The sequence below is a fragment of the Caecibacteroides pullorum genome, from assembly GCF_019239235.1.
GTDB classification, from domain to species: Bacteria; Bacteroidota; Bacteroidia; order Bacteroidales; family Bacteroidaceae; genus Bacteroides; species Bacteroides pullorum.
Window position 1 is genome coordinate 1 of sequence record NZ_JAAZTS010000024.1, and the last position, 45,921, is coordinate 45,921.

At 52.4% G+C, this 45,921-nt stretch carries 32 protein-coding genes; 17 read left to right on the top strand and 15 right to left on the bottom strand.

Going from position 1 to position 45,921, the window contains the following annotated elements; genetic code table 11:
- Window positions 1-130: 130 nt before the first annotated feature.
- From lpxA to HF894_RS12635, 4 genes are all read right to left on the bottom strand, one after another.
- Complete coding sequence (gene lpxA, locus HF894_RS12620; RefSeq protein WP_204972839.1) at window positions 131-898, bottom strand: acyl-ACP--UDP-N-acetylglucosamine O-acyltransferase; 768 nt, start codon at window positions 896-898, stop codon at window positions 131-133.
- 16 nt (window positions 899-914) lie between these two features.
- Window positions 915-2,303 carry a TolC family protein gene (locus HF894_RS12625; RefSeq protein ID WP_204972841.1) on the bottom strand — a complete coding sequence of 463 codons (1,389 nt, stop codon included), beginning with the start codon at window positions 2,301-2,303 and terminating at the stop codon, window positions 915-917.
- A gap of 104 nt (window positions 2,304-2,407) precedes the next feature.
- Entirely contained in the window at window positions 2,408-5,824 is a 3,417-nt protein-coding gene (locus HF894_RS12630) for an efflux RND transporter permease subunit (RefSeq protein WP_204972843.1), read from the bottom strand.
- 30 nt (window positions 5,825-5,854) lie between these two features.
- Window positions 5,855-7,030 carry an efflux RND transporter periplasmic adaptor subunit gene (locus HF894_RS12635; RefSeq protein ID WP_021846698.1) on the bottom strand — a complete coding sequence of 392 codons (1,176 nt, stop codon included), beginning with the start codon at window positions 7,028-7,030 and terminating at the stop codon, window positions 5,855-5,857.
- Between the two features lie 441 nt (window positions 7,031-7,471).
- Here HF894_RS12635 and HF894_RS12640 point away from each other — a divergent pair, with 441 nt between their 5' ends.
- Together HF894_RS12640 and HF894_RS12645 are read left to right on the top strand one after the other, a co-directional pair.
- Window positions 7,472-9,445 carry an Ig-like domain-containing protein gene (locus HF894_RS12640; protein ID WP_204972845.1) on the top strand — a complete coding sequence of 658 codons (1,974 nt, stop codon included), beginning with the start codon at window positions 7,472-7,474 and terminating at the stop codon, window positions 9,443-9,445.
- 39 nt (window positions 9,446-9,484) lie between these two features.
- The gene (locus tag HF894_RS12645) at window positions 9,485-10,324 is read left to right on the top strand and encodes a DUF3108 domain-containing protein (RefSeq protein WP_436627458.1); all 840 of its coding nucleotides are present in this window, start codon (window positions 9,485-9,487) and stop codon (window positions 10,322-10,324) included.
- Window positions 10,325-10,343: 19 nt separating this feature from the next.
- Here the strand turns inward: HF894_RS12645 and HF894_RS12650 are convergent, their stop codons facing one another.
- Complete coding sequence (locus tag HF894_RS12650) at window positions 10,344-10,748, bottom strand: PaaI family thioesterase (protein WP_204972847.1); 405 nt, start codon at window positions 10,746-10,748, stop codon at window positions 10,344-10,346.
- 206 nt (window positions 10,749-10,954) lie between these two features.
- Between HF894_RS12650 and HF894_RS12655 the strand changes: the two genes are divergently transcribed.
- Both HF894_RS12655 and HF894_RS12660 read left to right on the top strand, forming a co-directional pair.
- Window positions 10,955-12,157 carry a glycoside hydrolase family 88 protein gene (locus HF894_RS12655; protein WP_204972849.1) on the top strand — a complete coding sequence of 401 codons (1,203 nt, stop codon included), beginning with the start codon at window positions 10,955-10,957 and terminating at the stop codon, window positions 12,155-12,157.
- A 110-nt stretch (window positions 12,158-12,267) separates the two neighbouring features.
- Entirely contained in the window at window positions 12,268-13,812 is a 1,545-nt protein-coding gene (locus HF894_RS12660; RefSeq protein ID WP_204972852.1) for a sulfatase family protein, read from the top strand.
- Window positions 13,813-14,090: 278 nt separating this feature from the next.
- On the opposite strand, the gene HF894_RS12665 is transcribed toward HF894_RS12660, so the two are convergent.
- The 6 genes from HF894_RS12665 to HF894_RS12690 form a co-directional block, all read right to left on the bottom strand.
- The gene (locus HF894_RS12665) at window positions 14,091-17,690 is read right to left on the bottom strand and encodes a glycoside hydrolase family 2 TIM barrel-domain containing protein (RefSeq protein WP_204972854.1); all 3,600 of its coding nucleotides are present in this window, start codon (window positions 17,688-17,690) and stop codon (window positions 14,091-14,093) included.
- 31 nt (window positions 17,691-17,721) lie between these two features.
- Window positions 17,722-19,539: an alpha-L-fucosidase gene (locus HF894_RS12670; RefSeq protein WP_394369851.1), complete on the bottom strand. Its 1,818-nt coding sequence runs from the start codon at window positions 19,537-19,539 to the stop codon at window positions 17,722-17,724.
- A gap of 117 nt (window positions 19,540-19,656) precedes the next feature.
- Window positions 19,657-22,743 (bottom strand): chondroitinase family polysaccharide lyase, encoded by a 3,087-nt coding sequence (locus HF894_RS12675; protein WP_204972856.1) that lies wholly within the window; start codon window positions 22,741-22,743, stop codon window positions 19,657-19,659.
- A 110-nt stretch (window positions 22,744-22,853) separates the two neighbouring features.
- Window positions 22,854-24,137 (bottom strand): DUF2851 family protein, encoded by a 1,284-nt coding sequence (locus HF894_RS12680; protein WP_204972859.1) that lies wholly within the window; start codon window positions 24,135-24,137, stop codon window positions 22,854-22,856.
- An 11-nt stretch (window positions 24,138-24,148) separates the two neighbouring features.
- Window positions 24,149-25,363 (bottom strand): sensor histidine kinase, encoded by a 1,215-nt coding sequence (locus HF894_RS12685; protein ID WP_204969467.1) that lies wholly within the window; start codon window positions 25,361-25,363, stop codon window positions 24,149-24,151.
- A 203-nt stretch (window positions 25,364-25,566) separates the two neighbouring features.
- On the bottom strand, window positions 25,567-26,103 hold the full coding sequence (locus tag HF894_RS12690) for a hypothetical protein (protein WP_204972861.1): 537 nt from the start codon (window positions 26,101-26,103) through the stop codon (window positions 25,567-25,569).
- 263 nt (window positions 26,104-26,366) lie between these two features.
- Here HF894_RS12690 and HF894_RS12695 point away from each other — a divergent pair, with 263 nt between their 5' ends.
- From HF894_RS12695 to HF894_RS12735, 9 genes are all read left to right on the top strand, one after another.
- Window positions 26,367-26,543 (top strand): hypothetical protein, encoded by a 177-nt coding sequence (locus HF894_RS12695; RefSeq protein ID WP_021846430.1) that lies wholly within the window; start codon window positions 26,367-26,369, stop codon window positions 26,541-26,543.
- 19 nt (window positions 26,544-26,562) lie between these two features.
- On the top strand, window positions 26,563-27,156 hold the full coding sequence (locus HF894_RS12700; RefSeq protein ID WP_021846429.1) for a hypothetical protein: 594 nt from the start codon (window positions 26,563-26,565) through the stop codon (window positions 27,154-27,156).
- A gap of 392 nt (window positions 27,157-27,548) precedes the next feature.
- The gene (gene dapB, locus HF894_RS12705; protein ID WP_021846428.1) at window positions 27,549-28,310 is read left to right on the top strand and encodes a 4-hydroxy-tetrahydrodipicolinate reductase; all 762 of its coding nucleotides are present in this window, start codon (window positions 27,549-27,551) and stop codon (window positions 28,308-28,310) included.
- A gap of 16 nt (window positions 28,311-28,326) precedes the next feature.
- Window positions 28,327-29,811: a S26 family signal peptidase gene (locus HF894_RS12710; RefSeq protein WP_204972863.1), complete on the top strand. Its 1,485-nt coding sequence runs from the start codon at window positions 28,327-28,329 to the stop codon at window positions 29,809-29,811.
- Between the two features lie 21 nt (window positions 29,812-29,832).
- The gene (gene lepB / locus HF894_RS12715; RefSeq protein ID WP_204972866.1) at window positions 29,833-30,753 is read left to right on the top strand and encodes a signal peptidase I; all 921 of its coding nucleotides are present in this window, start codon (window positions 29,833-29,835) and stop codon (window positions 30,751-30,753) included.
- 13 nt (window positions 30,754-30,766) lie between these two features.
- Entirely contained in the window at window positions 30,767-31,432 is a 666-nt protein-coding gene (locus tag HF894_RS12720) for a WbqC family protein (RefSeq protein WP_204972868.1), read from the top strand.
- Between the two features lie 14 nt (window positions 31,433-31,446).
- A complete protein-coding gene (locus HF894_RS12725) occupies window positions 31,447-32,259 on the top strand; it encodes an SDR family oxidoreductase (RefSeq protein WP_021846424.1) in 813 nt (270 codons plus the stop codon).
- Between the two features lie 22 nt (window positions 32,260-32,281).
- Window positions 32,282-33,451 (top strand): mannonate dehydratase, encoded by a 1,170-nt coding sequence (gene uxuA, locus HF894_RS12730; RefSeq protein ID WP_204972870.1) that lies wholly within the window; start codon window positions 32,282-32,284, stop codon window positions 33,449-33,451.
- A 67-nt stretch (window positions 33,452-33,518) separates the two neighbouring features.
- Window positions 33,519-34,106, top strand: coding sequence for an epoxyqueuosine reductase QueH (locus HF894_RS12735; RefSeq protein ID WP_204972880.1), 588 nt, complete (start codon window positions 33,519-33,521; stop codon window positions 34,104-34,106).
- Between the two features lie 308 nt (window positions 34,107-34,414).
- Here HF894_RS12735 and HF894_RS12740 read toward each other — a convergent pair whose 3' ends face one another.
- Window positions 34,415-35,671, bottom strand: a complete 1,257-nt coding sequence (locus tag HF894_RS12740; RefSeq protein WP_204972872.1) for a M16 family metallopeptidase — start codon at window positions 35,669-35,671, stop codon at window positions 34,415-34,417.
- 143 nt (window positions 35,672-35,814) lie between these two features.
- Here HF894_RS12740 and HF894_RS12745 point away from each other — a divergent pair, with 143 nt between their 5' ends.
- From HF894_RS12745 to HF894_RS12760, 4 genes are all read left to right on the top strand, one after another.
- Complete coding sequence (locus HF894_RS12745; protein WP_204969475.1) at window positions 35,815-36,750, top strand: carbohydrate kinase family protein; 936 nt, start codon at window positions 35,815-35,817, stop codon at window positions 36,748-36,750.
- Window positions 36,751-36,876: 126 nt separating this feature from the next.
- Window positions 36,877-37,947 carry a tyrosine-protein phosphatase gene (locus HF894_RS12750; protein ID WP_204972874.1) on the top strand — a complete coding sequence of 357 codons (1,071 nt, stop codon included), beginning with the start codon at window positions 36,877-36,879 and terminating at the stop codon, window positions 37,945-37,947.
- An 87-nt stretch (window positions 37,948-38,034) separates the two neighbouring features.
- A complete protein-coding gene (locus HF894_RS12755; RefSeq protein WP_021846666.1) occupies window positions 38,035-39,903 on the top strand; it encodes a DEAD/DEAH box helicase in 1,869 nt (622 codons plus the stop codon).
- A 27-nt stretch (window positions 39,904-39,930) separates the two neighbouring features.
- Complete coding sequence (locus tag HF894_RS12760; protein ID WP_021846665.1) at window positions 39,931-40,857, top strand: hydrogen peroxide-inducible genes activator; 927 nt, start codon at window positions 39,931-39,933, stop codon at window positions 40,855-40,857.
- A 154-nt stretch (window positions 40,858-41,011) separates the two neighbouring features.
- Here the strand turns inward: HF894_RS12760 and HF894_RS12765 are convergent, their stop codons facing one another.
- From HF894_RS12765 to ruvB, 3 genes are read right to left on the bottom strand one after another with little or no spacing between them, the layout of a single operon-like run.
- Window positions 41,012-43,147, bottom strand: a complete 2,136-nt coding sequence (locus tag HF894_RS12765) for a S46 family peptidase (RefSeq protein WP_204972882.1) — start codon at window positions 43,145-43,147, stop codon at window positions 41,012-41,014.
- Between the two features lie 30 nt (window positions 43,148-43,177).
- Window positions 43,178-44,626, bottom strand: a complete 1,449-nt coding sequence (locus tag HF894_RS12770; protein ID WP_204972876.1) for a lipopolysaccharide biosynthesis protein — start codon at window positions 44,624-44,626, stop codon at window positions 43,178-43,180.
- Between the two features lie 13 nt (window positions 44,627-44,639).
- The gene (ruvB, locus tag HF894_RS12775) at window positions 44,640-45,674 is read right to left on the bottom strand and encodes a Holliday junction branch migration DNA helicase RuvB (RefSeq protein WP_021846662.1); all 1,035 of its coding nucleotides are present in this window, start codon (window positions 45,672-45,674) and stop codon (window positions 44,640-44,642) included.
- Between the last annotated feature and the right edge of the window lie 247 nt (window positions 45,675-45,921).

The window sequence follows — 45,921 nt, forward strand, 5'->3', positions numbered from 1 at the left end:
ACAAAATATCGAGATTATCTTCAGAATATCGCTGCTTGAAAAAGTTAACAACGCTCTTATCGTTGATAAAGAAAAGAGGGTGAATCGCGTATTACGACACACCCTCCTGTTTTTCGCTTTGACTGGAACTTTATTTCACGATACCATTTGAATTCTTGATGAAATTAATGATGTTGTATATTTCATCACTCATCGGAACCTGGTCTTCAATTTTCTGTAAAGCATCCTGAACACTGAAGTTGCCTTGATATACCAAGCGGTAAGCATTCATAATGTGACGTAGCACACGTTCGGTCACTTGATTCTGGTGTTGCAGTACCATTGCGTTAATTCCGTGATATTCAGCTGGATTCCCCGCCATAATAATATAAGGAGGCACATCCTTGGCAATACGGCAACCACTCTGGATCAGCGACCAGCTACCAATATGACAATTCTGTTGGATAATGACGTTACTACTCAGTATGGTACAATCGTCTATACGGCAATCACCAGCTACAGACACCTTGATTCCCAAAACCGAACGATTGCCAATCTGCACATCATGACACAAATGCACGCCGTCCATCAAGTGATTCTCATTACCAATGCGCGTACATCCATCTTTGTGTGTAGCCCGACTGATAACCACATTCTCACGGATGTCATTGTGATCACCGATAACCAACAAGCTTTTTTCTCCTTCATAGTGAAAATCCTGCGGCTCGGCAGCAAGTACAGCACCATGATATATCTTATTACCCTTGCCCATTCTTGTACCATTCAGGATTCTGGCACCTGACATGATCACATTATCATCTCCAATTTCCACATCTGCCTCGATATAAGCAAACGGTTGTACTGTTACATTCTTGCCAAGTTTGGCGGCAGGATCTACATAAGCTAATGGACTAATCATAATATATAGAATTAAGTTATTCTCTTCCTCCACCCAGTGCCTGATACAAGCTGATAACAGCCTGCATGCGACTGAATGTATCACTTACTTCCGACAGCTGCGCATTAAGATACGATTGCTCAGCCGACAACACTTCCAAATAAGTTGACGTGCCTAAGTTAAACAATTCTTTCGTATAATCGGCTGCATTCTTGGCAGAATTTACTTGCATATTGCGTGCATTTACTTTTTCCGTACAAGCCTGATACATATCGAGGGCATTGCTTACTTCATTACCTGCATTCAGCAAAGTGGTCTGAAACTGAATTTTGGCTTCCTCTTGTTGTGCTTTAGCAATCTTAAGTTTAGCAATATTCGCACCGTTCTGGAAGATAGGCTGCGTAAGCGAAGCAACTGCGCTGGCCAGTAACTTGGCAGGGTTAACAATAGCAGCCCCAGCACTATTAGTCCAACCTGCAGATCCACTAAGTGTAATACGTGGATAGAAGTTCGAACGGGCTACGTTGGTATTATAATAGGCTGAAGCTAATGCCTGCTCGGCAGCTTTCACATCAGGACGATTGGAAAGCAACTGCAAAGGAATGCCTACTGAAAATTCATTGGGAAGCTGTTGTTCTTCGAGCACACTACGTTCGATACCATGAGCAGGCTCACCTAACAACAGACAAAGCGAACTTTCAACCTCACGAATGCTTGAACGAATATCAGGGATGGATGCCTGTACTTGTGCATATGCAGCACGGCTTTGCTCAACGGCAGCTTCTGTTGTATTATAGAAACCAGCCTCTTTCATGGCTATCATCGTTTCAGTATTCTTTTTCAGAATTTCGGCCGTACCCTCGGTAATTTGCAATTGACGGTCAAGCATCAATAATGTATAATACAAATTGGCTGTATTCGCAATCAGTTGCACACGAACATTTTGTTCATAAGCCAATGTTTGCTCCAAAGTTGCCTGCGCCTGACGCTTCAAGTTCAAAAGCTGACCAAACATATCTATCTGCCAGCTGGCAGTAACAGGCAAAGAATATGTTTGCGTAGCTTTACCTTTGTCCCAACTACTTACAGTTCCTTGTGGAGAAAGCGTTAAGGCCGGGATGAAAGCCAACTTAGAAGCCAATAACGGGGCTTGAGCCTCTTGCACTCTTAATGCAGCCGTACGAATATCAGGACTGCTTGTAAGCGCCTGTTCAATAAGTGCCTGCAGCTGCGGATCAGTAAACACCTCACGCCAAGGCAAATTACCAAAATTGGCTGTATCCGAAACCAGTGTATCGTTCACAGCAACTGTATCGCGATACAAACCTTCAGCCACAATGTCTTCAGGCCGGTCGTATGTTTTATAGATATGACAGCTACTCAACAAGGCAGTTGCACATATCAGGGTTAATATTTTTCCTTTCATACTTGTTGGTTTATATAAGCAAGGATGAGAAACGAAGAATAGTCATTCACGAAGCACTGCTCCACAAAGGGGCTATTCTTCATTTTTCATTCTTAATTCATCATTTATTTACTGTATTGCTCGATTTCTGCTGTAGCATCCGAGTTATCAACATCGTCCCATTCCATCGGTTTGAATTTCTCTTGGAGATATTGGAAAGCAACGAACAAAGCCGGTACGATGAAGATCTGCAAAATCATACCGATCAACATACCGCCGATCGCCGAAGTTCCCAACGTACGGTTACCATTGGCACCTGCACCCGAAGCGAACATCAACGGAAGCAAACCTACAATCATAGCCAATGAAGTCATCAAGATAGGACGCAGACGTGCTGCAGCACCCAATACGGCTGCCCACGTAATGCTCATACCCATCTTACGACGATCAAGAGCAAACTCTACAATCAAGATGGCATTCTTGGCCAACAATCCCATCAACATAATCAAAGCAATCTGCATATAGATGTCATTGGACATTGAACCGATAATCATCTTCAATGCCGGCACACTACCGATAGCACTAGCCCCATTGACGAAAAGGAAGCTTCCCAACAAACCGAATGGAATAGAAAGCAATACGGCCAAAGGCAGAATATAACTTTCGTACTGAGCACTTAGCAACAAGTAAACAAAGACGAAACAGAGTACAAAGATAAGTCCTGTCGTACTACCACTTGTCTGAGCTTCCTCACGTGCCATACCACCCAACTCATAACCAAAACCTGCAGGCAAATTCTGTTGAGCAACCTCGGCAATCGCTTGCAGAGCCTGACCAGAAGTATATCCAGAGGCAGGAGCTACCATCACCTTCATAGAAGTATAAAGATTGAAACGGCTGATAACGTCCGGACCATAAATTTTCTCAATAGATACAAATTGTGTAATAGGAGCCATTTCACTGCCGTTACGAACCTTGATACTTTGCAAAGACTCCAGATTCTTGGTTGCATCGGGTTCAGCCTGAACCATGACACGGTACATCTTACCGAAGCTATTGAAGTTGGAGGCATAAAGACCACCATAATATCCTTGCAATGTAGTAAGGATGTCGCTCGGACTGATACCTGCCTTCTTACAAGCTGCCGCATCGATATTCAACATATATTGCGGGAAATTCGGGTTGAAGCTGGTACGTGCAGAGTTCACTTCCGGACGTTTTTCCAACTCGGCCGTATATGCATTCACCACATCGAAGAAGTGGTTCAAGTCACCACCCGTCTTATCCTGCATGTTCAACTCGATATCGCTGGAAGCAGAATAACCAGGGATCATAGGCGGAGCAAAGAACAACACCTGAGCTTCTTTGATAACCTTTTGAGCACGCATAAACAAGGTTGCATACACAATAGTCGAATTCTGCATGGTCGAACGTTCTTCCCAGTTCTTCAACTTGATGATGACCGAACCATAAGAAGGTCCTTGACCACCAATGAAACTAAAACCAGAAATAATAGTACGTGACTCAACAGCCGGATCGGCAGCCACAAGGCTATCCACACGATTCAGAATCTGTTGCGCACGCTCTTGCGAAGTGCCAGGAGGCAAAGTCACAGCACCCATGATGGTACCTGTATCTTCATTGGGCACCATACCAGTCGGCGTAATCTGCATGAAAACGACCAGCAATACAATAGAAGCTGCGACGATTCCTGCTGAAAGCCATTTCTTCTGGATAAAGTTCAAAACCTGTTTCTTATACTTGCCCAGCAGTGAATCATAAGAATCATTGAAAGCCTTCTTGAACTTATCGGTAGTCATACCAGCCAGTGCCAGGACGCTAACGACAATCATCACAATGCATAATACAGGATGATTTTCGAAGTTAAAGAAGCCAAAGATCATACCAAGGATAGCGATAACCGTAAAGATCAATGTTATGCCAGGACGCATCATTCTTCCTAAAGAATCAGTATAGCGAGCCAGCATAATTTTGCGAGCTTCCTTGGTCGCAGTACCTATACGTTCTTTTAACGAAGCCTCACTATTATGTGGTTTCAAGAAAATAGCACACAAAGCAGGACTCAATGTCAAAGCGTTGATAGCTGAGAAAGCAATAGCGATGGCCATGGTCAAACCGAACTGACGATAGAAGGTACCAGCGGTACCGCCCATGAAGCTCACAGGTATAAACACGGACATCATGACCAACGTAATAGAAACAATAGCACCACCTAGTTCGTGCATGGCATCAATAGAGGCCGTCCGAGCCGATTTATAACCTTGGTCGAGCTTGGCGTGGACACCTTCGACGACCACAATGGCATCATCGACCACAATGGCGATGGCAAGCACCATTGCCGAAAGTGTCAGCAAGTTGATACTGAAGCCGATCAATTTCAACACGAAGAATGTAGCGATCAATGCTACAGGAATAGCAATGGCAGGAATCAACGTAGAGCGCATATCCTGAAGGAAGATATACACCACAATAAACACGAGGATGAATGCCTCAATCAACGTCTTCACAACTTCATGAATAGAAGCAAAAAGGAAGTCGTTGGCATTCTGTGCAATGTTGATTTTCAATCCCGAAGGCAACTTAGCAGAATAATCTTCGAGCAATTTCTCGATATCGCTAATGGTTTGAGTCGCGTTCGTACCAGCCATCTGATAGACGATACAGCTGACAGACTTGTGCCCGTTTACTGTATTATTGAAGGTATAAGCCAGACGACCCAATTCGATACGGGCAATATCTTTCAGGCGAAGTACTTCACCGTTTTCAAGAGCCTTGATAACGATTTCTTCAAATTCGGCAGGTTGTTGCAGACGTCCTTTGTAACGTAATGTGTATTGGAAAGTCTGATTACCACGCTCACCCAACTGACCAGGAGCAGCTTCAATATTCTGTTCACTCAAGGCAGCCACTACATCATTGGGAATCAGCTTGTACTGTGCCATGATGTCTGGCTTCAACCAAATACGCATGGAGTAGTCCATACCCATCACATTGGCATCACCTACACCCGTCACACGCTTTACTTCAGGAATCAGGTTGATGTTAGCGTAGTTTTCCAAGAACTCGATGTTGTACTGGTCTTTCTCATCATAGATGGAGAAAATCATCAACATAGAGGTCTGACGCTTTTGAGTGGTCACACCGACTTTGGTTACTTCGGCAGGCAACAGACCTTGAGCCATGGACACACGGTTCTGTACGTTTACGGCCGCCATATCGGGATCAGTTCCCTGCTTGAAATAAATGGAGATATCAGCCGAACCACTATTGGAAGCGTTGGAAGTCATGTACATCATGTTTTCCACACCATTGATCTGATCTTCCAACGGAGAAATGACTGAGTTCAAAACGGTTTGGGCATTGGCACCTGTATAGGTGGCACGCACAGATACCGTAGGAGGCGCAATGTCCGGATATTGGGTGATAGGCAATGTTGCCAAACCAATAAAGCCCAAAATTACTAACAAGATGGAGATTACCGTTGATAGTACCGGACGGTTAATAAATCTATCTAATTTCATTCTTTTGTCAATTTGTAGGTTGGATTCGTTTTATTGAAACGCAGTTTGGATGTTACCATCCTTCTGATCTTGGAGTGCCTGTTGGTAAGCAGCCTCCTTATCAGCCGGGCTGATAGGTGTAATAGCCTGGCCATCCTTCAGGTTCTGTACGCCTTCCAATACGATCTTGTCGCCAGGTTTCAGACCTGCAGTTACGTAATAATACTTGCCGTCGTTCAACGTGAAGACATTGATTTCAGTATTCTTCAATGTATTATCAGGTTGTACAACGAATACGAACTTCTTATCCTGTATTTCAGTAGTAGCCGACTGAGGGATCATGATAACGTTTTCCATCGGATTGGGGAAAACGACATTACCTGTACCGCCGCTGCGCAGAATGTTCTTCGCATTGGGGAAGAGGGCACGCATGTTGACCGAACCTGTGGTTTGATCAATGACACCACTGATTGTTTCAACACGTCCGCTATCAGGATAGATCGAACCGTCGATGAGTTGCAAATGAACTGAAGGCAAACTTTCCAGAATTTCTTTCATGCTGCCACCTTCACGTATCATGGCCAGCAGCTGACGCTCGGTCATGGAGAAATAGGCATACATTTCTGAGATGTCTGCTACCGTTGTAAGCGGAGTAGCAATCGATGGGCTTACCAGACTTCCCACACGATAAGGGATGGTACCTACGACACCATCGCTAGGGCTGGTCACCCGTGTGTACGACAGATTGTTCTGTGCATTCACCAGTTGTGCCTCGGCCTGTGCCAGCGAAGCTTTTGCCTGTGCCAACTGATTTTCAGACATAAGCAGATCGTAGTCACTGACAATCTGTTTCTTGTTCAACTCACGCTTGTTAGCAGTGGTCAGTTCTTGAGTATTCAGAGCAGCTTTGGCTGTTTCTACCGTCGCTTTGGCTGAATTTACGGCTGCCTGATACTGAACAGGGTCAATAGAGAACAATACTTGTCCCTTACGTACAACCGCACCTTCGTCTACGTGCAGTTTGGTAATAAATCCGCTGACCATCGGACGAATTTCCACGTCTTGTTTACCTTTGATGGTGGCAGGATAGCTATTTGTCAGGTTCGCAGTGGTAGTCTGTACCGTCAGTACTGCAAATTCGGGTGCTTTACCCGCTTCCTTGTTGCCCTGTCCGCAGCTGCTGAGCAGCGCCAGGCAACATGCCAATAATACTAATCTACTCTTCATACTTTTTTATCTCTGTGTCTAATTATTGAATATCAACCTAACATTGCCATATACACAAACCAAGTATAGGCTCCGTGAAAACTAAAAGGCGCTCCTTAGTTTTCTATCCTGCAAAAGTATCGTTTTTACGACAGAATGGTTTGTTGTATAAGCTTTTTTTAACTATGTTTCAGAGAATTCTACCTGTACGAAGCTCAAACGTACAGTGCTTTTTATCATGTAACCGTACACGCCGTCTGCCTTCCACTTTTTTCGCCAAAAGAAAGCAGCCTTTTCCTGATAGGAAAACAGCCTTTTTCACTCGCTATTCCAATGCTTTTCCCTGTACATTCCATTCCCTTGTTGTTGTGATAAAAATCTAAAAAAAACAAGCATTCCGTTTCCCATATAAATAGATGTTGTATCTTTGCGAAGCTTCTTCGGATGCAAGACTCTACGGATATGAATAAACTAAAAAAACATCTGCACATCAAATCGAGCGCATGGCGCATGCAGCGCTTGCCTATTTTCATCGTATTGGGCATCATGCTATACTCATGTGCCAGTATCGGTCGTATTGAAGGAGGCCCTATCGACGAAGCCCCCCCTGTCTTTGTGCAGAGCACGCCTAACCCTGGCCAGTTGAACTATAAACGCAACCGCGTGACCATTGCATTCGATGAATACATCAAACTGGACAATGCAGGCGAGAAAGTTGTCATCTCACCTCCTCAAATTCAGCAACCCGAAATCAAGACAAGCGGCAAGAAGGTAGTCATCAACTTTCAAGACACGATGAAAGCTAATGTCACTTACACGATAGACTTTGGCGACGCCATTCAGGACAACAATGAGAGTAACCCGCTGGAGCAGTTCACCTTCACTTTCTCTACAGGTGCGCAACTGGACACAATGGCCGTGTCGGGTACCGTACTCAATGCCTCCGACCTGGAGCCAGTAAAGGGTATGCTGGTAGGACTTCAGTCGAATCTGTCCGATACAGCTTTCACGTCCCTGCCCTTCGAACGTGTAGGACGTACAGATAGCCGCGGACGTTTCTCCATTCGTGGAGTGGCACCAGGCACTTATCGCATCTATGCCCTGCAGGATGCCGACCAGAACTACTTCTATTCACAGCCAGCTGAACGAATAGCGTGGCAAGACTCGCTGATCAACCCACGCTACGAATTCCGAATGCGACAGGACACAACGTGGATAGACTCCCTGACCATTGATACCATCATCGAACGCCAATACACGCATTACTTGCCCGATGACATTCTGCTGCGTTGCTTCAAAGAGATATCCTACAACCAACGTCTGGCCAAAAGCGAGCGTCTGACTCCCCAAAAGTTCTCGCTCTACTTTACAGCACCTGCCGACAGCCTCCCGTTGCTGAAAGGCCTCAACTTCGACGAGCACGACGCCTTTGTTATCGAACAGACGACAGGACGCAACGACACAATCCACTACTGGATAAAAGACTCCCTGCTTTACAAGCGGGATACCCTGCAAGCGGAAATAACCTACCTGGAAACCGACTCGCTAGGCAAACTGGTACCACGCACAGACACCTTGCGCCTGCAATCGAAACTGACCTACGAGAAGCAACGGAAACAAAAACAGGAACAAGACGAAAAGAAGCTGGAAGAGCTACGCAAAGAAGCCAAGAAAAAGAAGAAACGTGATGCCGACGGCAAAATCATAGAGCCAGAAGAACCCGTTTTACCAACCGAGTTCCTACCCATGGATGTCTATGCCCCGTCGTCGATGGACGTATACGATTATCTCACCCTGACCTTCCAGGAGCCCTTGGCAAGGATAGATACCGCAGCTTTCCACCTGCAACAAAAGGTAGACACTTTGTGGCAAGACATTCCCTTCGACTTCCAACGTGACTCGCTGGACATAAAAGTCTACAATATCTTTGCCAATTTCGAATTGGGAGAAAGCTATCAGTTTGCAATAGACTCGGCTGCTATCCAAGGACTCTATGGGCTGACAACAGATAAAGTAAAACAGGAACTGAAAGTCAAGACCCTCGAAGAATACGGAACCATTCTTTTCGACATTATAGGTGCTGACTCAACGGCATTTGTCGAACTGGTCGACGCACAAGACAATGTAATACGTACAGTATCTGTCGTCGATGGAAAGGCCGATTTCTACTATCTGACACCAGGAAAATATGGTGCACGCCTGATTGTTGACACGAATAAAAACGGGCAGTGGGATACAGGAAACCTGAAAGAGCATCTACAACCCGAAAAGGTTTATTATTACTTCCAACTATTGGAATTGAAAGCCAATTTCGAGCTTCAGCAGACATGGAATCTGTTCGACAGGCCATTGGATCAGCAGAAACCATTAGACCTCAAAAAACAGAAGCCAGAAGAAAGCAAGAAGAAAAAAGGCCAAACCAACAACAACCGATAACCGAAAAAATCAAATGTAGAAATGAAACTGGCGATAAGAATAAAACAAAGAAACAGATTGATAGGATTATTAGTGGCAGGAATCGTATGCCTGTTCACCACACTCCCCCTAAATGCACAATGCCCGGCAGAAAACAAAGCCTTCAAATCGGGTGAACATGTGATGTACGACCTTTATTTCAATTGGAAGTTCATCTGGGTCAAAGCCGGCATAGCCAGCCTGACGACCAATGCGACTACCTATCAACAGAAGCCAGCTTTCCGCTTCAACCTTCTGTCAGTCAGTAGCAAACGGGTAGATTTCTTTTTCAAGATGCGTGACACACTGACTTGTTATGTCAGCGACCGCCTTGAGCCTCTATATTTCCGCAAAGGAGCTGAAGAAGGCAAACGCTATACGGTAGACGAAGCCTGGTTCAGTTACAAAGACGGCGTATCGCATGTCAGACAAAGCCGCTCATGGCTGGGCGGACGTGTCGACACCATGTCTTATAGCGACAGCCGTTGCATTTTTGACATGCTGAGTATATTGGCACAGGCACGTTCCTACGACCCTAAAGATTATAAAATAGGCCAAAAGATACGTTTTCCCATGGCAACAGGCCGAAAGGTAGAGGAACAGACATTGATTTATCGTGGGAAAGAAAACATCACAGCCAATAACGACACAACGTACCGCTGTTTGGTATTCTCATTTGTAGAATATGTAAAAGACGGCAATAAGGAAAAAGAGAAGGAAGTAATCACGTTCTTTGTTTCAGACGACAAGAACCACCTGCCAATCCGTCTCGACCTGTATCTCAACTTCGGATCGGCCAAAGCTTTCCTAACCAGCGTACGTGGCAACCGCTATCCGTTGACATGTATTGTTGAGGATTAACCATCCCTCGCTTCACGAATCACAACTGGAAAGGAAGCGGGTCAGATTTACGAAACACACTCGACTCAAACGTGGCAACCAATTCACCACGCTGGTTTGTGATGTCTATCTGATAACATCCTGTACTACGGCCGGTATAGCGTTCACGAGCCTCGGCATAAAGAATGTCTCCTGTAGTACTGGCACGTAAGAAATTGATATTAGAGGAAAGCGAAAAAGCCAATGTACCATGCGAATTGGCGGCAGCTGCCAAAGCCAGATCGGCCAAAGTAAAAAGTACTCCCCCTTGCGTACGTCCACCCGCATTGAGATGCTCATCCGTTATTTTCAATTGTGCTCTACTATATCCTTTTTTCACTTCAGTCAGTTCGATGCCTACATTATCAGCAAAACGGTCGTTCTTGAAAAATTCTTGTGGTGTCATTTTGGTAACTTCTAATCAATGAAACGTTTTTACTCTTTTTCAAAGCTTACTTTATGTGAACTCTTATAAAAAATGAGGTTTCGCCTACAAATGTAACAATTTTACTCTTTAACTGTATGATTTAGGTACCTATATATGACAAGAAGGACGTACCTTTGCCAATGTCAATGGTATAAACTTATATTTTTAAATTATAATCCTTTGTTATGAAAACAACACTGACGACCTTGGGAGTATCTCTCCTGATCTTCGTAAGTTGCGCCGGCCAGAAAAAAGCGGAAAGCAACTTCATCCAAGACAACATCGATAATGCGGTGGCACAACACACATTGCAGACAGACATTATCGAAAAATCTGGTAAGATATTGAACCCCCGTACCATCGAAAAAGACGGCAGTATTCACTACGTACCCATCGACGACTGGTGTTCAGGTTTCTTTCCTGGAAACATGTGGCTGACCTACGAACTGACAGGTGACCAGAAATGGGAAAAACTGGCAAAGAAGTATACAGAAGATTTGGATTCTGTAAAGCACCTGAAATGGCATCACGACGTAGGTTTCATGATCGGTTGCAGCTACTTGAACGGCTACAGACTGGCAGGAAAGACTGAATACAAAGATGTAATCGTAGAAGCTGCCAAATCGTTGTCTACCCGTTTCCGTCCAGGAGCAGGCGTCATCCAATCATGGGATGCCGACAAAGGATGGCAAGGTACACGTGGCTGGAAATGTCCCGTCATTATCGACAACATGATGAACCTGGAACTGTTGTTCGAAGCTACACGTCTGTCGGGCGACTCTACATTCTATAATATCGCCGTAAAGCATGCAGACACTACACTGGCCAACCATTTCCGTGCTGACAACAGCTGTTACCATGTGGTTGACTACGATCCCGAAACCGGCGAAGTACGCAGCAAACAAACAGCCCAAGGCTATGCCGACGAATCAGCATGGGCACGCGGACAAGCATGGGCTTTGTACGGATATACGACTTGTTACCGCTATACACACGATAAGAAGTACCTGGATCAGGCAGAGAAAGTATATAACTTTATCTTCAACAACAAGAATCTGCCTGCCGACCTCGTACCCTACTGGGACTACGATGCACCCAACATTCCGAACGAACCGCGCGACGCTTCTTCGGCAGCCTGCACTGCTTCAGCTTTGTACGAGTTGAGTACGTATGTCCCTGACAAGAATTATAAGGAAACAGCCGACCGTATCATGGAAAGCCTTGCTTCTCCAGCCTATCGTGCTGAAGTAGGGACAAACGGCAACTTTATCCTGATGCATTCCGTAGGCAGTATTCCTCACGGAGCAGAAATCGATGTTCCGCTGAACTATGCCGACTATTATTTCCTGGAAGGTTTGATGCGTAAACGCGACCTGGAGAAGAAATAAACAAGTAAGAACAGACAAGCTAAGGGCTACAAATTGCAAGAAGACACCCAAAAGCTGTTATTTGCAACTTGTAGCCCGCTGTTTATCCACACATCTAAATATAAACAACCATGAAACATTCTTTGAACCTCATAATGGGAGGAATGGGCCTCCTGGCTCTAGCAGGTTGCAAAAGCCAACCAAATGAACAGCCTCAACAGCCCAATGTCATCTATGTATTCCCTGATCAGTACCGTAATCAGGCCATGGGTTTTTGGGGGCAGGAAGGCTTCCGTGAGCATGTCAATTTCCGCAACGATCCTGTACATACACCTAATTTGGACCGTTTTGCCCGCGAATCAGTCGTGTTGACTTCGGCCCAAAGCAACTGCCCGTTGAGCAGTCCACACCGTGGCATTCTGCTGACAGGCATGTATCCCAACAAGAGCGGTGTACCCCTGAACTGCAACGCCAATCGCCCCATCAGTTCGCTGCGTGAAGATGCCGAATGCATCAGCGATGTCTTCAGCAAAGCGGGTTATGATTGTGCCTATTTCGGCAAGCTGCATGTCGATTTCCCTACTCCCAATGATCCAAACAACCCTGGACATTACGTAGAAGAACAAATACCAGCCTGGGATGCTTACACCCCGAAAGAACGCCGACACGGCTTTAACTACTGGTACTCTTACGGTACCTACGACGTACATAAGAATCCTCATTACTGGGATACGGAAGGCCATCGCCATGAACCCAAGGAATGGTCTCCCTTGCATGAAGCCAAGCAGGTGGTCAGCTACCTGAAAAACGAAGGCAACGTGCGCGATACACAGAAACCATTCTTCATCATGGTGGGCATGAACCCGCCTCACAGTCCCTACCGCTCACTGGACGACTGTATGGAGGAGGATTTCAACCTCTACAAAGACATACCGCTGGACAGCCTGCTTATCCGCCCCAATGCTGATTCCAAAATGAAAAAAGCCGCCAGTACTCCATATTACTTCGCCTCGGTAACAGGCGTAGATCGTGCTTTCGGCCAAATACTCGATGCTTTGAAAGAGTTAGGGCTGGACAAGAACACCATCGTCGTCTTCTCGTCCGATCATGGTGAAACCATGTGCAGCCAAGGAACAGACGATCCGAAGAACTCCCCTTACGCCGAGTCGATGAATGTTCCCTTCCTCGTCCGCTATCCAGGCAAACTGACACCACGCGTAGACAACCTGATGTTGTCATCTCCAGACATTATGCCTACATTGCTAGGACTGGCCGGGCTTTCCGACTCCATCCCCACCGAAGTACAGGGCCGTAACTATGCTCCGCTTTTCTTCGATGAAAAGGCCGAAATTGTTCGTCCGACAGGAGCACTCTACATCCAAAACATGGACGGTGAAAAAGATACAGACGGCAAAGTAAGAACATACTTCCCCTCAGCCCGCGGCTTTAAATCGCCCAAATATACCCTGGCTCTCTACATAGACCGCAAAGAGCACAAGCTGGTTAAGAGCCTGCTTTTCGACGACGAAAAAGATCCCTATCAGCTGAATAATCTCCCGCTGGAAGAATATCCAGAAGTAGTAAAGGAACTTTGTGCCGAGATGGGTAAAGTACTGAAAGATATAGATGATCCTTGGTATCAGAAGGGAATCTTAAAAGATATGATACCTTATTAAAAGACTCGTTTGCATCTATTTTGACAAAAATGTATCATTGCATCCTAACACTGCACTTTGTGACCCTCTAACACAGTGCTTTATGACGGTCTGACACAGTGCTTCATTACAACCCCAGAAAGCACTGCATTAAACAGTCAGCAAGTACTGTATCAAAGCGCCAGAATGTAAACCCTAAACCCCTGCCAATACAGGGTACATATACCATTCAGGCACGGACTGCACAACTAACCGATAAGTACTTGTGCATATCCGTGCCTGAATGTTTTTTTATGTCCTTACAGACAAGGAGTGAATCTCAACTTGTAGGAATGTTCCTCCTGAGATACGCGATAAATGGGGAGCGTATCGACATCACTACCACAGCTGGCGTTACCCACACCTCGCATAACGGCATCCAGATGGAGCACGATGTACGGACGGGCTGTCAGTTCCCACATGTGCTGTCCCTTCATCAGGTCCTCGTCGGTGTAGCGCAGAGCCGAGAAGGAAACGTTGCCTTCCGTACGGATGCAGACACCCTTGCCCGAAGCGTCGGTCAGCTTTAGTTCGCGCAGGCCTTCACGGTTGCCCATAGACTGCGGCTTGACATACTTCTCGACCATATCGTCCACCGTCGTCGTATAGCGGCCCACCATGCAACCGTCCTTGCGGTCGTTGTAGTTCTCCCACGGACCGTAGGCGTAGTAGTCCACCTGGCTCAGCGAGGGGTTGATGCCACACACCAAACCACAACGGCGCAAGTCGGCCGTATGAGGCTGGAATACGGCGTCCATATCCATCGTACCGTCGGGGGCAAAAGTATAGGTAATCTGTGTGTCGCAGAGCGAACCCTTGCGGACGGTCTTCACTACGACTTTCGCGCCGTCTTTCGTCACCGTGCATTCGCCTTCGGCTTCAAGTCCGTTCTCCGTGCGGGTAAACTTGTCATTCTCTATCCAGCGATGGTTGTCGTAGACGAAGCCCTGACCTTCGCTGACAACGGCCTGGCCGTTCATTACCAGAGACGTCATCTGGCCGTTCTTGCGGTTGAAGACTGCCTCTATGTTGGCATTCTTCACGCTGACGGTGCTTTCCGTCTCTTCCACCTGCAAGGCCAGCTTGCGGCCGCCCTTGGTCGAGAGTTCGGGCAGCGGGCCGCGTTCCAGCAGCGTGTATTGCTGCTGTGCCACCACATGACCTGCCGGAGCCCAGGGAGCTGCTTCTTTCTTACATACCTGGAGGTTGAGCATCACTTCCTCGCCTGCCTTCTGTGCCTGACGCAGCTTGAGGGTGTTCAGTTTCAGCGTTACGGCCAAAGAGTCGTCGGGCATTACGCGACCCAGCATCATGCTGTCGGCTGCCAGTGCCACACCGTCCTTCACGGCCTGCCAGCGCAGGTAGAAACCGTCGAGCGGCAGGAAGTCGTAGGTGTTCTTCAGCAGTACGCTGGCCTCATCTTTCTTCACATCCATGCCCAGGAAGCCGAAATGCACATACTGGTACACGGCCTTCACCTCCTTCAGCTTCGGCGACTCGTCGCGCGTGGCGGGAATGATGCCGTTGGAGCAGAAGTTACCCTGATGGGGGCCGGGGAAGTCATAACCCGTGTGCAGGCGGTAGATACCTTTCTTTATTTCGTGAGGCTCATAGATGGCCTGGTCCACCCAGTCCCAAATGGCGCCGCCGATGGTGGACGAACTGCTTTCGATGCTCTGCCAGTATTCCTTCAGGTTGCCGATGGCGTTGCCCATGGCGTGGGCGTATTCGCAGATGAACATCGGCTTGTCGAACGAGTTGACATACTTATCCATCCATTTCATACCTGGATACATCTTCGAATAGAGATCGCTGAAGCGGTTGCCGCCAAATTCTTTTCCGTCGCGCGTTCCTTCGTAGTGGATGGGACGGCTGTCCAGACGACGGGCCGCATCGTAGCAGGCCTGGAAATTGCTGCCGCCTCCGGCTTCGTTACCCAAGCTCCAGAAGATGACAGACGGATGATTGCGGTCACGCAACACCATGCGGTCGATGCGGTCCACAAAGGAGGGAATCCACGACGGCATATCGCTGATAGACTGGTTGGCATGGTCTTCAAGGTCGGCCTCATCCATCGTATAGAGTCCGAAGTAGTCGAACATGGCGTACATCTTGGCCGCGTTCGGATAATGGGAGGTACGGATGGTATTGATATTGTTCTGCTTCATCAGCAACACGTCACGCAGCATCGACTCCACAGGTACGGCACGGCCGTAGAGGGGGTGCGTATCGTGTCGGTTCGTACCCTTGAAGAACACGCGCTGGCCGTTGATGTATACCAGCGGGCCACGCACTTCAATGTCTCTGAAACCATATTTCGTAGAGAAGGCCATCTCATCCTTGCCTCCCTCACGCTGGATGACGTGCAGTGTGTAGAGGTTCGGCGTCTCGGCCGTCCAGAGCTGCAAGTCCTTCAAGGAAGAAAACAGTGCTTTCGCCTCCACTTCGCGGTCTTTTCCAGTGAACGAAACGGTGAGTTCCTTTTCGGCTACCAATGAGCCGTCGGGAGCCAGCAAGCGGAGGGCTATGTCTTTCTTACCGCTCAGCCCGTCACGGTTGTCGAGCTTCAGGGCAACGGAGAGCTCACCGGCCTTATATCCGGCCTGCGCATCGAGGCGGGAGGTGATGTAATGGTCGCGTACGCTGACCTTCGGAGTGCTGTACAGACAGACGTCGCGGAAGATACCGCTCATGCGGAACATGTCCTGACACTCCAGATAGGAGCCGTCGCTCCAGCGGAATACCTGCACGGCCAGGCGATTGCGGCCCGTACGCAGGTATGGAGTCAGGTCGAATTCGGCCACGTTGTTGGCACCCTGCGTATAGCCCACGTATTCACCGTTCAGATAAACCAGCGCGGCGCTGTAGATGCCTCCGAAGTGGATGAAGGTGCGACGGCTCTCCCAGCCCTTCGGCAGGTCGAAGAAGCGCACGTAGGAACCCACGGGATTGATGCCGTAGTTCTTGCCACCGTCATTGACCCCCTTGCGGGCATCGATGTAGGGAGGCGTATTGGCGTGCGGATATTCCACATTGGCATAGATGGGACGGTCGTAACCCTGCATCTCCCAGTTGGATGGCACGGGGATGGTTTCCCAGCCCAACACGTCGAAATCTTCCTTATAGAAGTTCAACGGGCGTTGTGAGGGTTCAGGTACAAAGTGGAAAGCCCAGTCGCCGTTCAGCAACAGGTAACGCGAGCTGTGGTTATCGACCCACGGCGTGCGGTAATATTCGGCATCGGCCGTCATTTCGGCCTCGCTGGCGTAGGGCAGGTAGGTGGCGTGACCTACTTCCTTGTTCTCTTCAAAGCGGGTTTCGTCTTCCCAATAGGTGCGCGAACGCTGTACCACCTGTTCAGCCATACCTTCGGGCATCGGCATCGGGCTGACTTCGATGGAGAAGAATGTTTCCTTCTCGTCCTTCAGTCCGTCTTTTGCTACCAGGGCCAGCTGGCCGGACTTGTTGCAAACCATAATCAGGTCGGGACTGTTGGAGGGGAATATCTGTACATACTTCCCGTTCTCGCGGACAATCCACAACTGCGACTCGTCCGAGCCGTTGTTCTCCGTAATGCCCACCGTCTGTCCGGCCTTGTTGTGGACAGCCTTGTTCTCGAATGGATTGAGGATACGAAAACTACCCGACAGATTGCTGAGGGCCCATTGCTGCAGCTGGTCGTCTGCACGTTGTTTCACAAGCAGGGCTTCTCCGCCACCCGCCTTGTAACCGATCACTTTTCCTTTTTGCCCGGCCGGCGCTATGTTATATAGCTTGTCCTTGGCAAAGTTGACCTGCGCACAGGCCACGCCTATGGCCCATACGAAGATACACGCTAAACTTACTAAGATTTTTTTCATCGCACTTATTTATTTACTATATTATTATCAATCAATTTAAGGATACGCCCATTTCTTCCATCTCTACCACAGCTGCCGAAGCATCGGGTGTGGTAGCATCAAGCTTGATGAAACGGGCCTTCTGAGACTGGGCAAACTTGACGGTCTGCGGCAACGGATTGTGCATGATGTTGCTGAACTCACCGCTGGCAGGCACTTTGGTCCATTCTTTTCCGTCCAGGCTGACATAGAATGTATAGCGGTAGGCCATGGTCGGCTTGGCCTGCTCGTTGAGGGGAGCATAGGTAAAGCCTTTCAAGCTCACTTCCTTACCCAGGTCAATGACAAGTGGCTGGGCAGAAACTTTCTTCCAGGAGTCGCGGGGCAGGTCGTTCCACTTGGAGGCCGCCTGCTGTTCTTCTACATCGGGAGCATAGTAGGCAGCCACGTTGCTGATGTGTGCCTCAAGACGGGCGCTTCCAATGGTTATCCGCAAGGCCTCGGCCTCTACCATGGGGAAACGGAGCATGCGCTTGTAGCCTACCGTCGTACCTTCGCCCAACAGTTGCCACTGCCCTTCTACACGGGCCTCCACACGGAAGCTCTCCACACGCTGTCCGCGGGCAATGTCTTCCTGCAGAAGTACCACATTGATTTTTGACGAGGGCTTCAGCTCATATTCCCGCTGGTCGCCCGAGGCGGCATCCCACATTTTCTGTCCCTTCTTGACGCGATTGTCGGCAAACACCTGCTGACGATAGGCCGCAAACTCCTTCAGACGGGCCACGTCGGCTTCATGAATACGACCGCGACGGTCAGGCGGAATGTTCAGCAGCAACACGGAGTTATAACCAACCGACTGGAAATAGATATCGGCCAGGTGCTTCAGGCTCTTCACCTTACCGTTCTCGTTCTCATGCCAGAACCACCCCGGACGGATGGACACATCGACTTCCGAAGGATACCAGAACAGCTCGGTCGCATTCTTCAGCATCTCGCGGCTTCCCAAATCCTGCGACTTGTTATCGATACCCAACCGCTGCTTGCTTTCCGCCGAACGGGCATAGATACCCGGAGCCAGCACGGTGGCACTCCACTCCGTCTCACGCCCGAGACCACGTTCGTTACCCACCCAGCGGACGTCATCGCCCATGATGGCCATCACAGCCTTGGGTTGCAGGCGCTGGATGGTCTTGTAGAAGGCATCCCAATCGTAAACCTGCTTCTTGCCATTGGGCCCTTCGCCGTTGGCACCGTCGAACCACACTTCGTGCACTTCGCCATAGTTGGTCAACAGCTCAGTGAGCTGTTCGATAAAGAATTCGTTGTAGCGGGGAGAGTCACCGTAACATTCGGCGTTACGGTCCCAGGGAGAGAGATACACACCAAACTTCATGTCATACTTCGTACAGGCATCGCGCAGTTCCTTCACCACGTCACCCTTTCCGTCCTTCCAGGGAGAAGAAGCAACCGAATGTTTTGTGGTCTTGGTAGGCCACAGGCAAAAACCGTCGTGATGTTTGGCCGTCAGCAATACCATCTTGAAACCGGCTTCCTTCAACTCGCGAACCCATTGTTTGGCATCCAGATCGGTGGGATTGAACAAGGCAGGATCTTCTTTACCATCGCCCCACTCTCTGTCGGTAAAGGTATTGATACCAAAATGCAAAAAGGCTGTCAGTTCCATCTGCTGCCATTCCAACTGCTGGGGAGAAGGAACCAAACGGGCAGACATCGATACTTTTTGCTCCAACGTCGCATGTTTAGGGAATTGTACATGTTTTACAAAAACCTCTGTTTCTTGCTGGGCTTGCCCACGCAAAGGCAACATGCCCAACAGACACATTACAAGAAATGATTTTAATTTCATAAGATTAGGGTTGAACATTATTTCAACAAATATAAGCAAAACCTGTAAGATTACCAAACAAAAAGTAATCCTACAGGTTTTTAACTGTCAAAATCCATGTTTTTACTTACCCTAACTTTAATGTTTCAGTTCAACTCCAAAGCTGGCAGCATCCTTACAAGCAAAACGCAGCACTGTCTGCTTTTTATCTACTGAAACGACTTTGCAGAAAGGAGTCTCATCTACCTGCCAACACCCTTTTAAAATAACGGTCAACGGCATCTCGGCACTTTTGTTGCTTTTCCACGGACGAGAATGGATACTACGTTCCTTACGTTTGCCTTGTTCGTCGAATGCCTCATCACTGGGACCGCTATAAAGAGCCAAATCGGGTTGAGCCACAGTAAGACGTACCTTCTTACCTTCCTGACGAACCATCACCAGACAAGAAGTATCGGTTGCTTGTACCAATCCATCTTTAGGTAGAGATTGCGATGTCTCAAAAAGAACATAGGATGTCAAAGTACCATCAGCCGTACATACAATGTGAGCATTACGGTCCTGTTGAAGCACCTTATAATCGGGTTTTCGGGCAAACCGTTTCAAAGTGGCAGCATCTGTACGAGGCAAGATAGCATATTCATAAGAAGCATCTTTCGGTGCCTTGCCGTGCTGCAGGGTAAGCGATACCCAGTTGCCTGTCGTAGGTTTCACACTGCGTTCACCCACAGTAGTCTGCGGGAAGTTTTTCTCAAATTTAGCCGATTTCATCGTCGCTTTCGACAGATAATATCCTACGCCGTTAGGGTCAAGATAGCTTGTACCATTATCCTGATAGGCATCCCAATAAGTACGGAATTCAGGGGTAGTAGCAGCCAACTGGAATACAGTAGTTTCTGTCGGATAATCTGTATTTACATTCTCAATATCCGAGCCAAGACAGACAATAGTACCATTCAAGAAGTGATAGGACTTACGGGCACGCAAAGAACCGTTATACTTGTCATGTTCGTGCAGTTTCATACCGAAATTACCGTTTTCACCGTTCTGTGAAAGTCCTCCAGCAAAGGCTTCGTCAGAATAAAGCATCTCTTCCATACCCGAATAGATGTCCACATTCAACACGTTGGCACGCAATTGATCGAAAGGCAGATGAATGCTGGTAACACCTGGTATACGGTTCCAGTCGAAACCTGCTTCCTGCCAGCCGCTGGTAGTAAAAGTTACCATTTCATCGGGCTTTCCCGTCAGAATCTGAATACTGCCATGAGCCAGATAACGGCCGTAGAAATTGGCATCCAAATAGTGTTCGGCCGCCCAAAGGTAACGTGAATGACCACGCACTACTGCCGCCCAATTGTCGCGACGCTGCACACTTACACAACCGTAGCCCAAAGCCAGGTTACCCTGTGGGTCTGCTTCAGGACGGAAGCCTTGCGCTTCCAGTTCCTGTTTCAATTGCAATTCTTTTTTATTTGACGTACGGGGCAGGTAATCAGGGTCATTATCATTTACCCGACTGGTATACTCCATCAGGCGAAGGTAGGCAGCAGCCATGTCGGCATCGTAAGTCTGCTTGCCGTCAGGCGTACCCGAAAGGGCCATCATGGCATACTGCACGGGGATAAGTTGTCCTTTACCGTTAGGATGGCGGCCCGACATGGAGAGTGCCCATTGGCGGGTATTGCAATAGAACCGCATGGTAAGCAACACCTTCTTCACCGTTTCATGCGCCAGCTCAGACACACGGAACTGCGTACCACTCAACAAGTAAATCATGTTTGTGGCACCATCCAGCCCTCCTACAGCATAAGCCGGATAGTTGTTGCAATGATGGAAGCAGGCGCCATCACTCTTGAAGGAACCCATCAGGCCGTCAGCCGGACGACAACCATAGTCAAGCCAGCGGGAGAAGGAACGCAGATACTGTACCTTTTCAGGTGAATCTTCCATGATAAGAATACTGGCTATACGACCCTGTGTCTGGGTATTGAAAGAGTCTATGTCGATACCGTTCACCGTAGGCTTCGGATAGACTTCATTAGTGATAGCATACCAGCGCAACGTACGTTCGGCTTCAGCCAGTTTTCCTGCTTCACGCAGTACATCCTTCATCAAGAAATAGGCTACATAAAGACCACGCATGCTATAACCATAGTGGTGAATATTACCCCAACAACTGCCATAAGCCACACCTTGATCGGTAATGTGGTCGTACATGGCCAGGAATTTCTGTTGGAGTTCATCACGCAATGTGTCATCTTTAGCATTCAGATAGGCAGTGGCAATGCGCTTCATCAGGTTGAAATAATTGTTCATCTCCATGCCCAACTTGGTGAACATATCTTTGTCCCAACCGGGTATCATGCGCTCGTAGGCCTCGGCCTGACGTACCATGAAGATGGGCAGACCGCTCACCTTGCCGTTCTTATAGGTAATATGATAGAAGTCGTATGCCTTGCGAATGGCCTGCATTTCCTTGTCAGTCAGTTTGCCAGGCGTATAGAGCATGTCACGAAAACGGGCTTCCATCAGCCTCATATCCTCCTTCTGTTGTTCATTAAGAGGTGTCAAGGCTATTTCGGGCTTCCAAAGCGAATGCTCATAAATAACCAGCCAATGGTTCGTCGTGCCTTTATTCACGAAAGGTACCTGCACATCAGCTGTCTGCTGACGGGCATCCACTTTACTACCGGTAATAATATGGTCGAAGTAAAGTTTGCCTTTCATGTCGGGTGCTACGATGCGCAACTCATTCATGCCTTCCTCTGGTATACCCTGCATATCGCGTTCATAACACACCCATGCAGCACGCCAACCTGTGAAGTTGATACCAAAGGGAAAGGAAGTACAGAGTTTGCCGTCTTTCAGAAATTCGAAACGTATCTGCTTGTCCTGTGCCTGCTCGTTGTACACCCACACGATAAAGGCCGAAAGATAGAGATCTTTACCCGTAGGATCCTTCTTCTCAAACATCAGATCTTTTTTTACACTGAGTACAGCCCCCGGCTCATACTCCCAGCTAAGACTATGAAGCCCATCTTTGTAGTGTTCATCATTAATAGTCAATCGGGAAGTTGCATCCGTCGTCATATAGGCAGGTACCTCACCATCTTCGAAAGAGAGCAAACGTTCGTTTTTCACTACCTGTGCTTCAGTCTGAGAGATCAAGAAGAACCCCAAAAGCGTAGCCGCTCCACGGGACCATTTGTTGAAATGCATCATATTCTGTTAGTTTATTTAAGGTTGTTACAATGTCTTTCTTATTCGGTCACGAAGAAACGACATTTCCAGCAGACCAACAGATAAAATCGTACAGAATAGATACAAAATAGTTAGCGATTCCCTTTTTGCTTCAAGAACTCGTACCCAAAACGGCAACGCAGGCAATCCTTACGATCACAATATTCTTTCTGAAGCTGAATAAGAGCCTGTGAGTCAGCAGCTGTTGAAACAGGTAGACCAGCCCCACTCCACATTCGTGTGATGTAGTTGTTCTCGGCCTTCAGAGTCTCCAGCAACATCGTAGCCCGTTCACAAAGGCTTTCCTCCTGGCGATACTGTCCATAGGCATAAAGGAAAGGGACGACGGTATTGATAATGACCAAATCAAGCGCGCCACGGCCCATTCGCTTAGGCTGGTGAACGGAGGCCCTGCCGAAGGTGAAATGCTCTTCCCAATAGGAAGAAGTGCCCACAGCCAATAATTCGTGCAGCTCGTCGGCGGTACGGGCCTCCATCACCCGCGAGAAGAGCGTCTGCCCGCGGTGGTACAGGTCGGCCAGCTGGGCCAGGCGAACGTAGGGAAAACCGCCGGGGCGTTGGCGTAGGAACCTCCAGCGCGAAGGATCTAATGGAGCGGGCAGGCTGAACTTCTGCCGCAAGTAGCGGAATTCTTTCTGAAGGCGGAAGTAATAGTCGCCGTAATCGGGCTGTTCTTCGTCCAGCAGGCCAGCCATGCCAAGAAAAAAGGCTTCCACCTGAAAGAGGTCGTCGCGATGCTTGTCCACGGCACGGAAGGGAATGAGCCGTGCCCATGCCTCAAAAGCGTCGCTGTTCAACCCGAAGCCATAATTTCGCGCCAGGGTAACGAAGAACACGTCCTCCCAATGATTGCTGTACGCATCGAGACGGGCACGGATGTCGCGCGCCTTCCGCCCGAAGCGCTCGGCCTGCAAGGCAGAGAGCCAGGAATGGATTGTCAGCTTGGGCAAAGACGAAAGGATGGAGTAACAAGGCGGATGGATTTCCGAGCTACGCAGTTCGTCGTAACGGCGGGCTACATAATCGGGGCAGCTCAATATGAGCTGGGGAATAGGCTGGCCGTCACGGCGGCACACAGGGCAGTCGGCCTCGCCCACTACGTGCAGGATAACGTTGTCGTAGGCCGCATCCGTCTGGTGTCCGTGCTTCTGCCAAAGGGAGGAACGGTCGTGCAGTTCCACGTTGCCCACCCACAGCACGCCGTCCAGCTTCAGCTTGGCATTGAAGAAGTCGGGGCCTGCATCGGTGTTGGGCAGGCCGGAATCGATGACTTCCACCCGTTGGCCGTCAGTGGTGCGGAGTTCCTGCAAAGGGAAAATCTTGTGTTTCCAAAGGTAGTGTAAGAGGTGTTCCATACTATTAGTAATTAATCTGTTTTATCAGTAGTTGCCGGAAAAGGCAGAGACATCGTAAACTCGCTGAACCGTCCCTGCACGCTCTCCACGCTGACGTAGCCGCCATGCTCGCGGGAGACGTTCATCACGTAGTTCAAGCCGAGGCCGAAGCCGGAAACTTTCTTTTCCCCGCTGCCGTCGTCGCGGGGCAGGACGCGCTCGAACTTGTCGAAAATGGTGCGCTGGGCCGAAAGAGGAATACCGATGCCGTTGTCGCGAACGCTGATGCGAATGAAATCAGCTTCACGTCGCGAAGCAATGCGTATCTCTACCGTTTCCTTGGAGTATTTCAGTGCGTTATCTATCAGATTGGAAAGGGCTTCCTTCAGATACTCCAAGTCACCATAGACTGCCTCGGCCTGCAGGTCGGTATGGAAGGTGACGGGCTTCGTGGCCTTCGCCTCGAACACCTGTATCAGGTCGTCCACGGCGGGACGCAGGGGATGCCAGTCTTTGGTGAGCAGCAGCTGGTGATGTTCCATCTTCGAGAGGGTGAGCACCCGGTTGGTCAGGTCCAGCAGGTGCAGGCTCTCCCGCTCCAGCAGGTCGAAGTGCTCGCGCTTGCGGTCGGGCTTGTCGTCCAGACGGCCGCTGCGCAGGTTCTTCACCGCCATCAGGAGGGTACTGATGGGGTTCTTCATGTCGTGCACCATGGCGTAGGAGAAGTCCTCGCGCATCTGGAACAATTTATCTTGCCGCTGGATGATGTCCACCTGCTTGAAGATGCCAAAGGCCAGCAGGAAGAAGCCTGCCACCGTGCCCAGCAGGTAGTAGAGCTGCGACCCGACGGTCTCGGCACGAAGGTTGAGGAGGCGGGCACGCACGCCTTGCAGGCTATCCAGCGGGATGACGAACGTGCGCCGCTGCTCCAGCTCCCGTTCGTAGTCGTCGAAGTAGCGCAGGGCGAAGCGGAGCACCACGGTCGAGTCGCCCGAGAGCGATACCGTGTCCAGCCGGAAGCGGAGGCGGCGCAACCCGCCCTCGCGCAGCTGCTGGCGGAAGAGGGAGTCGAGCCCTGCCTCGGGGCAGAGGGCGTGGCGGTCATCGGCGCGGCACCAGGCCTCGTGGACGGTGCGCGTCACACGCTGGCTGTTGAGTCCCAGACCCATGCCCGTCCAGCGGCCGAGGAAGAAGACGGCCACGGTGGCGGCCACGAGGGTTAGGAGGATATAGTAGGACTTGCTCATGTCTGTAGCGGTTAGCGGTTAACGGTAAGCGGTGAGTGCTGGTACTAACCGTTAACCACTCACCGCTTACCGCTACAAAAATAGCTCCTTTTCCCTTTCCCTCCAACTCCGTTGACGTAAAGATAAATACACCGCCTCAAATCGGTAAGAATTTATCTTCCAACAAGCATAAGACATGCTCGTAACCTGTAATCCAGAACGGCTCAAAAACTGATGCAAAGACCTAAGACACGTTGAGCCTGCTTCATGCCGTTTGGCGACACCCAATGAATGTTTGAACTCCGGAACGAGAATTCTACCGTTTCCTTGGCCTTCCTTTTATTCTTATGTGAAAAGACAAACAATGGAATGCTGGAAGCAGTCAGACCTATACCCGCAACCAAAATGACATCCCATACCTTCCCGTCCTCTTTCCAGTTACTATTGGTATGCGCAGTATTACCTGCTTCCCCTATCCAGCCGACAACCGTTCCACAAACACCTAATCCAAGCGCAGCCCATGCGTATTTCCTCAACCGCTTGTGTTTTTTCCAATAAGCTGTTTGCTTGTAGTCGAGTATCCCCTTACCCGTCACCACCCCATCGGATGCAGTCGGTTTATAAGATTGTTGAAACTTGGCCTGAAGGCTTTCTCCACTTACTGAAATACACTCCATAACCGCATAGGCATTGTGCATCTCCTGCGCTTTGGCTCCGAAAGAAAGAGATACAAAGAAGAGTATCTGAATTATATACTTCATAGTTGCAATATTTAAAAACATTATAAAGATAGGAATATTCTCCATACATGGTACACGATTCCTTCCATAAAGGAATATTTTAAAGACAAAAAGACCACCATTGTAACGTATCTACGCGCAGGGCAGGGCGTTTCGCCCGACTCCTTCCTGTTATGACTTCCGTCATGCAGAAGCTCCGTTAACGTAAAGATAACGTAACATTAACCTTCCGTTTACCTGAGAGGACTTATCTTTGCAACGTCAACCAGAAAACAAATGTCATAATGGAAACAACTTTCAAGAACCACATGACCCGCTTCCTCGCGAAAGAAGCGGAGTCGCTGACGGGTAACGACCCCGTCAAAAAAATCCTCGTCCTGGCAGCCGTCGGGCTGGCCAGCTTCATCACCTGCTTCGCAGCGGGCTACTATATCGGAAAATATATGGCCATCTTTTATTGAATCCTATCATTCACGCTTTATGGAAACAACTGCACAACCCAATCAGAACCCCGCCCCGCAACCGGACGGCATAGAAGTGAAACTCAATCTGTCCAAGACCGCCGTATATGAAATACTGCTTTATTTCTTGGCCATGTTCGCCAGCTCGGCCCTCTACATCTACATTTGGGAGGAATTCTCCTCGTTCAACTGGGGACACTTCATCGGATTACACTACGGCAAATCCGTGTTACAACTGCTTTTGGCCATAGTCGGCCTTTACATTCTGCTATACAGCCTGCTAGGATACTTCATCAACGGGCGTAGCCTGAAAGGTCTCCGCTGGGCCTGCGACTGGAAATCCATCGGCCTCGCTCCCACCCGTCCCGTCCCCTTGAAGCATTACCGCCTGTTGTTGCTCCTGCCCGGTATCCTGATGGGCCTGCTGCCCGTACTGCACGGCTTCTGCACCGGCAATGCCACGGCCTACGTCTTCGGCATCATAAGCCTGCTGTGCTGCTCGTCCGACTTCATGATGTGGTACAAGCTGCGCCCCTTCGACGACGAGGATTTGTTCCGGCCGGGGAAAAACACGTTCCAAGGCACCGTCATCCGACGCAACTACGCGAAATAGATTCGCCCGTTTGTCAAGAAAAGCAACCAAGCTTTCTGAAGCCCCGTTTTCAGGTGTTTTTCAGATACTACCTGAAAGGCTTTCAGGTTCAACCTGAAGGGTCTTCAGGTACGGACCTGAAAAGTATTCAGTTTTTTCAGGAATGGTACCTGAAAATCAGATGCTGATTATCAAGGTGTTAGTCGTTTTCGACAGAAAAGGCGACACTCGACGCCGGCAAGCCTTTCTCCTTTCGGATGAAACCTCCGTTTGTCAGGAATATTCAGCAAGATAGGAGCATAGCGGCAAATACTCTCCTACCCCGTTATTGTTAACAAGTCAATAATGAAGGCTATTTGTGTCAGAAAAGTCCTATATTTGCACATTAATATAATTAAGAAAAACAGAGAACAATGAAAATAGCACTGATCGGTTATGGCAAGATGGGCAAGGAAATAGAACGCATTGCCCGTAGCCGCGGACACGAAATCGTCTGCATCATCGACATCGACAACCAGGAGGACTTCCAGTCCGAAGCCTTCCGCTCGGCCGACGTGGCCATCGAGTTCACCAACCCCAAGGCTGCCTACGGCAACTACATGAAGGCCTTCGAGGCGGGCGTGAAGCTCGTGTCGGGTAGTACGGGCTGGACGGAAGAACACGGCGAGGAAGTGCGACGCCTCTGCACCGAGGGCGGACGGACGCTGTTCTGGTCGAGCAACTTCAGCCTGGGCGTGGCCATCTTCTCGGCCGTCAACAAGTACCTGGCCAAGATTATGAACCAGTTCCCCGGCTACGACGTGAGCATGAGCGAAACGCACCACATCCACAAGCTGGACGCCCCGAGCGGCACCGCCATCACCCTGGCTGAAGGCATCCTCGAAAACCTCGACCGCAAGTCGCGCTGGGTGAAGGGCACGCTCCAGGCACCCGACGGCACCGTGACGGGCACCACCGCCTGCGCTGCCGACGAACTGCCTGTCAGCTCCATCCGCGAAGGCGAAGTACCGGGCATCCACAGCATTCGCTACGACTCCGAGGCCGACAGCATCACTATCACCCACGACGCCAAGAACCGCAGCGGCTTTGCCCTGGGCGCCGTGCTGGCCGCCGAATACACCGCCACGCACGAAGGCTTCCTGGGGATGGGCGACTTATTCCCGTTTCTGAAATAAACAAGCATAGCAAGCCATGAAACAAGTATCACGCAAACAATGGATCAAGTTCGGCATCGTCACGCTGCTCTACCTGCTCTTCCTCCTGTGGGTCAGGAGCTGGTGGGGACTGGTGGTCGTGCCTTTCATCTATGACATCTACATCACCAAGAAGATACCCTGGAGCTGGTGGAGGAAGTCCGAGAACGCTGCCGTGCGCGGCGTCATGAGCTGGGTGGACGCCATCGTGTTCGCCCTGGTAGCCGTCTACTTCGTCAACATCTACCTCTTCCAGAACTATCAGATACCGTCGTCGTCGCTGGAGAAATCACTGCTCGTGGGCGACTTCCTCTACGTGAGCAAGGTGAGCTACGGACCGCGCGTGCCCAACACGCCGCTCTCCATGCCGCTGGCCCAGCACACACTGCCCGTGTTCAACTGCAAGTCGTACATCGAGTGGCCGCAGTGGAAGTACAAGCGCGTGCCGGGCTTCGGACGGGTGAAGCTGAACGACATCGTGGTGTTCAACTTCCCCGCAGGCGACACTGTGGCCACCAACTTCCAGCAGACCGACTTCTACAGCCTGGCCTACAGCGAAGGGCAGCGCGTCTATCCGAAGCAGGTCAACATGGACAGCCTGACGCGCCAGCAGCAGCGGGCCGTCTACGACCTCTACTATGCAGCAGGACGCAACCTCATCTTGTCCAACCCGCAGATGTATGGCAAGGTCATCACCCGCCCTGTTGACCGCCGCGAGAACTACGTGAAGCGCTGCGTGGGCCTGCCGGGCGACACGCTCCAAATCAAGGAGGGACAAGTATATATCGACGGCCAGGCCATCGAGAACCCCGAAGGCCTGCAGTTCAACTACTTCGTGCAGACCACCGGCCCGCTCATCCCCGAAACCCTCTTCCGCGAGCTGGGCATCAGCAAGGACGACCAGTGGCTGATGAACAACGATCCGGGCTGGGAGGCCGAACTGGAGGCCATGGGCTTCGACCGCCGCGACGCACAGGGCCGTCTAGCTCCCGTCTATCACTTGCCGCTGACGCAGGCCATGCGCCAGGCCCTCGAAGGCAACAAGAAACTCATCAGCCGCGTCGCCATGGAGTCCGAGAGCTTTGCTGGACAGATGTATCCGCAGAACCTCTATACGAAGTGGGACCGCAACAACTACGGCCCCATCTGGATACCCGCCAAGGGAACCACCATCACCCTGACGGACGACAACCTGCCCATCTACGAGCGCTGCATCACGGCCTATGAGGGCAACAAGCTGGAACGCCGCCCCGACGGCCTCTACATCAACGGCCAGAAGACCGACACCTATACCTTCCAGATGGACTACTACTGGATGATGGGTGACAACCGCCACAATTCGGCCGACTCGCGCTATTGGGGCTTCGTGCCCGAAGACCACGTGGTAGGCAAGCCGCTCGTCGTATGGCTCTCGCTGGACAAGGACCGCGGCTGGCTGGACGGCAAGATACGCTGGAGCCGCCTGTTCAAGTGGGTAGACTAAGCTGAACGGAGGACAGACCCCATGAAGAAGGCGGGAAAAGTCATAGGAACCGTAGCGGGAGTGGCGCTCATCGTGGTGCTGCTCCGCTCGTGTGTGGCGACGTCCTACCTGATTCCCTCGGCCGGCATGGAGAACTCGCTCTATCAGGGCGAACGCATCCTGGTGAACAAGTGGAGCTACGGGCTGCGCCTGCCCTTCATGAACCTGTGGGGTTACCACCGCTGGGGCGGCGGCCCGGTAAAGAGGGAAGATATCCTTGTCTTCAACAACCCCGCCAACCGCCAGACGGACATCAGCCGACGCGAGGTCTTCATCAGCCGCTGCATCGGCCTGCCGGGCGACACGCTGCTGGTAGACTCCTTCTTCACCGCTCTGCCCGGCCAGCAGTATGCCCCCGACCAAAAGTTCGTCTACGCCTATCCCAAGGCCAAGGAACGCCAGCTGGACACGCTGCTGGCCACGCTCTCCATCCGCCACGCCGAACGGATGGGCGAAGACTCGCTCCACTACCTGCGCAGCTTCAGCCGTTACGAATACTATCTGCTGGAGCAAGCTCTCTACGGACACTGCTGGATACAACCGGCCACTCGCCCCGACTCCCTGCAGGAAGCCCGCGCCCTCATCGTGCCGAAGAAGGGCCGCGCCGTGCGCGTCTATCCGTGGAACCGCGTGCTGCTGTGCAACACGCTGGTACTGCACGAGCACCGCAACGCCAAGATACAGAACGACACCCTCTACGTGGACGGCCGCCCCGTGCAGCACTGCGTCTTCACGAAAGACTACTACTGGGTGGCCTCGAACAACGCGGCCAACGTGTCGGACTCGCGCCTCTTCGGCTTCGTGCCCGAAGACCACCTCATCGGACGGGCTTCCGTCATCTGGTTCTCGCGCGACAAGGAAAGCGGCATGCGCTGGGAAAGGATTGGCAAGGCGGTGCGATAACAACAAGAAAGCAATGGAAAAGGAAACGATATACCTCTCTTCGGCCTATCTAGCCCCGGTGGAATACTACACCAAGCTACTGGCCTACAACCGCGTCTATGTGGAAGACTGCGACCACTACCTGAAGCAGACCTACCGCAACCGCTGCACCATTGCCGCGCCGGACGGCCCGCTGGCGCTCTCGGTGCCCATCGTCAAGCCGGACACGCTGAAGTGCCCCATGAAGGACATCCGCATCTCCGACCACGGCAACTGGCGCCACCTGCACTGGAATGCTCTGGAATCGGCCTACAACCATACCCCTTTCTTCGAATACTACAAGGACGACTTCCGCCCCTTCTACGAACAGAAGTACGAGTTCCTGGCCGACTTCAACGAAGCCCTGTGCCGCCTGGTCTGCTCGCTCATCGGGCTGGAACCGCAGATGGAACGCACCACGGACTACAAGACCACCTTCGCTCCCGGCGAAGACGACTTCCGCGAACGCATCCACCCCAAGAAGGACTTCCGCACGGAGGACCCCGACTTCTGCCCGCAACCCTATTACCAGGTGTTCCAGGAACGGCTGGGCTTCCTGCCCAACCTGAGCATCGCGGACCTGCTGTTCAATATGGGACCCGAAAGCCTGCTGGTATTGCAGGCCAGCCATCGAAGAGAAAACGTACATTCATTCATTTAAACAATATATTTATCATGAAGAACTTATTTGACATCAGAGACAGAGTAGTAGTCATCACCGGAGGAACCGGCGTATTGGGTAAAGCCATCGCAGCCCACCTGGCCGAAGAAGGCGCCAAAGTGGTTATCCTTGGCCGCAAGGCCGAGGTAGGCAATGCCATCGTGGCAGACATCAAGGCAAAGGGTGGAGAAGCCATGTTCCTGACTACCGACGTGATGGACCGCAGCAAACTGGAGCAAAATCTGGCTGACATCCTGAAGGCTTACGGACGTGTAGACGCCCTGCTGAATGCTGCCGGAGGAAATATGCCGGGAGCCACCATCGGCCCGGACGGTACGTTCTTCGACCTGAAGATTGAAGAATTTCAACGTGTACTCGAACTGAACCTGACCGGCACCGTATTGCCTACGCAAGTTTTCCTGAAACCGATGGTAGAACAGAAGAAGGGCGTCATCGTCAACTTCTCCAGCATGGCCGCCTTCCGCCCCATGACTCGCGTAGCAGGCTATGCCGCCGCCAAGGCAGGCATCTCCAACTACACCGCCTTCATGGCTACCGAAGTAGCCAAGAAGTTCGGCGAGGGTATCCGTGTGAACGCCATCGCGCCGGGCTTCTTCCTGACCGAACAGAACCGCACACTGCTAACCAACCCCGACGGTTCGTGGACGCAGCGCGGACAGGACGTCATCCGCCAGACTCCCTTCGGCCGCATGGGACGCCCCGAAGAACTGTGCGGAACCATCCAGTACCTCATCAGCGACGCTTCGAGCTTCGTGACGGGTACCGTGGCCGTGGTAGACGGCGGATTCAATGTATTTGCCATGTAATCCTCAAAAAAACAATACCGATATGATACTTTGCGAACAAACCTGGCGCTGGTACGGGCCGAACGACCCTGTCAGCCTCTGGGACATCAAGCAAGCCGGAGCTACCGGCATCGTCAATGCCCTGCACCACATCCCCAACGGCGAGGTGTGGACTGTAGAAGAAATCATGAAACGCAAGCAGATGATCGAGGAAGTGGGCCTCACGTGGTCTGTGGTCGAGAGCGTGCCCGTACATGAGCACATCAAGACGCAGACAGGCGACTTTCAACGCTACATCGACAACTACAAGGAAAGCCTGCGCAACCTCGCCCAATGCGGCATCTACATCGTCACCTACAACTTCATGCCCGTGCTCGACTGGACACGCACCGACTTGGCCTACGAACTGCCCGACGGCAGCCGCGCCCTGCGCTTCGAACGTGCCGCCTTCATCGCCTTCGACCTCTTCCTGCTGAAACGCCCCGGCGCCGAAGCCGACTATACCGACGAAGAGAAGGCCAAGGCACGCGCCCGCTTCGAGCAGATGACCGACGAAGACAAGCAGAAACTCGTCCGCAACATGATAGCCGGCCTGCCCGGCTCGGAAGAGAGCTTCACGCTGGAGCAGTTCCAGCACGAACTGGACCGCTACAAGGATATCACGCCCGAACGCCTGCGCCGGAACCTCATCTACTTCCTGAGCGAAATCTGCCCCGTGGCCGACGAAGTGGGCGTGAAGCTCGTCATCCATCCCGACGACCCGCCCATGTCCATCCTGGGCCTGCCACGCATCATGAGCTGTGCCGAAGACTTCCAGGCGCTCATCGACGCCGTGCCCAACCCCAGCAACGGCCTCTGCCTCTGCACCGGTTCGCTCGGCGTCAGCAGCGCCAACGACTGCGCCGCCATGATGACCCGCTTCGCCGACCGTATCAACTTCGTGCACCTGCGCTCCACCCAGCGCGACGCTGAAGGAAACTTCCACGAGGCCAACCACCTGGAGGGCGACGTCGACATGTACGGCGTGATGAAGGCCTTCCTCGAACTGCAGCAGCGCCGCGGCGTCTCCATCCCCATGCGTCCCGACCACGGACATCAGATGGTGGACGACCTGCGCAAGAAGACCAACCCCGGCTACTCGTGCATCGGCCGCCTGCGCGGACTGGCCGAACTGCGCGGACTGGAAATGGGAATTGCGAAATCGATTTATTAATTAATAGTTAGCGGTGAGCATATTATCTGTGCTCACCGCTAACCGTTTACCCCTAACCACTAACTCCATGCTCAAACTCCAAACTCCCAACGGCGACACCCGCATCCTGCTCCACTCGTGCTGCGCCCCCTGCTCGTCGGCCATCATCGAGTGCATGCTGGCCAACGGACTGCGCCCCACCGTGTTCTACTGCAACCCCAACATCTACCCGCAGGCAGAGTACGAGACGCGCAAGAACGAGGCCATCCGCTTCGTCACCTCCCAAGGCCTCGATTTCGTCGACGCCGACTACGACTACGCCCACTGGAAAGCCCGGATGACGGGACTGGAGGACGAGCCCGAACGCGGCCCGCGCTGCCTGCGCTGCTTCACCCTGCGCCTGACGGAGACCGCCCGCTATGCCTCGGAACACGGTTTCACGCTGTTCACCACCACCCTCGCCTCGTCGCGCTGGAAGAGTCTGGAGCAAATCAACGAGGCCGGACGATGCGCCGCCGCCCGCTACCCCGGCACCCTGTTCTGGGAGCAGAACTGGCGGAAAGACGGACTACAGGAGCGGCGCAACCAGCTGCTCCGCGAATATGCGTTCTACAACCAACAGTACTGCGGCTGCGAATTCAGCATGAGGCGCCTCAACAAGCCGAAAGAAGGCTGACTGCCCCGCACTGGGATTCCGTCCTGCACACTGCAGGAGGCTTTCGCGCTTCGCGATTTCGTCCTGCACGCTGCAGGAAGCTTTCGCGCTTCGCGATTCCGTCCTGCACGCTGCGGCAAGCTTTCGCACTTCGCGATTTCGTCCTGCACGCTGCAGGAAGCTTTCGCGCTTCGCGATTCCGTCCTGCACGTTGCGGGAAGCTTTCGCACTTCGCGATTCCGTCCTGCACGTTGCAGGAAGCTTTCGCACTTCGCGATTCCGTCCTGCACGCTGCGGCAAGCTTTCGCAAGCCGCGAAAACGCCGCCCATCATTTATAAATCAATACGGAAAGATAGTCTTCGGCCAGCAGCTCGCCCGCCACGGCCAGCAGCTCGTCCGCCGTAAGCTCGGCGACGCGGCGGCAGACGGCCTCCTGCGACTCGTAGCGGTTGTAGTGGAGGAAAGTCTTCGCCATGCCCAGGGCGTTGTTCTCGTTGTTGTCCGACGCCACGCCTATCTGGCCTATCAGCTGCTTCTGGGCGGCGGCCAGCTGCGAGGCGGTCAGGCGGCAGTCGCGCAGGCGCTTCAGCTCCTTGTGCACCAAGTGGAGGCAGAGGTCCACGTCGGCGGGGTCGCAGCCGAAGTAGATGCAGAACGTGCCCGTGTCGGTGTAGGCCGTCAGGTTCGACTCCACGTTGTAGACCAGTCCGCGGCGCTCGCGCAGTGAGACGTTCAGGCGGCTGTTCATGCCCGGCCCGCCCAGCAGGTTGTTCAGCAGGTAGAGGGCCGTGCGACGGTGGTCGTAGGCGTTGTAGCCGCGGGCGCCCAACATGACGTGCGCCTGGTTCGTACCCTTGTCCAGCACGAGGCGGTCGGGCACGTAGAGCGGCGGGGGCGTGCGGCGGGCCGTAACGGTATCGCCCATCCCACCACCGGGCAAATCGCCTACCAGCTTCTCGGCCAGGCGCACCACACGGCGGAAATCCACGTCGCCCAGAACGAAGAACACCATATTTTCCGGCCGGTAGTAGCGGCGGGTGAAGGCCACAGCGTCCTCCGTGCGGAACGTGCGCAGCCGTTCGGGCCGTCCCAGGATGTTGCGCCCCAGCGGATGGCCGCGGAAGATGAGGTCCTCGAAATCGTCGAATATCAGTTCGGCCGGATTGTCCTCGTACGACTGTATCTCGTCGATGATGACCTCGGTCTCCTTCTCAATTTCGCGCTGCGGAAAGGTAGAGTGGAACACGATGTCGGCCAGCAGCTCGAAGGCGCGGGCGAAATGCTCCACCAAGAAGGCCGAATAGACCACCGTCTCCTCCTTGTTGGTATAGGCGTTCAAGTCGCCGCCCACGTTCTCCATGCGGTTCAGGATGTGCCACGCCCGGCGCTTCTGCGTTCCCTTGAAGATGAGGTGCTCCACAAAGTGGGCCATGCCCTGCTCCTCTTCGCCTTCGTCGCGCGTGCCGGCATCGACGGCAAATCCACAATAAGCCACCCGCGAGCGCAGGGGCTCGTGGATGATGCGCAGGCCGTTAGCCAGCGTATGCACGTGATACTCCGGTTCCCCGGTTTCAAACTTCTTCATCGGTCGGTTTTCTTACATTTTGCGCCTGCAAAAATACAACAAAACCTATTGCGTTTTATGGAAAATTGCGGATATTTGCACCCGGCAAAAGCGGGAAGACGCGCCCCGGCCGCCTCCCCGCGAGCGTAAAAACATCATTCACTATGCGAAAAGTAATCGGCATCGGAGAAACCATTCTCGACATTCTCTTCCGCAACGGGCAGCCCACCGCGGCCGTACCCGGCGGTTCTGTTTTCAACGGCCTCGTGTCGCTGAGCCGTGCGGGTGTCCCTATCCGCTTCATCAGCGAGACGGGCAACGACCAGGTAGGCAATATCATCCTCCAGTTCATGCGCGACAACGGCATGCCCACGGAACACGTCAACGTTTTCCCCGACGGCAAGTCACCCGTGTCGCTCGCCTTCCTCAACGAACGGAACGACGCCGCATACCTCTTTTATAAAGACTATCCCCGCCAGCGACTCGACGTGGTGTGGCCCGAAGTAAACGAAGACGACATCGTCATCCTCGGTTCTTATTACGCCCTGAACCCCGTGCTACGCGACAAAATCGTGGAACTGCTGGACATGGCGCGTGCCAAGAAAGCCATCGTCTACTACGACCCCAACTTCCGCTCCACGTACAAGGAAGAAGCTATCAAGCTGGCGCCCACCATCATCGAAAATCTGGAATACGCCGACATCGTCCGAGGATCAGTAGACGACTTCTTTTACATGTACAACCTGCAAGACGTGGACAAGATTTACAAGGACAAAATCAAGTTCTACTGCCGCAACTTCATCTGCACCGCCGGACACAAAGACATCGCCTTGCGCACGGCTCACTTCAGCAAGGATTACCCTATTCCGACAGTAGAAACCGTCAGCACCGTCGGCGCAGGCGACAACTTCAACGCCGGTATCATCTACGGCCTGTTGAAGCTGGATATCCGCTACGACGACCTGAACGACCTGGACGAAGCGCGCTGGAACCGCGTGATGGACTACGGCATCGCCTTCGCCACGGAGTCGTGCCGCAGCCTGAACAACAGCATCTCCCCGGAATTTGCAGAAAAATTAAAGATAGAAAAAGAAGCATAAAAGGGGCACCCGTCCAATACGCCTTGAACGCAATTTTCCTATATTTGTGATAACCGGCTTTCCGGGGACGGCATCCGTCCCGCATGGAAGCCGGATTTCTGTCCATCCAAAAGAAAATTCGCAAGTATGTATAGAAATTTGTATTGCCTGTTAATGTTAGCTGCCCTGCTCCCGTCGTGCAGCAAAACCAGTCCACGCATCTCCGTCGTGTGCGAAGAAAACAACGTAGGGAACAGCGTCGTGAAATGGGAAACCATCCCCGAAATCCCCGGCGAAGTCAAAGTCTATGCATCTGAAAGCCCGGAACACACGGGCACGGAACATCTCGTAGCCAGCGCACCCATCTCCGACCAGCACCTGACCATCATCACCACCGACCCCATGCGCCGGTATTATTACCGGATGGTTTTCGCCGAGAAATACAAGGTAGACATGGCTACACGCAACATCAACATCCCGGGCATACAGAATTTCCGCGACCTCGGAGGCTATCCCTCCTACCCGCATCATAAATTCGTCCGCTGGGGAATGCTCTACCGTTCCGGTGAAATCAACAGACTACGCAAAGGTTCACTAAAAAAACTGAAAAACCTGGGAATACGAACCATCATCGACCTCCGTTCGCCCGAAGAGAAAATAGAACTCAGTAAAAGCCTGGAGAAAAACTTCAGCGTAGTATCTATCCCCATCGCTACTGGAAACATGGAACAAATCATTAACGGCGTGCAAGACCGAAGCATCCGTAGTGATACAGTTTACCGCATCGTGGAACGCATGAACCGTGAATTGATTACCAAATACGCGGCACAATACCGCAAAGTATTTGACCTCCTGCTCAATGAGGACAACTACCCCGTCGTCATCCACTGTTCCTCTGGTAAAGGCCGCACAGGTATTGTCTCAGCGCTCATTTTAGCCTGCCTCGATGTCAACGAAGACAAAATCATGGAAGACTACCGCCTGAGCAACGATTACTTCAACATTCCTCGGGCTACCCGCTACGCCTACAACTTGCCCGTCCGCTCGCAGGAAGCCATCACTACACTCTTCTCCGCCCGCGAAGACTTCCTGAACGCAGCCAAGGAGGAAGCCGAACGCCAGTATGGCGACATCAAAACCTATCTGCGCGAAGGCATCGGCCTCAGCAAGCAGGAAATGAAACATCTGCGGAATATCCTGCTGACAAAGCAGCCGTAAGACAATCCGAAAACGAAGCTTTCGTTTTGTACTTCACTCGGTTTGCACTATCTTTGTCCCCAAAACATAAAGAGATACAAAGATTTAATGAAGACATTTGAAGAGCTTGGTGTGTCGCCGGAGATACGCCGCGCCATCGAAGAGATGGGATATGCGTATCCCATGCCAGTACAAGAAGAAGTAATTCCCTATCTTTTGGGAGAAAACAATGACGTGGTGGCTCTGGCACAGACAGGCACCGGAAAGACAGCGGCCTTCGGACTGCCGCTGACACAGAAAATCGACGTCAGCAAACAATATCCACAATCACTGATCCTCTGCCCCACGCGTGAGCTCTGTCTCCAGATTGCGGGCGACCTGAACGACTACAGCAAGTATATCAACGGCTTACGCGTGCTGCCCGTCTACGGTGGCTCGTCCATCGAAAGCCAGATCAAGGCCCTGAAACGCGGCGTGCACATCATCGTGGCTACGCCCGGCCGCCTGCTCGACCTCATGGAGCGCAAGACCGTCTCCCTGGTCACCATCCAGAACGTGGTGATGGACGAGGCCGACGAAATGCTCAACATGGGCTTCACCGACAGCATCAACGCCATCCTGGCCGACGTGCCCGAAGAACGCAACACTCTGCTCTTCTCGGCCACCATGAGCCCCGAAATAGCCCGCATCTCGAAGAACTATCTGCACGACGCCAAGGAAATCACCATCGGACGCAAGAACGAGGGAACGGCCAACGTGAAGCACATCGTCTACGTGGTCCATGCCAAGGACAAGTACGAGACGCTGAAACGCATCGTCGACTATTATCCGCAGATATACGGCATCATCTTCTGCCGCACCCGCAAGGAGACGCAGGAGATAGCCGACAAGCTGATGCAGGAAGGTTACAACGCTGACTCGCTACACGGTGAACTGTCGCAGGCGCAGCGCGACGCCGTGATGCAGAAGTTCCGCATCCGCAACCTGCAGCTGCTCGTGGCTACCGACGTGGCCGCCCGCGGACTGGACGTGGACGACCTGACGCACGTCATCAACTACGGCCTGCCCGACGACACCGAAAGCTACACTCACCGCAGCGGACGTACCGGACGCGCCGGAAAGACGGGCACCTCCATCGCCATCATCAACCTGCGCGAGAAGGGCAAAATGCGCGAAATAGAACGCATCATCGCCAAGAAATTCGAGACAGGCGTCATGCCTACCGCCAAGCAAATCTGCGAAAAGCAGTTGATGAAAGTCATCGACGACCTGGAAAAAGTGAAGGTGAACGAAGAAGAGATAGCTGACTTCATGCCCGACGTCTGCCGCAAGCTGGATTGGCTGTCCAAGGAAGACCTCATCAAGCGCATGGTGTCGCACGAGTTCAACCGCTTCGTGGAATACTACCGTGATCGCGAAGAAATAGAGACCGTCGGCACCAACGAAGAGAAGAAAGCTGGAAAAGGTAAAAAGAACGGCAGCCGCAAGGCCGAAGCGGGCTTCACGCGCCTCTTCATCAACGTGGGCAAAACAGACAACTTCTTCCCCACCGATCTCATCGGCCTCATCAACAGTAACACGAAAGGCCGCGTCGACCTGGGACGTATCGACCTGATGCGCAACTTCTCGTTCTTCGAAGTGGACGAGGCCGAAGCCGATAAGGTCATCAAAGCCCTGAACCGCACACGCTGGAACGGACGGAAAATCTCCGTCGAGCCGGCCGGAGAAGCCGACGAGAATACGGGCAGGAAAAAGGCCGAACGCAAAACCGAGAAGCCTGAACGCAAGAAAGCCGAAAAGCCCGCTAAGGAACCCAGACGCGCCAAGCCCAGCCGCGAAGAGCGCGGATACACCAAGCCCCGCGGCCGCAAGGACGACTGGAAGCAATTCTTCCAGCACGAAAACGGGCTCAAGGGGCCCGAACCCGACTTCAGCGAAGAGGGCTGGGCCAAGCCGTCGAAGAAAAAAAAGAAATAAACCGAAGAACCTCAAACGACCGATACCATGACCCTGCAACAACTGGAGTACATCCTCGCCCTGAACCAGTTCCGCCACTTTGGCAAGGCGGCCGAACACTGCGGCGTGACGCAGCCCACCCTGAGTGCACTGATCCAAAAGCTAGAAGAAGAGCTGGACATCCGCATCTTCGACCGCACTCGCCAGTCTGTAAGCCCTACACCTGCCGGACGCCTTATCTTGGGACAGGCGCGACAGGTGCTGGCCGAAGCCGCCCGCATCAAGGAAATGGTGGCTGAAGAAAGGCATATACTGACAGGCACGTTCACCTTGGGCATCCTCCCCACTATCGCCCCCTACCTGCTGCCTCGCTTTTTCCCTCAGCTGATGAAGCAGCACCCGCAGCTGGACATCCGCGTCACGGAGATGAAAACCGCTGCCATCAAGCAGGCTTTGGCAGACGAGAAGATAGACGTCGGCATCGTGGCTGCCCTGGACGGCATGGACGATTTTGCGCAGACGCCGCTCTTCTACGAACAATTCTACGCCTACGTGGCCCGCGAAGATGAACTCTTCAGTCGCGAGACCATCCGCACCGCCGACCTCTCCGGCACGCAGCTCTGGCTGCTAGACGAGGGGCACTGCTTCCGCAACCAGCTCGTCCGCTTCTGCCAGCTGAAATCCGCACAGACCAGCCAGATGGTCTACCATCTGGGCAGCATGGAAACGTTCATGCGCATGGTGGAGGGCGGCAAGGGAGTCACATTCATCCCCGAACTGGCCATATCTCAGTTGAGCGAGACACAGCACGAACTGGTACGCCCCTTCGCCGTGCCCCGCCCCACGCGGCAAATCGTGATGCTTACGTCCAAAGACTTCATCCGCTGCACGCTGCTCGACATACTCAGACAAGCCATCCAGGCCGCCGTACCGGCCGAAATGCTTTCGCCCAAGCCCACGCAGCAAGTCATCTAAAATAAAGTAACAAAATAACAGTATTTCAGGCCTGATACTCAAGCTTCTCCCAACTGAACGTATCTTTCCGTCAATTCACCATGGTGAACAGCCTGCCGGACATATTTTTCTACACATACGCCACAATAATATAGGTAGAAAAAAGGACATGACATCATCCAATTTTCAATTCTTCTATCAGGCGGCCCGCCTGACCATATTTCTCGATGATGAACAGCACGTAGCGGATATCTACCCCGATGCAGCGCTGCAAGCGGGGCTCGTAGAGATAATCGCTGCTCATGGCCTCCCAATTGCCGTCGAAAGCCAGGCCAAGGAGCTGACCGCGCGCGTTGAACATGGCGCTGCCCGAGTTACCGCCCGTGATGTCGTTATCCGAAATGAAGCAGACCTTCATCTCTCCGCTCCGATCGGCATAACGGCCGTAGTCGCCGCTCTCCAGCAGGCTCACCAGCTCGGGCTGCAGGGCGAAGTCGGGCTCGCTGCGATGCTCGCGGGCCTTCTCCAGAATGCCACGTACGGTGGTGAAGTAGCGGTAATGCGTCCCATCGGCCGGGTCGTAGCCCCGCACCGTGCCGAAGCTGAGGCGCATCGTTGAATTGGCGTCGGGATAGAAACGACGGTCGGCGTAATAGCGGCGTACAGCGGCATTGAACAGCCGCTCGCCACGGTCAACGGCTAGGTTGGCGGCGTTCATCTGCATGTTCATCTCGAAGAGCTGGGTGATAAGGTCGATGCCCAAGTTGATAGCCGGGTCGCTAAAGAGGTGCAGCGTGGTGTCGTTCTCCAGGAAACGCTTCAGGCCACGAGGCGTGGCAATAGCGGTACGAGCATAGAGGCTGTCCACATATGCACGCTCGCTGCCGCCGTAGACGGTAGCGATGGAGTCGTAAAGTGACGGCAGATAGTCGACCTCCACATGACGGGGATACTCCTTCAGCAGGGCTGTGAAAACGTCCTTGTCGACGTCCAAGTCGAGGTTGGCATACTTGTCCACGATACCTTGCAGACTGACCTCAACGACCTTTGGATCGGCGCCAAAGTCGAAGTTCAGAATGCTGAGGGCCAGCTGCACCAATTCGGGACCGTTAAGGAAGCTTTCCAGCAAGTAGGCCTGTGCCCGGTTAACGGCACGGCGGTCCTTATAGGCTAGCTCGAGATCGGTCAGCAAGTGAAGCAAGCTGTCGCGCTCGGCTGGAGTGCGACGTATCCAGTCCTGTAAGTCGCGCTCCAGCGTGCGCTTCCTCTCGAGCACGTTCAGGCGGCGGAGGGAACGATTCGTACCGATGCTGTTCTTCCAGTAGTTAGAACTTTCGTCGTACTTGGAGGCGTACTTGATGCGGATATCGTCGCTGGCGTCCATCGCACGCTTCCAGATGGCCTGCTTCACGCCGCGGATATCTATCTGCGCCTGGTTGATGCCGTTCATGGCTTCCTCGATGCCGAACGACGACAGGTAGCGTTCCGTCGAGCCGGGATAGCCCAGGGTCATGCAGAAATCACCTTCCTGATAGCCTTCAAGTGAAATGGGGGCCACGTAACGGGGATGGTAGGGCACATTGTCGGGCGAGTAGTCGGCCGGACGGTTCCCACGGCCGGCGTAGATGCGAAAGACGCAGAAGTCGCCCGTGTGGCGCGGCCACATCCAATTATCCTTGTCCCAGCCGAACTTGCCGACAGACGAAGGCGGAGCAAATACCAAGCGGACATCGTTGAAATCTTGATAGACGGAGAGCCAGAATTCATTACCGCCATAATAAGCGTCGACCACGCCCGTCAGCGTGGAGTCCTTCTGCGACACTTCGGCTCCGACGGCTAACATTACCGAGTCGACGGCACTGGCGCGGGCCGACTCGTCCATGTCGGGCCGGACGGCAGAAAGCACACGCTTCGTCACGTTCTCCTGCCGCAGGAGGAAGCGCACGTAAAGTTCGGGATTGGGCAACTCCTCATCGCGCGTGCGGGCCACGAAGCCATCCTGCAAATAGTCATGATCCACACTGGAATGCTGCTGCACGCTGCTAAAGCCGCAATGATGGTTGGTGAGCACCAATCCGTCCTCGGATACCACCACGCCCGAACAGAAGCCGCCAAAGCTCACTACGGCATCCTTCAGCGAGGCCTTGCGAGGGCTGTACAGTTCCTTCGGCTTCAGCTCAAACCCCATCTCTTTCAGCATGTGGGTAGTCTTTTTGTCCAAATTACCCAGCATCCACATACCCTCGTCAGCCATAACAGCCACACTCGCCAGCAGACAGGCGGTCAGCAGACAATATTTCAAGTCTCTCATCATCATTATTTTCTTCGTTTTTTCCACAGATTATTTCTTCGTCACCAACCGATTCAACAACGGAATGCGGCTCAGGGGCAGGTCATGTTTCACGATATAGGCAGAAAACACCAGCAGGAGCACCGTCCGCCAACCTAGGCGCAGCCACAAATTCTCAATGGGCACATACTCGGCAGCCACGTAAAGAACGGCGGCCAGCAGCACGTAGCGTCCGATGCCCTTTAGGTCGTAGCGGATGGGGTATTTCTTCTGCCCCACGAAGTAGGACAGCAGCATGGCCACCCCATAGCCCGCAAAGCCCGCCCAGGCGCAGGCCATGTAGCTGTAGCGCGGGATGAGCAGCACATTGATGAGCACCAGCACGGCGCACCCCGTCAACGAGAAGTAGGCGCCCCAGCGCGTCTCGTCGATCAGTTTGTACCAGAACGACAGGTTAAAGTACACGCCCATGAAGATTTCGGCCGCCATCACGATGGGCACTACGCGCAGGCCGGCCCAATAGTCGCGCCCGATGATGAACTTCAGCAGGTCGAGGTAGAACATCACGGCCAGGAAGGCCAGCAGGGTGAAGATGATAAAATACTTCATGGCGGCGGCATAGACCTCACGATTATCCTTGTCGCGGCTCTTGCCGAAAACAAACGGCTCGTAAGCATAGCGGAAGGCCTGCGTCAGCATGGCCATGATCATAGCTATCTTGCTGGCCGCGCCGTAGATGCCCAGCTGCACCTTGGCCTCGGCGGCATCGGGATAGACGTAGGGGAAGATGATCTTGTCGGCCACCTGGTTCAGAATACCTGCCAGACCAAGCACGAGCAAAGGCAGGCTATAGGACAGCATGCGGCGCAGCAGGGCACGATCGAGTACGTAGTGGAAGCCGCGCAGCTCAGGCACGAGGCAGAGCATGACGGTGGACGTGCAGACAAGGTTGAACAAGAAGGCATAGCCAACGTCGCTACCCTTCATCGCCACGTAGTAGACGAGATTCAGGGCGATATTCAGGAAGATGAACAGCAGCTTCAGCGCAGCAAACTTGATGGGGCGCTTCTTGTAGCGCAGGTAGGCAAAGGGGATGCTCTGGATGGCGTCCATGGCCACCACGGCCATCATCATGCCCACGTATTCGGGATGGGCTTCGTAGCCCAGCAGGCTAGCAATAGGTTGCAGAAACACCAATCCCAAAGCAAGAAACGTAAGCGACACGCCACCTACACCCATCAGCGTAGTGGAGTAGACGCGCATAGGATCGTCCTTGCCGTTGTTGGCGAAACGGAAGAAGCCCGTCTCCATGCCGAAGGTAAGCAACACCAGTGCCAAAGCCACCCAAGCATAAATATTTGTCACCACGCCATAGCCTCCGCTCTGCGCGGACATCGCCATGGTATAGACAGGTACCAGCAGATAATTCAAGAAACGCCCTACAATGCTGCTCAAGCCGTAGATGGCGGTTTCTTTAGCCAATGATTTCAGATTTGCCATAATTCAATCGTTTTCAGTCAAACAACGACGGCTGTCCTCCGTTGTACATCGTTCGCCCCAAATGCTTATAGGCCAGCTCAGTCACTTCACGACCGCGGGGCGTGCGCTTGATGAAACCTTCCTTGATGAGAAACGGTTCATAAACTTCCTCGATGGTGCCGGGATCCTCGCCTAAGGCGGTGGCAATGGTTGTGAGGCCCACAGGACCACCCTTGAACTTGTCGATGATGGTCGTCAGGATCTTGTTGTCTATCTGGTCGAGGCCATAGCGGTCGATGTTCAGTGCTTCAAGAGCGTAGCGGGCTATCTCAGTGTCGATGCTGCCCGAACCCTTCACCTGCGCAAAGTCTCGCACGCGGCGTAGCAGGGCGTTGGCAATACGAGGCGTACCGCGGCTTCGGCTGGCAATCTCGACTGCCGCCTTCGACGAGCAGGGTACGTCGAGGATGCGTGCCGAACGCTGGATGATGGTGCTCAGCACATCGTTGTCGTAGTACTCCAGATGGAGGTTGATGCCGAAGCGCGCACGGAGCGGAGCCGTCAGCAGGCCGCTGCGCGTGGTGGCGCCCACGAGCGTAAAGGGGTTCAGGTCTATCTGGATGCTGCGAGCCGAGGGGCCTTTGTCTATCATGATGTCGATGCGGTAGTCCTCCATGGCCGAGTAGAGATACTCCTCCACCACAGGGCTAAGGCGGTGGATTTCGTCGATGAAAAGGACGTCATTGGGCTCGAGGCTCGTCAGGATGCCCGCCAGATCGCCCGGCTTGTCGAGCACAGGGCCGGAGGTAATCTTGAAGCCCACACCCAGCTCGTTGGCAATGATATTGGACAACGTAGTCTTTCCCAAGCCGGGAGGGCCGTGGAGCAGCGTGTGGTCCAGCGCCTCGCCGCGCAGACGAGCCGCCTTGACGAAGATGCGGAGGTTGTCCACCACCTTATCCTGACCACTGAAATCCTCGAAGGCCAGCGGACGGAGCACGTTCTCGAAGTCGCGCTCTCGGCTGTTCATCGGCTGCTGGTTACGTATGTCAAAGTTTTCTTGTTCCATGATGCATGTTTATACGAGACAAAGATAATGCAAACCGAGAGAAGTACAAAGAGGATGTATCATAAACCACCACAAACTTCGTAGAAAATAGAAGAAATACTACGCCATCCGTAAAGCACCGTTTTCTCCTCAACAAAGCAGGAGGGTGTGTCGTAATACGCGATTCACCCTCTTTTCTTTATCAACGATAAGAGCGTTGTTAACTTTTTCAAGCAGCGATATTCTGAAGATAATCTCGATATTTTGT

Coding starts and splice junctions, on each gene's coding strand:
- HF894_RS12745 (WP_204969475.1), top strand. CDS start 35,815: ATGCGAAAAGTAATCGGCATCGGAGAAACCATTCTCGACATTCTCTTC.
- HF894_RS12755 (WP_021846666.1), top strand. CDS start 38,035: ATGAAGACATTTGAAGAGCTTGGTGTGTCGCCGGAGATACGCCGCGCC.
- HF894_RS12680 (WP_204972859.1), bottom strand. CDS start 24,137: ATGGAACACCTCTTACACTACCTTTGGAAACACAAGATTTTCCCTTTG.
- HF894_RS12640 (WP_204972845.1), top strand. CDS start 7,472: ATGAATAAACTAAAAAAACATCTGCACATCAAATCGAGCGCATGGCGC.
- lpxA (WP_204972839.1), bottom strand. CDS start 898: ATGATTAGTCCATTAGCTTATGTAGATCCTGCCGCCAAACTTGGCAAG.
- HF894_RS12635 (WP_021846698.1), bottom strand. CDS start 7,030: ATGAAGAGTAGATTAGTATTATTGGCATGTTGCCTGGCGCTGCTCAGC.
- HF894_RS12670 (WP_394369851.1), bottom strand. CDS start 19,539: ATGAAATTAAAATCATTTCTTGTAATGTGTCTGTTGGGCATGTTGCCT.
- HF894_RS12695 (WP_021846430.1), top strand. CDS start 26,367: ATGGAAACAACTTTCAAGAACCACATGACCCGCTTCCTCGCGAAAGAA.
- HF894_RS12765 (WP_204972882.1), bottom strand. CDS start 43,147: ATGAGAGACTTGAAATATTGTCTGCTGACCGCCTGTCTGCTGGCGAGT.
- HF894_RS12740 (WP_204972872.1), bottom strand. CDS start 35,671: ATGAAGAAGTTTGAAACCGGGGAACCGGAGTATCACGTGCATACGCTG.
- HF894_RS12770 (WP_204972876.1), bottom strand. CDS start 44,626: ATGGCAAATCTGAAATCATTGGCTAAAGAAACCGCCATCTACGGCTTG.
- uxuA (WP_204972870.1), top strand. CDS start 32,282: ATGATACTTTGCGAACAAACCTGGCGCTGGTACGGGCCGAACGACCCT.
- HF894_RS12650 (WP_204972847.1), bottom strand. CDS start 10,748: ATGACACCACAAGAATTTTTCAAGAACGACCGTTTTGCTGATAATGTA.
- ruvB (WP_021846662.1), bottom strand. CDS start 45,674: ATGGAACAAGAAAACTTTGACATACGTAACCAGCAGCCGATGAACAGC.
- HF894_RS12685 (WP_204969467.1), bottom strand. CDS start 25,363: ATGAGCAAGTCCTACTATATCCTCCTAACCCTCGTGGCCGCCACCGTG.
- HF894_RS12710 (WP_204972863.1), top strand. CDS start 28,327: ATGAAACAAGTATCACGCAAACAATGGATCAAGTTCGGCATCGTCACG.
- HF894_RS12675 (WP_204972856.1), bottom strand. CDS start 22,743: ATGATGCATTTCAACAAATGGTCCCGTGGAGCGGCTACGCTTTTGGGG.
- HF894_RS12665 (WP_204972854.1), bottom strand. CDS start 17,690: ATGAAAAAAATCTTAGTAAGTTTAGCGTGTATCTTCGTATGGGCCATA.
- HF894_RS12735 (WP_204972880.1), top strand. CDS start 33,519: ATGCTCAAACTCCAAACTCCCAACGGCGACACCCGCATCCTGCTCCAC.
- HF894_RS12725 (WP_021846424.1), top strand. CDS start 31,447: ATGAAGAACTTATTTGACATCAGAGACAGAGTAGTAGTCATCACCGGA.
- HF894_RS12625 (WP_204972841.1), bottom strand. CDS start 2,303: ATGAAAGGAAAAATATTAACCCTGATATGTGCAACTGCCTTGTTGAGT.
- HF894_RS12630 (WP_204972843.1), bottom strand. CDS start 5,824: ATGAAATTAGATAGATTTATTAACCGTCCGGTACTATCAACGGTAATC.
- HF894_RS12655 (WP_204972849.1), top strand. CDS start 10,955: ATGAAAACAACACTGACGACCTTGGGAGTATCTCTCCTGATCTTCGTA.
- HF894_RS12690 (WP_204972861.1), bottom strand. CDS start 26,103: ATGAAGTATATAATTCAGATACTCTTCTTTGTATCTCTTTCTTTCGGA.
- dapB (WP_021846428.1), top strand. CDS start 27,549: ATGAAAATAGCACTGATCGGTTATGGCAAGATGGGCAAGGAAATAGAA.
- HF894_RS12700 (WP_021846429.1), top strand. CDS start 26,563: ATGGAAACAACTGCACAACCCAATCAGAACCCCGCCCCGCAACCGGAC.
- HF894_RS12720 (WP_204972868.1), top strand. CDS start 30,767: ATGGAAAAGGAAACGATATACCTCTCTTCGGCCTATCTAGCCCCGGTG.
- HF894_RS12760 (WP_021846665.1), top strand. CDS start 39,931: ATGACCCTGCAACAACTGGAGTACATCCTCGCCCTGAACCAGTTCCGC.
- HF894_RS12660 (WP_204972852.1), top strand. CDS start 12,268: ATGAAACATTCTTTGAACCTCATAATGGGAGGAATGGGCCTCCTGGCT.
- HF894_RS12750 (WP_204972874.1), top strand. CDS start 36,877: ATGTATAGAAATTTGTATTGCCTGTTAATGTTAGCTGCCCTGCTCCCG.
- lepB (WP_204972866.1), top strand. CDS start 29,833: ATGAAGAAGGCGGGAAAAGTCATAGGAACCGTAGCGGGAGTGGCGCTC.